Genomic DNA, 52,083 nt, shown 5'->3' with positions numbered 1-52,083 from the left:
CACAGCCCACACGGGCGGCAAAGCAGCGCGACGGCGCGCGGCGCCCGCCCGCGGGGTCAGGGTGCGTTGTCCAGCGAGGAGCGGCGCGCCTTGCGGCGCTTCTCGGCCGCGACGGTCGCCAGCACCTCCAGATGCCGGCGCGCGATCCGCTCCACGAGGTCGGACGGAGCCGATCCGGTCACCTCCTCGGCGCCGTGGCGCGCGGCGGCCACGCACCGTTCCACCGTGTCGGCGCTGTGGGTGTCGCGGAACTCCTCGGTGAGCCGTTCACCGATCTCGATGTAGCGCGGAAGGTCGCCATCCCCTGGGTGAGCCATCATGTGTCCCCGAAGCTCGCTCGCGCCGCCCGGTCCGTGACGGTCCCCTGTGCCGGGACGGCGGAGGGGAACGCGCGCTCGCGTTCCGTAGAGGTTGTGGTACCCCCTGCCGTCGGGAACGAACATCGCAGGTCAGTCGGGGAAACCGGCCCCTGCCGGAGGGATCAGACGACGCCGTAGAGCCGGTCCCCCGCGTCGCCGAGGCCGGGCATGATGAAGCCCTGCTCGTTGAGGTGGGAGTCGATCGCGGCCGTGACCACCTTGATGGGCGCCGAGATGTCGGAGAAGGCCTGCTCCAGGTACTTCAGCCCCTCGGGCGCGGCGAGGAGGCAGAGCGCCGTGACGTCGTCGGCGCCGCGCTCGAACAGCAGCCGGATGGCGGCGGCCAGCGTCCCGCCGGTCGCGAGCATGGGGTCGAGGACGTAGCACTGCCGCCCGGACAGGTCGTCCGGCAGCCGCGACGCGTAGGTCTGGGCCTGGAGGGTCCCCTCGTCCCGGATCATCCCGAGGAAGCCGACCTCGGCGGTGGGCAGCAGCCGCGTCATCCCGTCCAGCATCCCGAGGCCCGCGCGCAGGATCGGCACGACGAGCGGCTTCGGGCTCGCGAGCTGGACGCCCTGCGCCGGGACGAGCGGCGTCTGCACGGTGGCCTCGGCGACCCTGACGTCGCGGGTCGCCTCGTAGGCGAGCAGGGTGACCAGTTCGTCGGCCAGGCGGCGGAACGTCGGGGAGTCGGTGCGGACGTCCCGCAGGGTCGTGAGCTTGTGCGCGACGAGCGGGTGGTCGACGGCGAGGGTCTGCATGCGCTCACGGTAGCCCACCCCGCCGGGCGGTTCGGGGCGCCAGGATAGGTCGCCGCTGAGCTGGGCAGGATGGCGGTATGAACAGCGAGAGCGATCAGCAGCCGAGCGGCTCGCGGGCCCGGGAATCCGCGCCCGATCCGCCCGCTCGCGCCTCGGCCCCCGACGGCCATCCCCCGTCCGGCGACCCCGCGGTGACCGAAGTCACAGCCGAGGACGCCGCGCGGCGCCCCGGGCCCCAGGGCGACATCTCCCCCGAGCAGGTGCGCGAGCACCTGCGCCGCAGGGCGGTCTTCCTGCGCGAACTCGCCGAGGCCCGCGAGCTGCGCCGCCGTGTGACGCCGCACCGGTCGCGCCGCGCGCGGATCCACGCGGCACTTCGCCGGCGCACGTTCCGCATCAATTGATCCAGATCGGTTAGGTTCATGCCGCCGGGCACCGTGATCGGCGCAGGCTCCCGGCCTCATCTCCGGGTGCGGCGGCGAGTTTGGTGGTGGGGCACGCGAGTGCGCGCCGCATCTGCGACCATGCCCTGGCAGGAGACGTGCCGGTGGGGTGGAAATGACGGATGTGGACGCGACGGACTTCGCCGTGGTGGTGTACCGGGAAGACGAGGGCTGGGAGGCGGAGATCCTTCCGGTCGCGCTGACCGAGGACCTCGCGGGGCTGATCCATGCCCTGCGCCAGCAGCCGAGCCTCGGCGGCACGGTCGGGCTGGTGTCGGTCGGCGACGACTTCTTCGTCGCCATCCGCCTGCTCGGCGACGAGGTCATGGTGTTCCTGTCGGACGTGACGGCGTCGGTCGACTGGCCGCTCGCCGGCCAGGTCCTGGACTACCTCGACATCCCGATCCCGGACGAGGAGGAGCTCGACCAGGTCCTCCCGGTCGGCGACATGTCGATCTTCGCCGACCTCGGGCTGGACGAGATGGAGCTCGGCGCGATCTCCGGCGACCTGGAGCTCTACCCGGACGAGATGCTCCTCAGCATCGCCGGCCGCATCGGTTTCGCCCCGGCCTTCGAACGCGCCCTCGACGCCGTCCCCTGACCCGGCCGCCGCCGCACTGCCCGAGGGTCAGCCCGGGAAGCCGCTGCGCCGTGCGTAGGCGCTGAGACCCGCCCAGTCGTCGCCGGTGTGGCTGTGCTGCGGGTCGAGGCAGCCGAGGCTGATCGGGCGCTTGGCGTCGTAGCGGGGGGCGCGCGTGTCGGGCGGGTCGGCGAAGTTCAGGACCTCGGCGATGTTGCGGGCCGCGGCGTCCCGCACGGTCAGCGGCTCCAGGCCCCAGCGCCACTCGATCGCCTTCAGGACGGACGTGTGGTCGTACACCTCGTGCGCGACGGCCCCGCGCCGCGCCCGCGGGGAGATCAGCAGGCAGGGGACGCGGAAGCCGCGCAGGCCGGTGCCGAGGTCGGGCCGCGGGTCGGGCCCCTCCGGCGGCGGGACGTGGTCGAAGAACCCGCCCCACTCGTCGTAGTTGATGATGAACAGGGTCCGGGGCCAGCTCGGCGAGGTGACGAGCGCCGTGTAGACCTCGTTGAGGAACGCCTGGCCGAAGCGGATGTCGGCGAGCGGGTGCTCGTCCTCGGACATGCCGGGCAGGAACAGCTCGCCGAGGAAGCCCGGCTCGACGAAGCTGACCGCGGGCAGCCGGCCGTCGCGGGCGTCGGCGCGGAACTCGGCGATGTTCCGGCTGATGTCGAGGTGCCGCAGGCCCCACAGCGCGGTGAACGGCACGTCGCTGAAGTAGTACCGGCAGGAGATCCCCCTGGCCTTCAGCCGGTCCCAGATCGTGGTGGTCTCCGAGATCGTCAGCGAGTTGGAGATCCGGTCGGTCTGCCCGGCGTGCTGGAAGATCCGGTTGGGGAAGGTGGACGACATGATCGCCGGGAAGTAGCGGTCGCAGACCGTCCAGTCGAGGGCGGCGCGGCCGTGGAAGCCGAGGTCGGGAGCCTCGTAGTAGCCGATGGAGAACACGTCGTTGTCGCCGGCGCGCAGCCATCCGTCGCACCGGCCGCCGTTGTACTCGGTCCGTCCGCCCTGGTAGGAGTGGTCGGGGTCGTTGAAGCCGCACCCCCACGGCACCTTCAGGTGGTGGGTGTCGTGCTCGTTGCCGCCGGCGTCGGTGAAGGTGAGCCCGGCCTGGCGGCCGTCGGCGCCGGGCAGCCAGCCCATGTAGTGGTCGAAGGACCGGTTCTCCATCATCACCACGACGATGTGGTCGATGCCGGACTCCTCCGGATCGGGGAGGTCGGCGACGGGGGCGCGCCGGGCGGCGGCCAGTTCCGCCGCGTGGGCCTGGGCCGACGATCCGGAGGCGGTGCCCGCCGCGATGATCGCCGCGGCGCCCGCCGTCCCCGCCAGGAACCCGCGCCTGGTCAGTTCGTCCGCACCCATGGCACTCCTCCCGGGATGGCGATCGCTGAGCAGTATGCGGACTCGCGTGAACCGAGGGAAGGACGCCGGACGTCCGTCACCGGACAAAAACGCGAAGTTTATTCGCAACCGCTTCCGGGCAGCCGGGCGCCGATTCCCGCGCAAGGGGGGTGTGACCGGGCAGACGGCGTGGGTCACAATGAGCACGTGTCCTACTTCGCCGCCGTGTTCGCGCAGACCCCCCAGGGCTGGGTCGGAGCCGAGGCCGTGCTCGACGAGGCGGAGAACGTCGACGACGTCGCCGACCTGATGCGGGAGGCCGCCGTCGAGTCCTACGGCGACCCGGTCGTGCTGCTGGTCGAGCAGGACGACGACTGGTTCGCGATCGTCCGGCTCGACCGCGACGACGAGCCGCGCCCCTACATCTCCGCCGTCCGCGGGGACGGGCTCGCCTCGCTGTTCCAGCAACTCGTCGGCGAGGTGCCGGACGGCGACGCCGCGGGCGACGCGGCCCTGCTGGAGGACCTCGGGGTCGACGCCGGGCGGCTCGGCGAGCTCGGCGAGCGCGCCCTGCCCGGCGACGCGCTCCTCGCCGTCGCCGAGCAGGCCGGATTCGGCGAGGAGTTCGACCGCCTCCGTGACTGACGCGCGCGATCCGGTCGTCGCGACGTTCCGGCCGGCGATGCTCCGGGCCCTCGACGCGGCCCGCGAGGCGGCCGCGGACGGCGAGATCCCCGTCGGCGCCGTCGTCCTCGACGCGACCGGCGAGATCATCGGAACGGGCCGCAACGAGCGCGAGCGGACCGCCGACCCGACCGGCCACGCGGAGATCGTCGCGATGCGGCGGGCCGCGGCGGTCCTCGGCGAGTGGCGGCTGTCCGGCTGCACGCTCGTGGTGACGCTGGAGCCGTGCACGATGTGCGCGGGCGCGTCCGTCCAGGCCCGGCTGGACCGCGTCGTCTACGGCGCGGTCGACCCGAAGGCGGGCGCGGTCGGGTCGCTGTGGGACGTCGTCCGCGACCGGCGCCTCAACCATCGCCCCGAGGTGATCGCCGAGGTGATGGCCGACGAGTGCGCCGCCCCGCTAATCGAGTTCTTCGCGCGCCGCAGAGTCGGGTAGGCTCTCCCGCGGTGGTGTCGCCTAGTGGACGAGGGCGCACGCCTCGAAAGCGTGTGAAGTGCAAGCTTCCGTGGGTTCGAATCCCACCACCACCGCCACCCGGATGGCCGTCCACCTGGCCAGACGCACAGAGGGCGGGACCAACGGTCCCGCCCTCGACGCTTTCCAGCCCGCCGCACGCTGGTCGAGCCGCCCGTTTCGAGGCGTCTGGTGCACTGGGGTCTCGCCCCGGTCAGCGTGCGGATTCCTTGAGAAGGGCCGCCGCGAGTTTTCTGGCATAGGCGACTTCGTTCTTCTCAGTGACGTCCTGCTCTTCGCGGTCGTTCATGCTGATGTCAGCGGTGAGATTGTCCACGCGGAACATCACCTGCGGCTCATCCAAGTAGGACGGCGGATCTATGTGATTCCCCTCGTCCCCTACTCCGGAGAGGGTGTTCATCCCCCCACTCTCTCTCACCAACGCCGCGTGCGCGTTGTCGGCTCCCGACTCCCAGTTCTTCTTGCCGTAGCGCTTGAACTCAAGGGAGATGCTGCCCCTGTCAGCGAAGTCCTTGGGCAGGACCGACCAGGTGCACTTCGCCGAATCCTTGGTGCCCTGCGGACTTTTCGTCAGAGAGACCTCCGCGTCCGGAACACTGGGCGTCGGGAGACGACCGCACGCGGGGAGCGTGGAGAACTTTCCGTCGTCCACCCAGAGCCCCATGGGGTTCTGCAGCAGGAACCCGCCGCCCGTGATCACGGCGAGGATCCCGGCCGCCGTCAGGAGCACGCCCCTCAGAGAGGTCGACGATTCCTGCTCCCCGACGACCGTCGCGGACGCCGGCACCGGCGGGGCCTCCACCGTCGGCCCCGTCCCCAGGCCCGGGGGCGGAGGCGAAGGCGGGGGGAGCACCGGCCCCGGTACCGGCGCCTGATCCTGGAACGAGGCCTGCCCCGGCACTGACGGTCTCGCCGCCGGCTGGGGCGCGGGAACGGCCCGGAGCCGCTCGGCGACGGTGCGGGCGTCCGGCGGCCGGTCACGCGGATCCTTGGCCAGCAGCGCGTGCGCGAGTTCGTCGAGATCTTCGGGGACGTCCGGACGCACCCCACGCGGCCTCGGCGGATCGGTGAGAACGATCTCACGGATCAATGCGCGCAGGCTGTCCCCGTCGAACGGCGTCCGGCCGGTGAGCAGCGCGAACAGCAACCCGCCCAGCGCGTACAGATCCGTCTGCCGCGTTGGCTCGTGCGCCTTCTCGAACTGTTCCGGCGCCATGTAGGCGGGCGTCCCGAGGATCGCGCTGCCGGTCAGCTCCGTGACCTGGTCGGCGTATCGGGCGATTCCGAAGTCCATGACGGTCACCCGGTCACCGGGGCGGACCATCACGTTGGCGGGCTTGACGTCGCGGTGCACCACCCCCTGCTGGTGAGCCGCGTGCAGCGCGTCGGCGATCTCCGCCGTCAGCCGCCTCGCCCGGTCGACCGGCAGGCCCTGCGGGTGGCGCTTCAGCAGCGCGGACAGATCCTCCCCGTCGAGGAGCTCCATCACCAGGAAGAGCAGCTGCTCGTCCTCGCCGGCGTCATGGACGACGACGATTCCCGGATGGCGGAGCCGGGCCATGATCTCCGCCTCCCGGCGGAACCGGCTGACCAGTCGGGCGTCCGCCCCCGCCGGCGCCGTGAGGAGCTTGACCGCGACCGGGCGGCCGAGCCGCTCGTCCAGGCCGCGCCACACCTCGCCCATCCCGCCGCGTCCCAGCAGGGAGTCGAGCCGGTACCTGTCCGCCAGTCTCAGCCCGGCACGCACTGCCCCTCCCCTGACCGTCCAAGAACGTCAGACCATGCATACACCGCCGGACGCCCCCTTTTCCAGAGATCATCTAGACCGCCGCATCTTTCCAGGAATTCGACGGACTCCGGTGTCCTCATAACGGCGGAACCGGGCGGCTTCCAGCCGTGGCGGCCGTTGACGAGATGCACGCGAACGAGTTCATGAATAACGCCCTCGAACGCGTCCGGAACACGCCACTCCTCAGGGGCGAGGCCGGTCGGCAATAATCCCGCGCCTTGCTCTGTCTGAGCATGAGACGGGGATGGACACGCCTCGCTCGCGCGCCTGGCGCCTTTCGAGGCCCGCCGCCGCCCGTGCTTGCGTTCTTCCGCCGTAGCCGCACAGTCATCTACAGCCGAACCACACGGCTGGCTCGTCCGGACATCGACCGGACGAGACGAACAGACAAGAAACACAGGTGAAACTGCCATGCGCGAACTCGTTTTCGGGATCTCGAACGTCGACCGCTTCGACGACCCCGCCAACCCCACCGTCTACGGGATCGAGACCGAGGCCAGCGGCCGCAGCCGCGTCTCGACCGGTGACCGCGACGGGCGGACCGGCTCGGATGCCGCCCGGCACACGACGGACACGACCGTCGACGAGGAGCAGCGGTAGTCGGCGCGCACGCGCCGGCTGTCGCCCAGTCTGGGGCCCGGCAGATCTGCCGGGCCTCCACTCTTCGGTCTCCGGCCGCAGTCCGAGGCCGGTTCGGCAGGAACTGCGATGTCGCAGCTCCTGGGAAGGGCTCGGCGCTCCTGAGCAGCCGTCAGCCGACCGTGACGAGGGCCACGCCCGCCACGGCGACGGCCATGCCGACGCGCTGGACGGCCCGCAGGCGCTCGCTGTAGGCGACTCTCGCCAGCAGGACGGTGATCGCCGGGTAGAGGGACGTGAGGACGGCCGCGAGGCTGAGCATGCCGTGGTGGACCGCGAGGAAGTACAGCACGTTCGCCCCCGCGTCCAGGCTCCCGGACAGCAGCGCCAGGATGATCAGCTTCCGGCCGGACAGCCTCGGGCCCGCGTTGCCGCCGCGGGCCGCCAGGAACAGCAGCGCGACCGCGACGATGGCGAGATTGCCGAGGCGGGCGCCGACGATCGGCCAGAGCCCGGTGCCGTCCCCCGCCTCCTTCAGCAGGACGAAGAAGACGCCGAAGCAGCTGCCGGACAGAGCGGCCATCACCGGGCCCGAGTCCAGGAGACGCCGCCGTCCGGCCCCCTCAGCCGCCGGTCCGTCGCCGGCCTCCATGCTGACCAGGCCGATCGCGACGAGGCAGAGCAGGACGCCGAGCAGGACGGACGCGTCCAGCCGCTCGCCCTGGGCGACGCCCACGGCCACCGGGATCACGGCCGCGGCCAGCGCCGACACCGGCGCCACCACGCTCATCGGGCCCCGCGCGAGGGCCCGGTAGAAAGCGATCAGCCCGCCGCCGCCGCAGAGGCCGGCCACGAACCCCCAGGCCATCGGCCCGGGGCTCACGTCACCGCCGGTGAGCAGCGCCGACACCAGCACGACCGCCAGCCCGATCGGAACGCACCAGGTCAGCGCTCTGATCGCGGTGGATCCACGGGTCACGGTCCCGCCGAGGAAGTCGGCGACCCCGTAGGCGAGGGCGGCGGCCAGGGCGAGAACCGTGACCATCAACGCCCGCCGATCAGCCTGGTCTCGATCCGCACGCCGGGCGAGATCGTCCGCAGCCGCTCCGCGAGCCGGTCGCCGGCCTCGGCCAGCCGGTCGAGGGGGTACGGCTCCAGGCGTTCGAGGAGGAAAAGGCCGTTCTTCGTGGTCTCCGTCAGCCGCGTCCGGACGCACTGGCGCCAGTTCCAGCGCCGGCAGGTGACGCCCTGGTCGTCCCGCCAGACGACCTCGCCGGGGTTCGGGTGCTCGACCGCGGGCTCACCGCCCGCGACCACGTCGAACGGCTCGTCGCCGGTGGCCCTGACCAGCCGCGCCGGTCCCCGGTAGGCGTCCAGGTCCTCGCCGCCGATGGGCAGCGCGTACTCGACGCTCACCGCGTTGTAGGCGTCCACGACCCTGTTGATGGAGGGGAGCGCGTCGGCCCGGCGCAGCAGCGCGTCCACCGAGGGCCGGGTCCGCTGCGGCTTGGCCCCGAACGCGCGGTAGGCCTCGCGCCACGCCTCGACGTGCGGGTCGTCCGGGTCCGCCGCCTTCGCCGCCTCGGCCAGCCATCCCTCGCCGGTCTCGTCGCTCGGCCCGTTCTCCAGCCCCTCGGCGGTCATGACGAGCACGGCGAAGTCGGGACGCAGCTCCCGCACGGCCTCGTCCACCACGATTCGCTCCAGCATCCCCATCCTCCGCACGGTCACTTTAATGACATCGACATATCATCATACCGACCGTGGCGGAGGATCCAAAGTGAAGCAACGTCCGGCCGCCCGCTTCCAGTCCCGGCCGCCGACCTGGAGGAGGGAGTTCACCGCCAGCGCTGAAGGTGCGGTCGACGCGTCTCAGCGGCACTCGGGGCCGTCCTCCACGTGGCCGACGTTGGGGCACGCGACGTCGGCGTGCCCCGCGCGTGCGGGAGACTGGCATGCGGCGGACCGGAGCGAGGCGGCTGGAGGGCGCTTGAGCGGTCAGGAGGCGATCGGCGAGGCCGTGGCGCGGACGGTGCGGGCGCTGCGGGCCGGGCACGGGTGGAGCCTGGACGAGCTCGCCGGGCGCGCCGGGGTGAGCAAGGGCGTGCTGGTCGGGCTGGAGCAGGGGCGCGGCAACCCGAACCTGGGGACGCTCATCCGGATCTCCGACGCGCTGGGGGTGCCGCTCACCCGGCTCGTCCAGGTCGAGGAAGAGCCGCCGGTGCGGATGTTCCGCCCGGAGCGGCACGTCGTGCTGTGGGAGGGCGAGCACGGCGGGACGGGAACGCTACTGGCCGGCAGCGACCCGCGCCCGTCGCTGGAGCTGTGGAACTGGGTGCTCCAGCCTGGCGAGACGCGCGAGAGCGACGCGCACGTGCCGGGCACCAAGGAGATCGTGTACGTCCAGGAGGGCACGCTCACCCTGGGCGTGGACGGCCGGTCCGACCTGGTCGAGGCCGGTACGGCCGCCGTCTTCGTCGGCGACCGCCCCCACTCCTACGGCAACGCGAGCACCCGCGAAGTCCGCTTCGTCCTGGCCGTCCTCGACCTCTGACCACAGCCCTCATTGTGAGGTCCGGGTTGATCTGGCCACCGCCCATGCCCCTGACCTCCGGTTGGCCACTTCCCTCCGGACATGCGGGCGGGCGGTTGTCTCATTTGAAGTGGCAGCTCCTGGGAGCGGTGAGCCGGCGCCGCGCCTGTCCGGCCGTCGGGTCCTCGTCGGATTAATGTGGCGGCATGGCGAATGATCCCGACTTTGGCGTGTTATTGACGCGGCTCCTCAACTCCCGCCAGACGGACGTCGCCTGGCTGGCCTCAGCGTCCGGCATCCCGGAATCTGAGCTGCGCTCGGTGGCCGACGGCGTGACCCCGTCCGCGTCGCAAGTCGAGGGCCTTGCCGCCGCGCTGGGTTTCCGCACCGCCGACCTCTTCGTGATCGCCGGACTCTCGGTGCCGGAGCCCCTTCAGCCCTGCGAAGCGGCAGCGGGCTCCGAACTCGTGGACCTCATCCATGTCGTGATGGCCCTGCCGGCAGATCAGCGGACCCACATCCACGAAACGGTCGAAAATCTGCCCTAACTGCCCCGCGTCCGGTCGGCCGATCCGCCGCGAGACTTCTACCGGGGAGGCGGTGGCTTGGGCGCGATGCTCGTCACCATGCTGTGCGCCAACCGCAACCTCCATGCCCTGATCGCCGCCGCCAAGACGCTTCACCTGCTGACCCGAGGCCGCATGTACCTGGCCGGCTCCACCTACGCCCGCATCGCCGCGGGCGCGAATCCGTTGAGGCCGGACTGGGTGGGCGGCTTCGCGACCGCCCTCGGCATCCCCGCCGCCGACCTCGCGGCCATCACCGGCACCGACCTGTCCGAGGCGACACCGCCCGAGGATCCGCTGGCGGCCGAGATGGCTGAGTTGCTCTGGGGCTGTCGACGTCTGAGGGTGAGCCAGGTCGAGCACGTGTGCGCCGAGGCGGAAGCGATGCTCGTCCCAGTGCCCGACGACGCCTCCGGCGACGACTGGAACCGCGTCCACCATCGACACGGGACGTGGTGGGGCGCGCCAAGGCGGTAATCCTCAGCACATCGGGGGCCGAGCGTGTGAGGGCGGGTCCGGGTGGCGGTGCGCGGGTGGGGCTGTTGGGCCGACGTGGGGGCTAGCGCCTGTCTCGAAGTGGCCTTGGCCGCACGCGCGAACGCGTGACCTGGCCGGTGGAGCGAAGCCGGAGGCGAGCGGAGCCGGGCAGATCGCGAAGCGATGCCGCGTTCGCCCGGGCCCGGTCACGTAGCGAGCCGCCAGGCAAGCGAAGTGGGCCGAGGCTGCGAAACACAGCTAGCTGGTCAGGCGGACGGGCATGGCCAGGTAGCGGTAGCCGGTGTCGGTGTTCTCGGGGTCGGGCTCGTCGTCCTTCTTGTCGGGGATGGCGGTGAGGAGGGCGGCCTTGGTGGGGCCGGTGCATTCGAGGCGGGCGTACTCGGTGTCGATGCCCGCGAGGCCGTCGAGCAGGTACTGGGGGGCGAAGGCGATGTCGATGTCGTCGCCGTCGAGGTGGGCGCCGACGCTCTCGTTGGCGCGGGCGGAGTCGCCGGTGGCGGCGCGGATGCGGACCTCGTCGGCGGTGAAGGCCAGCCGGATGGGCGTGCCGCGCTCGGTGACGAGGGCGGCGCGCTTGATCGCCTCGACGAAGGGGGCCACGCGGATCTCGGCGACCGACGTCCAGGTGCCGGTGAGGCGGGACCGGTAGTTGATGTACTGGTCGTCGAGGAGCCGGCTGGTCATGCTGCGGCCGCCGCCGGAGATGCCGATCAGGGTGTCGGCGGTGCCGCCGAGGCCGATGGAGACGTCCGCGCCGCGCTTGATCGCCTTGGCGGTGTCGGCGAGGGTGCGGGCGGGGACGACGACCCCGGCGGTGAAGTCGGGCTCCGCGGGGGACCAGGTCAGCTCGCGGGCCGCGATGCGGTACCGGTCGGTGCAGGCGAGCCACATCGTGTCGCCCTCGATGTCGATCCGGACGCCGGTGAGCATGGGCAGGGTGTCGTCGCGTCCGGCCGCCGGGGTGACCTGTGCGACGGCGGTGGCGAACAGGTCGCCGGGGACGGTGCCGGCGACGGCGGGCGGCTCGGGGAGGGTGGGGTAGTCCTCGACGGGGAGCGTCAGGAGGCCGAACTCGGCGGGCCCGCAGCGGACGACGACCTCGGAGCCCTTGGTGAAGACGTCCACGGGCTGGTTCGGGAGGTTGCGCACGATGTCGGACAGCAGCCGTCCGGGGACGAGGGCGCGGCCCGGCTCCGCCACGGCCGCCTCGTCGGTGGCGTGGGCGGACACCTCGTAGTCGAACGCGCCGAGGGTGAGCCCGCCCTGCTCGGTGACCTCGATGAGCATGCCCGCGAGAACGGGGAGCGCGGGACGTGCCGGCAGCGTCCGCGCAGCCCACGCCACCGCGTCGGCCAACGTCTGGCGCTCGACTCGGAACTCCACTGCGATCAGCCCTTCTCCGGTTGGACGGCCATCACGAGCACGGTAACCCGCGGCTCCGACAATCCTCCGCGAGGGTCAGAAGAGCGCGTTCTCGGTGGCCCGGACCTTGCGCTCGAAGTCGAGGAGGTAGCGCTTGCGGTCGAGGCCGCCGCCGTAGCCGGTGAGGGAGCCGGTGGAGCCGACGACGCGGTGGCAGGGGACGATGACGCCGACCGGGTTGCGCCCGTTGGCGAGGCCGACCGCGCGGGACGCGGACGGGCTGCCGATCTCGGCGGCGAGCTCGCCATAGGTGACGGTCTCCCCGTAGGGGATCTCCTGGAGGGCGGCCCAGACGCGCGCCTGGAAGGGCGTCCCGCGGAGGCGGAGCGGCAACTCGAACTCGGTCAGGTCGCCTGCGAAGTACGCGGAGAGTTGCGCGGCGACGGTGGCGAAGGGTTCGTCTTCGGGGTCGCCTGGGGCGCCGAAGGTCTCCTGGGCTGGACGGTGCCGCTGCATCTCCATGTAGAGCCCGGACAGGGCGCCGTCGGTGGCGACCAAGGTGAGCGGACCTACGACGCTCTCTATGACGACGTGCGTTGTTTCCACAGCGGTTCCTTCAGTTCGCGGGGAGCAGGTTGATGGCGTGGTCAAGGGTGGCCCACAGGTACTGGACGGAGTAGGCGCGCCATGGCCGCCATTGTGCGGCGCGTCGGGTGAGGGTCGCAGGTGTGGCGGGAAGTTCGAGTGCCGCTGCTGCCGCCCTGATGCCGAGGTCGCCGGGGATGAACGCGTCCGGGTCACCGAGGGCTCGCATCGCGATGGTCTCGACGGTCCACGGGCCGAAGCCGGGCAGGGCGGACAAGCGCGCGCGGGCCTCGTCCCAGTCGCTCCCTACGCCGAGGTCGATCTCCCCCTTGGCGAGGGCGTCGACAAGGGTCATGAGGGTGGTGCGGCGGGTCTTGGGGAAGGCGAGGGACTCCGGGTCGAGTTCGGCAAGGGCGGCGGGGGTCGGGAAGAGGTGCGTCAGCCCGCCGCCCGGGTCGTCGATGGGGTCGCCGTAGGCGGTGACCAGGCGTGCCGCGTGGGTGCGGGCCGCGGCCGTCGAGACCTGCTGGCCCAGGACGGCGCGGACGGCGAACTCGGGGGCGTCCACGGTGCGGGGCACGCGGCGCCCGGGGGCCTTGTCCACGAGCGGCGCGAGGACGGGGTCGGTGCGGAGGAGGTCGTCCACGGCGACGGGATCGGCGTCCAGGTCGAGCATCCAGCGGCAGCGGCTGATCGCGATGGGGAGATCGCGCAGGTCGCTGAGGCTGAGCGTGCAGGCGACGTGGTCCGGCCGGGGCCGCAGGGTGGCGATGCCGTGCCCGTGGGGCAGCCGCATGGCGCGGCGGAGCGCGCCGTCCCGCCACTCCTCGACGCCCGGGACGGCGGTGGCGGCGAGGTGCCCGAACAGGTTGTCCGGGCACAGCGGGGCCCGGAACGGCAGCCGGAGCGACAGCGCACCGGCCCCGGCAGGCGGATGTCCCTTCGCGACGCGGTCGCGTAGGGCGGACGGGGTGAGCGCGAAAACCTTGCGGACGGTGTCGTTGAAGGCGCGAATGCTGGCGAACCCCGCCGCGAAGGCAACGTCCCCCATGGGGAGGGCTGTCGTCTCGATGAGGAGCCGTGCCGTCTGCGCGCGCTGGGCTCGTGCCAGGGCGAGTGGGCCCGCGCCTAGTTCGGCGTTGAGCTGGCGCTCTATCTGCCGCGTGCTGTAGCCGAGCCGTGCCGCGAGGCCGGGAACGCCCTCTCGGTCGACGACGCCATCGGCAATGAGGCGCATCGCCCGAGCGACGAGGTCCGCGCGGTGGTTCCATTCGGGGGAGCCTGGGGACGTGTCGGGACGGCACCGTTTGCAAGCCCGGAACCCGGCCTGCTGGGCGGCGGCAGCGCTCGGGTAGAAGCGCATGTTCTCCGGCTTGGGCGGGACCACGGGGCAGCTTGGACGGCAGTAGATCCCGGTGGTCACGACCCCGCCGAAGAACCATCCATCGAAGCGGGCGTCCTTCGCCTGGAAGGCCCGCACGCACCTTTCCACGTCCTCGTGCATGCCTCCAGCATCACCGATGGTCAGGGGTCTTCACTGGCAGGATTCCGACATCATCGTCGCGGCCCAGGTCACCGGCCGCGCGGGCATGACCTCCCAGGTAATCGATCTTCCGCCGCGGGCCCGGCACCGTAGAGGTCATCGGGGCGACGAACCCGAAGAACCAGATGGGAGTCATGACATGAGCGATGTGCAGCAGCGGGTCGAGCGCTACCTGGCCGTGTGGAACGAGACCGACCCGGCCGCCCGGCGCGCCGCGATCGACGAGCTGTGGACGGAGAGCCCCGTCTACGTGGACCCGCTCGGCGTGGCGGAGGGGCGCGACGCGATCGACGCGTTCGTCGGAGCCGCCCAGCAGCAGTTCCCCGGCCTGGTGTTCCGTGCGGCGGGGACGGTGGACGCCCACCACAACGTGGCCCGTTTCACCTGGGAGCTCGGTCCGGAGGGCGGCGAGGCGATCGTGGTCGGCTTCGACGTGGCGACCTTCGACGACGAGGGCCGCTTCGACCGGGTCACCGGGTTCCTCGACAAGGTTCCGGCCTGACCTGGCCTTCCGGTCTGTGCCGCAAGAGGGGGCAGCGTGCCGGACGCCCGTGACGTCCGGCACGCAGGCTCAGAGTTGCCGTAGCGCTCCCCCGTCCACGGCCCATTCGGCGCCGGTGACTTGGGCGGCCAGCGGTGACAGCAGGAAAGTGATGACCCGTGCGACGTCCTGGGGCGTGCCAAGGCGTCCGGTGGGGAGCCGCCGTTCGTCCTGGACGAATCGTTGGATCGCCTCCTCCACCGGTAGGCCGTACTGGTCGGCGAGCTGGTCGGCGAACCCTCCGGGCTCGTCCCACAGCCGCGTGCGGGTCGGGCCAGGCGCGACGACGTTGGAGCGGATCCCGCATCGCCCAAACTCCCCCGCCAGCGTCTTGGACACCGACAGGAGCGCCGTCTTGGACGCCGCATAGTCGACCAGTGGCGTATCGGGAAAACGGGCGGCCTCGCTTGAGACGTGCACGATGCTCCCTGCCCCCTGGTCGATGAGCGCGGGCAGCGCGGCACGGGCCATGCGCACGGCGGCGTGCAGGTTCAGCTCGAACGTCGCGTGCCATTGGGCGTCGGTGACGTCGAGGAACCCGATCCGGGATTCGAGGGCGCCCGCGTTGTTGACGAGGCCGTCCAGGCGTCCGTGCCGTTCCAGCGCGACGTCCACGACGTGCTGCGCGGCGTCGGGCCGGGTGAGGTCGGCGGCCACGTCGACGGGGGAGCGGGCCACCCGCACGACCCGGGCCCCCTCGCGGGCCAGGAGGGCGGCGGTCGCCTCGCCGATCCCGGCGGACGCGCCGGTCACGATGTAGACCCTGCCTTCGAGTTCGAGATCCACGGCGGTCCCCTACGAACGGCGCAGGAACGCGCCGGCGAGGGCCGCTCCCGCGAGGACGACGGCGACGTTCACGGCCGTCGCCGTGCGGACGCCGCCGAGGACGGACGCGTTCGCCGTGGCCACCGCGCTCATCACCGGGATGCCGAGGGTGATCGCGACCTGCTGCGTCATCGTGGCGAGCCCGGTCGCGAGGCCCTGCTCGCGGTCCGGCAGCCCGGACGTCGCGATCCCCATGAAGGCGACGATCGCGACGAGGTTCCCGAACCCCCCGACGGCGGTGGCGGCGAGCAGCAGGCCGAGGGCGCCGCGCGACTCCCCGAGGCCCAGCAGCGCGGCGGTGGCGGCGGCCTGCAGCACGAGGCCGGACACGAGCGTCGCCCGGCCGCCGAACCGTCCCATGAGGCGGGGCGCGGCGACACCCCCGGCGAACGTCCCGGCGCCGAGGACGCCGAGCGCCAGCCCGGTCGCCAGCGGCGAGAAGCCCAAGACCTTCTGGAGGTAGAGGGTCATCAGGAACACCAGCGACGTCTCTGTGGCGAACGCGACGAACCCACCCACGTTGCCCCAGGTGACGGTGCGGCGGGTGAGGACGTCCAGCGGCGCGAGCGGGGCCGGAGACCGCCGCTCGACCAGGATGAACGCGGTGAGCAGGACCGCGGCCGCGGCCAGCGCGCCGAGCGCTGCCGGGGAGCCCCAGCCGGCCGACCCGGCGGACGTGATCCCGTAGACGAGGGCGAGGAGGCCGCCGGTCACGGTGACCGCGCCGGGAACGTCCAGCCTCGCCCGGTCCGGGGACCGGCTCTCCGCGACCACGGCGGGCGTGACCGCGAAGATCAGCACCGCGACCGGCACGTTGACGAGGAAGGCCCAGCGCCAGCTCAGCAGGTCGGTCAGCAGGCCGCCGAGGATCGCGCCGACGGTGAACCCGGCCGACATCAGCGCGCCGCTGAGCCCGAGCGCCCGGGTCCGCAGCGGCCCCTCCGGGAAGGACGTGGTGAGCAGCGACAGCGCGGCCGGGGTGGCGATCGCCGTGGCGAGGCCCTGGAGGACGCGCCCGGTGAGCAGCAGCGCCGGTGAGGTGGCCAGCCCGCCGACCAGGGACCCTCCGGCCAGGAGCGCCATGCCCGCGAGCAGCATCCGGCGCCGGCCGGACAGATCGGCCACGCGGCCGAACAGCAGCGTGAATCCGGCGGCGGGGAGGGCGAACGCCGTGGCGATCCACTGGAGTTCGTCCAGCCCGAAGCCCAGTCCTCTGCCGACGACGGGCATCGCCACGTTCAGGATGGAGAAGTCGATGGCGAGCATGAACTGCGCGCCGAGCAGGAGGGTCAGTACCAGCTTGTGCCGTGACGTCATCCGCTCTGGGGGAGCGGACACGGCGGTCGTGAGTGCGGTCATGGCAGAGACCCTCGCTGCGCTGGGCGCGCTTACCCAGTCCCCGCTCGTTCGTACTACTCCCAGTAGCAGGCTCAGGCACTGGGAGGGAGAACCAACCTGGCTCCCTGGCGTGACGGCCATCCGGGACCCGTCTCCTTAGGCTCAGCAGCGTTCAGCCGGATCGACCAGGAGGCTTCAGTGCGTGGCAAAGTTCTCGCCCTCGCCCTAGCAGCGGTCAGCGTGACCGCCCTCAGCGCATGCGACGTGGCATTCGCTTCCACCTACGAGGACGACGCCACGCTGAAGGGCAAGATCACCGCTGTGCGACTGGACCAGATCGGGTCCGGCGGCGTGACGCTGCGCGGCGGGTCGTCCAAGACGACCCTGCACCGCGAGGTCAAGTACCGCGGGGACAAGCCCGACGGGCCCACGCACCAGGTCGAGAACGGCGTCCTCACCCTGCGCGGCTGCGGCTCCCGCTGCTCGGTGAGCTACACGGTCGAACTCCCGGCCGGGGTCCCCGTGTCCGGCAGCACCTCCAACGGCTCCATCACCCTGTCGAAGGTGGGCAAGGTGGATGTGTCCACGAATTCGGGCTCGGTCCGCCTGGACGGGGCCGCGGGGCCGATCAAGGTCAGGACCGACAACGGCGAGATCCGGGGGAGCGGTCTCAAGGGCGGTGTCGACGCCGAGACGTCCAACGGCGACGTCACCCTCACGCCCGGTGCGCCCCAGGACGTCCGCGCGAAGACGGACAACGGCGAGGTCACGGTCACCATGCCCGCGGGGCGCTACCGCGTGAGCACGCACACCGGCGACGGAGACCGGCGGCTCGGCATTCCGAACGACCCGTCCGCCGAGTACCGGCTCGACGTCAGCACCAGCAACGGTGACATCACCACCAGGACCGCCTGACCCGTCGGTCCTCGCGCGAGGCGGCCCCGGATAGCCTCGGCCGCATGGCGCGCAACGGCGAACTCGGCGAGTTCCTCAAGTCGCGGAGGGCGCGGCTCCGTCCCGACGACGCCGGCCTGCCCTCCTACGGGACGCGGCGGCGCGTCCCGGGCCTGCGGCGCGAGGAGCTGGCGCAGCTCGCCGGGGTCAGCGTCGCGTACTACATCAGGCTGGAGCAGGGCGCGGCCGACGGCGTGTCCACCGAGGTCCTGGACGCGATCTCGCGGGCGCTGCGGCTGGACGGCGACGAGCACGCCCACCTGCACCGGCTCGCCCACCCGCCGCGCCGCGCGCCCCTCACCGCGCCTCCGCGCCTGCGGGCCCCGCTGCAGCACCTGCTCGACGCGTTCACGCACGCACCCGCCTACGTCGTCGGGCACTACACGAACGTGGTCGCGTGGAACCGGCTCACCGCCGCCGTGTTCGTCGACCTGGCGAACGTCCCGCCGGACGAGCGGACCTGGTCGCACCAGATCCACCTGAACCCCGACTACAAGGCCCGGCTGGGCGGCAACTGGCCGGCGGTGGCCCGCCGCAACGCGGCCTACCTGCGCTTCCGCTCCGGCCAGGACCCGGACGACCCGCACCTGCGCGCGGTCATCGACTGCCTGCGGGAGCGGAGCCCGGAGTTCGGCCGCCTGTGGTCGGCGCACCATGTCACGGACCTGACGAACGGCGAGGCCCGCATCGACCATCCCGAGGTGGGACGGCTCGTCCTGCCGTTCGAGACCCTGCACCTGCCCGGCGACCCCGACCTCAGCCGCCTCATGCTCTACGCGGCCGAACCGGGCTCGCCGTCAGAGGCGGCGCTGCACAGGCTGGCCGAGACGTCCACGCACCTCTCCAGCGCCGACCTCGCCTGAGGGCGGGCCTGCGGTCGCCTCACTCGGCGGCCGTGCGGAAGTGGGCGTCGCGGTCGGCGGTGGCGAGGGCGGTGTTGACCAGGGCGATCACCGCGAAGGCGACGGCCGCCGCGGTGTGGCCGACGCCGTGGAAGGCGAGCGCGCCGGCGCCGAACACGGCGGCCTTCACCAGCAGCACGAGCGGCAGCGGGATCTTGAAGCGGGCCCGTGGCGCGGCGAACATGCCCCACAGGACGATCGCGGCCGCGGGCGCACCGAGCCCGAGGACGATGTTGACCAGAACGTTCCCGCCGGTCGTGAAGCCCCACCAGGCGAGCGCGGCGATGGCGGCGAGTTCCAGCAGGAAGGCGAGGCCTTCGTTGGCGGCATGCAAGGCCCCAGGTAGACGCACGCCGATACGGTACTCCTGTGGACGAGATCTCCTGGCAGGAGGGCGGCCGGGACCATCGCGTCCGCTGGCGGTCGGAGAGCGGCGCCCCGCCGCCCCGACGCATCGTGGTCGCCGACGACGAGACGCGCGCGGACGACGCCTATCGCCTGGCGTGCGAAGGCACCGCGCTTCTGTGGCGCGGTGACTTCCAGAACGCGCGGCAGCTTCTCAAGGCCATGGCACGCCGGATCGACCGTCCCCCACGGCGGCGCAAGAACAAGCCCGAACCGGACCGCGCGCAGGCGTTCCACCTGTACCGGCAGGCACGCGCCCAGCGCGCGCGGACGCTCGGCATGCTGCTCATACCGTTCGACCCCGGTCACGTGATTCCGCTACGGCGGGCCCCGGACGTCCAGGACGCCTGCACGGAGGCCTACGGGCCGGACGACCAGCCCTACATCGCCTCACTGCGAGAACTGCTCGGCCTGATCGGCGCCCACGAATGGCGCGAGAAGGGCGTCTCGATCCCGGCGCTTGGCGGCGACCGTATACACCCCCACTACGGCGTCTTCTCGCCGGTCAGAGGCGAGTACGTAGACCTGGTGGGCGAGGCACCGCTTCCGCCGACGAAAACGGCTTTCGACATAGGAACCGGTACGGGCGTCCTGGCGGCGGTACTGGCACGTCGTGGCATTGAGCACGTCGTCGCCACTGACCAGGACCCGCGCGCGCTGGCCTGCGCCCAGGAGAACGTGGAGCGGCTAGGTGTGAACGTCGAGGTCGTGCACGCTGACCTCTTCCCGGACGGACGCGCCGGTCTGGCCGTCTGCAACCCTCCCTGGGTTCCGGGCAAGCCCAGCACCCCCCTGGAGCACGCCGTCTACGATCCGGGCAGCCGGATGCTGCGCGGCTTCCTGTCCGGGCTCGCCGACCACCTCGAACCGGGCGGGGAAGGCTGGCTGATCCTTTCCGACCTGGCCGAGCACCTGGGCCTCCGCACGCGGGACGAGCTCCTGGAGATGATCGCCTCGTCCGGCCTGCGGGTCGCGGGCCGGCTCGACACCGCGCCGCGCCACCCGCGCGCCGCCGATCCCGACGACCCCCTCCACGCGGCCCGCGCCGCCGAGACCACGTCTCTGTGGCGGCTCACCGCCGGGTGACGCCGGTCAGCGGTGGCTGCGGTGCGCGGTCTCCGGGCCGATGACGCGCAGCAGGTCGAGGGACTCGATGCTGCCGGTGCCGGGCGGCGGTGTGAACACGAAGAGCCGCTGGTCCTCGGCCGGGGTCAGCAGCGCCTCGGTGTCGAACTCGATGAAGCCGACCTCCGGGTGGACGACCTTCAGCCGGCTGGTGCGCTCGACGGCGACCTCGTGCCGTTCCCAGACCCGGGTGAACTCGTCGCTGGCCGCGTGCAGCCGTTCGACCAGGGCGGACGCGGCCGCGTCGTTGCCCCGCCGCGCGACGGCCGCCCGCAGCTGGGCGACGTGCCGGCGGCCGTGCGGCTCATGCTCCTCCTCCGGGTACGCCTCCCGGACGAACGGGTCGGTGAACCACCGCCACACGATGTTCCGGTTGGGCTCCTCCACCGTGCAGACGCATCCGAAAAGGGCCTCGGCCAGCGCGTTCTGCGCCAGCAGGTCCCCGAGGTCGCCGATGATCTGCGCCGGCGTCTCGTGCAGCCGGTCCAGCAGGTACAGCATGCTCGGCCGGACGTACTCGCCCGCGAACGGCCCGGCGGGCGGGCGGTGCCCGGCGAGGACGTACAGGTGGTCGCGCTCGTCGATCGTGAGCCGCAGCGCGCGGGCGAGCGCGCCGAGCAGCTGCGTGGACGGCTGCGGGCTGCGGGCCTGCTCAAGGCGCATGTAGTAGTCCGCCGACATGCCGGCGAGCTGCGACACCTCCTCGCGGCGCAGCCCCGGGGTGCGGCGCCGGGGGCCCGCCGCCAGCCCGACCTCCTGCGGGCGCAGCCGCTCGCGGGAGCGGCGGAGGAAGTCGGCGAGCTCCTTGCGGTCCATCTCCATGCCCCCATGATTCCGCTCCGTCCGGAATGCCCGTAGAGCTAAGACTGGGACCGGTTGTCCTAGCCAGAACCGTCCGATTCTCATCGCGGCCCGGCCTTGCGAGCGTTGACGGCGTCCAGCGACACCACTGAGAAGGACGACCGCCATGCCGAAGGTCACAGTTGGAAACGCCACCGTCCCCTACCGCGTCGAGGGCTCCGGGCCCGCGCTCGTCCTCGTGCACGGCGTCGGGCCCGGCTCGGCCATGTGGGACCAGATGCTCGACCGGTTCACCGATCACCGCACCGTCGTCCTGCCCGACCTCTCCGGCAGCGACCCCGCCCGCGACGACGGCTCCCCGCTCACCATCGAGGGGCTCGGCGCGCAGGTCAACGCCGTGATCGAGGAGGCCGGCACGGGCCTCGCCGACGTGGTCGGGTTCTCGCTCGGCGCCCCGACCGCCGTCGCGGCCGCGGCGCTGCGACCGGACCTCGTCCGGCGGCTGGCGCCCGTCGCGGGCCTGTCCCACGCGGGCGACGAGTACGTCCGGCAGCACATGACCCTCTGGTCGAGCCTCGCAGGCAGCCCCGAGAGCTTCGGACGGTTCGCGACGCTCACCGCGTTCAGCCGCGCGTTCCTCAACCGGATCGGGCATGACGCGGTCGAGCAGCAGCACGCGTTCATGGACCTGAACGACGACCGGCTTCGGCAGATCGACCTGGTCGCCCGGCTCGACATCCGGCCGCTGCTGCCCCGGGTCGCGGCGCCCACCCTGGTCATCGGGGCGACCCGCGACCAGACGATCCCCGTCGAGAACCACCGGGAGCTGTCCGCGGGCATCAGCGGCAGCGAGTACGCCGAGCTCGACACCGGCCACGTGGCGATGGCCGAGCGGCCCGACGAGTTCGTCAAGCTCGTCCGGGACTTCCTCGACCGTCCCTGACCGCCGCGCGCGCCGGGCACCATGGAGAACATGCGTCCCATCGATCAGCAGACCATCCTCATCACGGGCGCGACCGACGGGCTCGGTCGCGCCCTGGCCGCCGAACTGGCCGCCGAGGGCGCCACGATCCTCGTCCACGGACGGGACGACCGGCGCGGCGAGGCGACCCTCCAGGAGATCGGCGGCAAGGCCTCCTGGTACCGCGCCGACCTGTCCTCGCTCGCCGAGACCCGCGCGCTCGCCGAGGCCGTCCGCGCCGACCACCCGCGCCTGGACGTCCTGGTCAACAACGCGGGCATCGGCGTCGACGGCCCCCGGCGGGAGAGCGCGGACGGCCACGAGCTGACGTTCCAGGTGAACTACCTGTCCGGCTACCTGCTCACCCGGCTCCTGCTGCCCACCCTGACCGCCTCCGCGCCCGCCCGGATCGTCAACGTCAGCAGCCTCGGCCAGCAGGCCATCGACTTCGACGACGTGATGATCACTCGCGGGTACAGCGGGACGCGGGCGTACTGCCAGAGCAAGCTCGCCCAGATCCTGTTCACGCTCGACCTCGCCGCCGAGCTGGCCGGGACGGGCGTCACCGCGAACGCCCTGCACCCGGCCACCTACATGCCGACCAAGATGGTGTCGTCGCCGATCAGCACTCTGGAGGAGGGCGTCCGCGCGACCCACCGCCTCGTCACCGACCCCGCCCTGGACGCCGTGTCCGGCCGCTTCTTCGACGGGCTCCAGGAGGCCCGCGCGAACGCCCAGGCCTACGACTCCGACGCCCGCGCCCGCCTGAAGGCCCTCTCCGACGAGCTCACGTCTCCCTGATCCGGCGGTCTCAGACGTTCGCGGCCTCCCAGATCGGACGGACCTCGACCCGCCTGATGCGCCATCCGTCCGCCGTCCGGGCGGCGCGCAACTCGTAGCGCTCGCCCAGCAGGCGCAGGCCCTCGTCCCGAGCGAAGACCACCAGCAGGTTCGCGCCGATCGCGGCCTGGTCGCCGTCCACGTCGATCAGGGGGTTGGTGATGAAGTGCTGCGTCGGCACCGTGTGGTTCCGGCGCGCCTGCGCGACGACGGCTTCGAGCCCCTTCGCGACGCCGCCCAGCGTGCGGGCCTCGACGTCCTCGGTGAAGACGGTCCGCCCGTCGCCGGGGCTCTTGTCGTCCAGCCACGCTCCCAGTCGGCTGACGAGGGCGGCGAGCTCGGCACGGTCGTCCATGATTCCCCATTCATTGGCACTACCAACATTGGCACCACCAACATTAGATGATCGTTGGCCCCACCAACAAGCCCCTACACTGTCCGCATGACGACGTCCGACGACCGGACGCCCACGCGGCTCCGGCACATCCCGAGCTGGCTGATCAACCTGGCGTCCGCGCACAGCCACCGCCTGCTCGCCGAGGGATTCGCCGCGGCCGGCGCCCGCGGCTACCACTACCGGCTGCTCGCCGCCCTCGACGAGTACGGCCCGTCCAGCCAGGCCGACCTCGGCCGCCGCTCGGGCATCGATCGCAGCGACGTGGTCGCCGCCCTGAACGAGCTGGCCGCCAAGAACCTCGTCGACCGCTCCCCCGACCCGTCCGACCGGCGACGCAACGTCATCACGCTCACCCCCGAGGGCTCCCGCCACCTGGTGGAACTCGACGAGGTCCTCGACCGCATCCAGGACGACCTGCTCGCCCCCCTGGCGCCGGACGAGCGCGCCCGCCTCACCGACCTGCTGCTCCGCGTCGTCGACCACCATGCGGAGAACCGCCGCCCCGGTTAATCGCTGGTGGTCGTCGGGCCGGCCCGCCTAAGGTGATCGCCCCCGACCGAGGAGCCGCCCATGCCCCCCGCCGTCCGCTTCGCCGAACTGCCGCCCGCCGCGATGAAGGCCCTGCTGGAGGACGACCTGGAGGGCGCCGGCGCGGTCGCCGGGGTCCCCCTCACCGACTACTTCACCACCGGCGACGCGAAGTTCCTGTGGCGCTTCCGCCTCGCCCAACTCGACCGCGACCCGTCCCACGCCCCCTGGATCGTCCGGGCCGCCGTCGCCGAGCCGGAGGGCGTGGTCGTCGGCCACGCGGGCTTCCACGGCGCCCCGGACGAGAACGGGACCGTCGAGATCGCCTACTCCGTCGACCCCGCCCACCGCCGCAAGGGCTACGCCCGCGCGATGCTCGCCGCCCTCCTCGAACGCGCCGCCGCCGAACCGTCCGTCACCACCGTCCGCGCCACGATCAGCCCCGACAACGAAGCGTCCCTGGCCACCATCGCCGGCCAAGGCTTCACCCACGTAGGCGAACAATGGGACGAAGAAGACGGCCGAGAACTCATCTACGAACGCCCCGCCCGCTGAAGCCGGGATCAGCCGCCCCAGACGAGGTCGACCGCGACGACAACGAGCAGTTCGTCCCAGATCAGTTACTCGACGAGCCCCACGCCACCGAAGACGGCCTGCCTGATCCGCGGGTCCGGCGTCGGTTCGCTGGTGGTCGGGTCGTGAGGGTCGGCGACGATGACGCTGAGAATCTCAGCGAGCGCGAACCGTGCCTGCTCGGGGATGCCGGCGAGCTGCCGGATCACTTCTGGGGAGAGCTCGGCCCGGTAGGTCATGGGCCGTAGTTTGCCGACCTTCAGCGACCCTCTGCGGCTTGTTCGACTTTCTGTTGCCACCAGGCGGCGGCATCAGCGCGGGACATGCCGAGTTGCTGGGCGAGGACTTCCTCGATCGGAACCGTGGGGGCGCCGTCGTGGATCTCCTGGATCCGGTCTTCGATCTCCTTGCTGGAGGGACGTTGCGTCCGTGCCCGAATGCTCCACACATTCAAGAACCGCTGGAGCGCCTTGTAGCCGGTGAGGTCGTCGGCTGCGGCGTGGGCACGTTCCCTGTACTGGGAGAGGAAGAAATCCCGTTCTTCCTCGGGGAGGCTGTCCACGATGACCTGCGGGTCCCGCGGATCCGGCTCTGGGTGAAGCGGCTGCACGCTCATCGAACCCACCCCCTTAGTCAGGTACTCAGCTCCACGTTGACACTACCCACATCACCTGAGCCTGTGTGCAGCACACGGCGATCCCACTTCAACAGCTGCGCATGCCGCGAGGTCGTCACCTGCTCTCCTCCAACAAGGCCGCGGCACGGCGTGCCGCCTTCGGGTCCGCGTTCGGCGTGCACCGGGCCGGGTCGGTGCCGCCGACCTTGGCCGCCGGACCGGTCCACTCCTGCGGCATGTTGCCGTCGGCGAACAGCCCCAGCAGCCTGCCGCCGGGCTTGGCCGCGTTCAGCCCGGCCTCGGGGGTGACGAACAGGCACAGGGCACCAGGCCCAGATGAGGCCGAGGCCTCGCCGATCACGACGGGCGACTGAACAGGCGGCGAACGGTGGTGCGCCCCGGTCGCCGGCCCCGAGCCGCGCGCATCGGGGCCGGCGACGTCCGCTACACGGACGGACGCGTCACGTTCACCGGCGTCCCGTAGTCGGAGAACTCGGTGACGGAGGTGAAGCGGACGGGGTCCCGGTCGGCGATCTCCGGGGTCGCGGTCGTGATGACGGTGGTCTGCACGATCTTCTGGATCTTGCGCGTCGCGATCCCGATCGTCACCGTGCCCGTGATCCGCGTCCCGGCGGGCGACCCCTCGGCGGGACGGGCCGCGTGGGAGAACGCGTAGGTCTGCACCGCCGTCGCCCCGCTGCCGGACCGGCCCTGGGGCGTCAGCGTCCCGAACGTGGCCAGCATCCGCAGCATCCGGCCGGGATCGGCGGTCAGCTCCTGCGGGCCGGTGGTGCCGCGCGTCAGCCCGTTCAGCCCGTGGTCGAGCTTGCGCCATGCCTTGCCGCGCAGCACATAGCGGTCGTCGCCGATGAAACGCTGTTCCATCGGCACCGATCCGGGGCCGCGCAGGTAGCCGCGCCGGTGGGGGGCGTCGAAGGCGCCCTGATAGGTCTCCACCGTTTCGCGGCGCCCGCGCGAGCTCAGCGTCCAGGTCAGTTTCACGTGGAACGTCGTGCCCGCCGTCGCCTCGGTGGCCGCGGCCAGGGTGACGTCGCCGCCGCGTCCGGGGGTGATCACTCGATCACCGTCGCCGCCGCCGGAGACGAGGTTCCCGCCGAGGGTGGCGGCGGCCGCGACCAGCGCGATCGCGCCGGTGCCGAGGGCGCCGGCGGCCGTGCGGCGCCTGCGCCTGGCGCGCCGGCCGCGGTGCACCACGGCCTCGATCGGCGCGCTGGGGATCGGGTGCCCCCCGGCCGCCGACCGCAGCATCCGGGTCAGCTGCTCATCGCTCATCGTGTGATCTCCTCGGTCTGCGGAAGGGCGAGCGTCGAACGGAGCCGTTTCATCGCCCGGGAGTGCTGGCTCTTGACGGTGCCGACGGAACATCCGAGAAGGCCGGCGGTCGCCGCCTCCGTCATGTCGGCGTAGTGCCGCAGCACGACGACGGCGCGCTGCTGGCGGGGCAGGGCGAGCAGTGCCCGGCGCAGCTCGTCGTCCGGTTCCCGCGGGGAGTCGGAGCGCGCGTCGAGGCGTTCGGGGGCCTCGGTCAGCAACTCGCGCCGCCTGCGCCGCCACCAGCTGACGTTGCCGTTGACCAGCATCCGTTTGAGGTAGGCGTCCGGATCGCCGTCGGCCACCCGACGCCACCGCACGTACAGCTTCACCAGGCAGTCCTGGAGGAGCTCTTCGGCGCGGTGGGGGTCGCCGGTCAGCAGCGTGGCCAGGCCGTAGTGGCGTTTCCACGCCGCGGCCGCGAACGTGGCGTACGCGGCTTCCTGCGTCGGTTCACTCACGCCCATTGAACGCCGCAGCGAGCCCGGATGGTTGGCAGGAAAGACCCGGCAAATGGCGGATGGTCTGTCTGCGCGGGTCAGGGGCCGATGCGGGGGCTCCAGCGCGGTCCCGCGTGCTTGACGAGGGCCGCGATGAGGGCGGCGTGCTGCTGCTCGTTCATGGGGCCGAGAACGCAGATGGACCGGACAGCCGCGCCACCAACGCCGCGATGGTCGCGCACGCCGCGGCCTACCCGGCCGCCGCCAAGGACGCCGACGAGTTCACCGCGCGCCTAATGCGCCTGCAGTCCCCCTGACCGCGCCCCGGCCGGTGCACAGGACCCGGCGAGCGCCCCGGCCCGCACGGCGGCTCACAGCCCCTCGACGTCGAGGTGTTCGACGAGCGCGCCGAGTTTCTCGCCGAGCACGAGGAGCTCCTGGCCGCCGCCGAGCTGGTCATCAACACCCAGCGCGCCACGGCGCCCATGCTGTCGCGCAAGCTGCGCATCCCGGCCGCCGACGCCTCGCGGCTCATCGAGGCGCTGGAGCGCAAGGACGCCATCGGCACCGCCGGCGACGACGGCGCGCACCCGGTCCTCGTGCCCGCCGAGGGCGCCGCGGCCGTGCTCGACCAGCTCCGCCGGAACGGCGACCCGGTCATGGCCGCGCTGCGCACCGACGCCCCCGACCCGACCGTCACCGCCGGCGCCGCCGACGTCGCCCAGGAGCCCACGCAAGAGGAGGCCGAGGACCTGGAGACCGACGAGGACACCGCCGCGCCGACGGACCCGACCGCCGCCCGCAGCCTGGCGGCCGCCTGGCTCCGGCACCGCCGCGCCACCGGCAACAAGCCCTTCAGCTCTGGCCTGAGGTGATGTCGGGGTGCAGGGCCTGCTGCGGGGGCCGGAACCCCGAGTTGGTCGGCAGTTGCCGAATCCTCACGACGGCCCACAGTCCTTAGTGCGGCAGGGCCGCAGAAGGTAAGTCACGGAACCAAACGGAGGTTGTTCCCATGAAGAATGTTTGTCAGCACTGCAGCGGCGGCGGTTGTGGCGTCTGCGCTGGAACGGGCCAGTAGGTCCAGTGTTACCGGAGTTGAGGCGACCCTAGGGTCGCCTGCGGTGTTCACCATGGACACTGGATGAGCTAGTTGCTGGCCTTCACCCTCGCTGGGGGTGAGGGCCAGTCTTCCCGGAACCCCGTACGGGCGATTCCAGGGAGTCGACGTGGCTCGCCGCACCCCATAGGACCGGGCGCATGAAGGCGAGAACCTCCTCGCCCTCGGCCGCGACCAGGTGGACGGACCGAACATCCTGGAGGAGCCCTCCAGTGTCGGGGCCAGCCGAACCCAGTACGGGTTACGGTCCGCCACCACGTCGCTCACGATCCGGCGGATGCCCTCCAGATCGCGAGGGTCCGCAATCCTGATATCCATTGGTTTGTTCCTTTCGTTTGCTTCCCTAGGCTTCGGCCGCCCTTCCGGGCAGCCGTCGCACTCATCGACCGTCCGAAGCCGGGCGGCTTTGTCACCGAGCTCGGGGCGCTGGGCGACCGCCTGGACGGTTCCCCGGCGTCCGGCGCGACGTTCCGCATCGGTGGCGTCGACGGGCCCTGCCCGCCGGCCTCCGCGCGTGCTTCACCATGGTCCGGAACGGTCGCGAACCGCGCCCGCTGCAGGCGTTCGTGAACGGCCCGCGCGCTGCGGGGACGCCGGTCCGGGTCGCGTTGCAGGAGCTCCGATACCAGATCGGCGAGGTGCGGCGGGACGTCGGGCCGCAGGACGTTCAGCCGGGGCGCCTCGCCGTCGGTCTTGCGCCGGATGACGGAGAGGTCGTTGGCGCCGGTGAACGGCGGCTCGCCGGCCAGCAGCGCGAACAGGACGCTGCCCAGGGCGTAGAGGTCGGAGCGTTCGTCGCCGCGCTGGTCGAGGAACTGCTCCGGCGCACCGTAGGAGGCCGTGCCCGCGGGCGCGAGCATGGCGGTCGGGGCGACGGTGTAGGTGTGGGCGTGGGAGAAGCCCGCGATCCCGAAGTCGACCACCTTGACGCGGCCATCGGAAGTGAGCATCACGTTCGACGGTTTGATGTCGTAGTGGACGACCTTCGCGCCATGCGCCGCGACCAGGGCCTCGCAGATCGCCTGCGCGATGTCGAGCGCCCGCTCCGGCTCCATGGGGCGTCCGGCTGCGCGGCGGCCACCGCCTCCCGCTCGAAGCGGCGCAGCAGGTCCGGCGGGGTGTCGGCGCCGTCGAGGAGGAACTTCACGGCCACGTCCCGGTGCAGGTCGCGGTCGCGTCCCGCCCACACCTCGCCCATTCCGCCGCGCCCGAGGCGCTCGACCAGCTCGTACCTGTCCGCGATCAGCGTGCCGCGATCCACCCGCCGCCCCTCACGTGCGCGCCTCCGTCGTCCTGATCATTGTCACGCGGCCTCCGCGTCATGCAGACGATTATGTTCCTTTGATCGGGCGCCACGCTCGTCGGCTATGGGGCTAGAACGCCACCAGGTCGGGGCGACCATTTGCCTCGCATCACGTCACCGTGCGTTCTCGTCGCCGGGCAAGAGGCGGCGGTGGGCCATGGCGAGGAAGGCGCGGCCCGCTGGGCTGGCGTGATGGGGACGGGCGGCGAGCACGATCCGGCGTTCCAGCGACGGACGGGCCAGCGGAACCCGGGCGAGCGCGGGCGGCCCCTGGAGCGCGGATTCGGGGAGGACGGCGACGCCGATCCGCTGGAGGACGAGCTGCCGGACGAGGGTGAGGTCGCGGGTCTCGGCGACGACGTTCGGGACGAAGCCGAAATGGGCGCAGGCGGCCTCGATGTTGGTGCGGAGCTTGCTCGTGCGGGGCGCGGTGACGAGGGGTTCGTCCCGCAGGTCGTCGAGGGTGAGCGAGTCCCGCGCGGCGAGGGGGTGGGCGGGATGCAGGGCGACCACGACGTCCTCCCGGGCGATCACGTGCGGGGTCATCTCGGCGGCGAGCGGGGTGTCGGCCGGGCCCTGGCCGACGATGGCCGCGTCGAGCTCCCCGGTGGCCAGGGCGGCGATCAGGCCGTCGGTCTCGTCCTCGCGCAGGGTGAGGCGGATCCGCGGATGGCGGCGGTGAAAGGCGCCCAGCAGTGCGAGCACCCGCTGGTCGGGCAGCGGCTGGACCAGACCGACCGCGAGGCTCCCGGTGAGCAGCCCGGACAGCGCGGCGATCGACTCCTTCGCGTTGGCGGCCTCGGCGAGCATGGCGCGGGCATGGGGCAGCAGCGCCTCCCCCGCGGCCGTCAGGGCGACGGAGCGCCGATCGCGCCGGAACAGAGGCTCGCCGACCTCGGCCTCCAGGCGGCGGATCTGCTGGCTGACCGCCGGCTGCGCCACCTGGACGCGCTCGGCCGCGCGGGTGAAGTGGCGTTCCTCGGCGACGGCGACGAAGTATCCGAGCTGCCGGAGTTCCATAAACAAACGCTATTACGGAGAGCGCAAACCTGTCTTGGACTTATCATGCTGGGCCAGCTTAGCGTCGAACCGTCGAACCCAACGGAACGCGGGAGGCCTGACCATGGGCAAGCTGGTGGTGCCGGAGTTCATGACCCTGAACGGCGTGATCGAGGCGCCGGAGACGAGCGGCGACATCCTGGTCAACGGCGGCGGGCAGCGGTGAGCGCCCCGATGCGGGTCAGGCTCGCGATGACCCTCATGGCGTGGCTGGCGGCGTTCGCCGTAGTGATGGCGCTGCTGGCGGTCTTCGGCGACCTGCTCGCCGCGCTGCCGATGGCCGCCCGCGCGGCGGTCATCAGCGGGGTGCTCGTCACGGTCATGGTGAACGTGGTCATGCCGCGGCTCTCCACCGTGATCATCCGATGGGCCGGCGCCCCGCGCCCGGGACCGGCCCCAACGGGCACGGCGACCGGGCACGCCGACCAGGACACCGTCCATTCGTGAGCTCCGGAGGCGACCAGGGCGGCGGCCTCGGGCCCCACGGGCCGGGCCGCCGCCCGCCGGTGTCGGGAGGCGGTCAGGAGCCGAGGAGCTCGCGCTCGATCTGCTCGAACTGCGCGCCCATCGCCTCGGCCAGCGCGGTGGCCCCCGACAGCGGGCGCACCATGACCGTCAGCTCGTCGATCAGGCCGTCCTCGTCGATGTGGAGGAAGTCGCACCCGTGCACCTCGCGGCCGTTCACGGTCGCCTGGAAGACGAGCGCGTGGTCGCGGCCGTCCGCGCCGACGATCTCCCGCACGTAGCGGATGTCCTCGAACACCCGCGCCGCGGCCCGCACGATCGCCGCCGTGATCGCTTTGCCGTGGTACGGCTTGAAGACGACCGGGCTGGTGAACACCGCGTCGTCGGCCAGCAACCCCGCGATCGCCGCTGTGTCCCCGGCCTCCACCGCCCGCCTGAACGGATGCATGCCACACCCCCCGAGATATCCAACTTGTTGAATAGGTGCAAATTACACTAGCCGGGAGGTCGGAGGCCGTCCACCGGGCGGCGGCGTGGCGACGATCACGGGCCGCTACGCTCGGAACCATGTCGTTGCGGAACGCGGTCCTGGCGACCCTTCTGGAGGGCGAGGCGTCCGGGTACGACCTGTCCAAAAGCTTCGACGCCGGCGTGGCCAACTTCTGGATGGCCACCCCCCAGCAGCTCTACCGGGAGCTGGACAAGATGGCCGCCGACGGGCTGATCCAGGCGCGCGTCGTCCAGCAGGAGCGCCGTCCCAACAAGCGCCTGTTCTCCCTCACCGAGGCGGGCCGCCGCGCCCTGCACGAGTTCACCGCCCGGCCCCCGCGCCCCGGCGCGATGCGCGAGGAACTGATGGTGCAGGTCCAGGCGGTGGACGCGGGGGACGTCGAGGCCGTGATGGCCGCCCTCCGCGAGCGCCGGGCCTGGGCCGAATCCAAGATCGCCCGGTTCGAGCGGCTCCAGGCCCGCTTCCTGAACGGCCGCACCGAAGAGGACTACCTGGCCACCGCCGACCGGATCGGCCCCTACCTCACCCTCAGGCGCGGCCTCGCGTTCGAGCGCGAGAACCTCCGCTGGTGCGAGGAGACCCTGGCCATCCTCGACCGCCGCACCGCCGGCCACCCCCTGAAGGGCTGACCGCCTCTTCGGCGGCGGCACGGCGTCCCGCCCGTCTCAGGCGGGAAGGGGCTCCGCGCAGGCGAAGGCCGGCGGGCTCGCGCCGTCCGTCCGCTCAGCGGCGTCGATGTACCCGGCGAGGGCGTCGCGGGACCGGGCGAGCCTCTCCATCTGATCGTCCAGCCGGCGCAGCCGTGTCCGCATCGCGGCCAGCAGCTCGGGGCATCCGAGCAGGTCCGGGGCCTCCCCTGCAGCGCAGGGCAGCAGGTACGCGATGTCCTCGGAGGACAGACCGGCGCCGAGCAGGTGCCTGATCTGCCTCACCCGCACGACCGCCGCGTCGCCGTACTCGCGGTAACCGTTCGCGCCGCGATCCGCCTCCAGCAGGCCCTGCGCCTCGTAATAGCGCAGCTGATGGGCCTTGACGCCCGTTCGACGGCTCAACTCCCCGATCCGCATCGCATCCCCACTTGACCTTCACACCGGTATCAACGTTAACGATGCTGCCATGGACGACAACAGCGACATCCCCGTAACGGTCCTCGGACTCGGCCTGATGGGCCAGGCACTGGCCGGCGCGTTCCTGAAGGCCGGACATCCCGTGACCGTATGGAACCGCACGGCATCCAAGGCCGACCCGCTGGTGGCCGCGGGCGCGCGGCCGGCGCCGACGGCAGGCGACGCGCTCAGGAGCGGTCCGCTGGCGATCATCTGCCTCACCGACTACCCGGCCGTGCGGGAGGTGCTCGACGCGAGCGAGCCGGACGGCACGACGCTGGTCAACCTCACCTCCGGCAGCTCGGCGCAGGCACGGGAAGCCGCCCGGTGGGCCGAGCGGCGCGGCGCCCGCTACCTGGACGGCGCCATCATGGCCGTCCCGCCGGCGATCGGCACCGCCGAGGCGGTGATCCTGCACAGCGGGCCGCGACGGGACTTCGAGGAGCACGAGTCGACGCTCGGCGCGCTCGGCACCATCACCCACCTCGGCGAGGACCCCGGACTCGCGTCCCTCTACGACGTGGCGGGCCTGGCCATGATGTGGAGCATCCTGAACGCCTGGCTCCAGGGCACCGCCCTGCTCGGGACGGCCGGTGTCGACGCCGCGACCTATGCGCCGTTCGCGCAGCAGATCGCCGGCGTGGTGGCCGGATGGCTGCCGGGATACGCCGAGCAGATCGACCGCGGCTCCTACCCGGCCGAGGTCTCGGCCCTGGAGACCGACGCCCGGGCGATGGCGCACCTCGTCGAGGAGAGCGAGACGGCGGGCGTCGACGCCGCGCTGCCGAAGCTGTTCAAGGCGATGGCCGACCGCGCGATCGCCGCCGGGCACGGAGCGGAGCAGTACCCGGTCCTGATCGACGAGTTCCGCAACCCCGCCACCCCGGAATGACCGCGTCGCGAGAGCGCGCCCGGGGCAGGCTCGAAGGGCCTGCCGGTGCCGCGTGACGTTCAGGTCTGGGCCTAGTCCGCCGCGCCGCCGAGCAGCCCCGAGGCTCGGAGCTGCTGGAGAGCTTCGGTGACGAACGGGGGAACCCGCAGGCCCGCCAGACCGGAGAGCGAATAGAACTCCAGCTTCACGCCCTCGGTCAGCGGGAGCGTCGCGGGATCCCCATGCCAGGACCCGGTGAAGAACACCACACGATCACCGTCAGGCCCCGGGGGAGAGTCCAGCCGTTGGGTCAGGGGGAGGCGGAGGCCCGTCTCCTCGCGAAGCTCCCTCGCCATCGCTTCCGCCGGGGTCTCGCCCGGTTCGGCCAGGCCGCTCGGCAGCGACCAGTACCCCGGCCATGCGATGCCGGGGAGATCGTCCCGCAGATGCATCAGGACCCGCCCGAGGCGATCGGTGAGGATCACCGCCACTCCGAACGGCTCGTCCTGAGGCACAGATCCGACCAACCGACGCCCCCGTCCACGGAGAACTTCCGGCGATGCCAGAACGCACCGCGCTCACAACTTCAGGAGGTATACCCACGCAGAACCGGGGCTCGTGTCACCACTCTCGCCACTCGTCCGTGAGCTCGGCGGGGTCGATGCCCCGCCGGCGCGCCAGCGCCTCGACGTCGATTCCGGCGTGAGTGAGCACGTCGTCGATGTACTTGCAGAGTTCTTCGCGGTCGACGGTGTCGATGTCGTGGTCGTCGGTGCCGTCGATCTGGTTCAGCGCGACGACCACGTGTTCGACGGCGGCCATGACGGCCTGGTCAGAGGCGACGCCCAGGGCCGTCACCTCGGCTTCGAAATCGAGCAGCGCCCTCTCGACCCGCTCCAGGAACACCTCGGGAAAGGTGCCGAGCCGCCGCCAGCCCTCGGTAGGACGGGTGATCATGCGGGAACCGTAGCGAGCACCTCGGACGTCCGGGCCGTCAGAGCCGGGCACGCCCCGATGCCGCGTCTTCGACGAGGCAGGCCCGCGCCGCGGGAGGTTACTGGGCCATGTCGACGAAGCGGCTGTAGTGGCCCTGGAAGGCGACCGTCACGGTGGCGGTCGGGCCGTTGCGGTGCTTGGCGACGATCAGGTCGGCCTCACCGGCGCGCGGCGACTCCTTCTCGTAGGCGTCCTCCCGGTGCAGCAGGATCACCATGTCCGCGTCCTGCTCGATGCTGCCCGATTCGCGGAGGTCGGACACCATGGGCTTCTTGTCGGTTCGCTGCTCGGGGCCTCGGTTGAGCTGGGAGAGCGCGATGACCGGGACGCCCAGTTCCTTGGCGAGGAGCTTCAGCGAGCGGGAGAACTCCGAGACCTCGACCTGGCGGCTCTCGACGCGCTTGCCGGACGTCATCAGCTGCAGGTAGTCGATGATCACGAGGCGCAGGTCGTGCTGCTGCTTCAGGCGGCGGCACTTCGCGCGGATCTCCATCATCGACATGTTCGGGGAGTCGTCGATGAACAGCGGCGCCTCGGCGACCTCGCTCATGCGCCGGGCGAGGCGGGTCCAGTCCTCGTCCTGCATGGTGCCGGACCGCATCGCGTGCAGCGCCACCCGAGCCTCCGCGGACAGCAGGCGCATCGTGATCTCGTTGCGGCCCATCTCCAGGCTGAAGAACGCCGAGGTCAGCCCGTGCTTGATGGACGCGGCGCGGGCGAAGTCGAGGGCGAGCGTCGAGTTGTGCGTCGGAACGCAGGAACGGCCCGCCAGGTACAGGTGGTCGTCGTTGTCGACCTGGACGCACCGGACGGGCACGCTCTCGACGGGCCGGACGTCCACGATGTGCCGCACGGGCGTGCGGACCGCCGCACGCTGCCGGGACGCCTTGCGCGGCAGCCGGAAAACCGTCTCGGCAGGGACGAGGCCGATCTGCCAGAGGTCTTCTCCGGTGGGGTCGGCGGCCAAGGCGGCATCGTGACCGAGGCTGAGGAAGAGCTCGCGGATGTCAGCCGCGAGGCGCGCGGACGGGACGGCGACGTCGACGCGGCCGTCGAGGGAGACGTGCCCGCAGACGTCGAGCAGCCCGGCCAGGAGCGCCCGGCGCTGATCGGCGGAAGCCCGCAGATACCGGGAGGGGATGTGCTTGCCGTCGAGCAGGCCGAGCGAGGCGAGCCCCTCGCGTAGGCCGGGCAGGAGGTGGCACCCGAAGACGGCCTCTGCGGCGACCTCCTGGCCGGTGGCCGCGATCTGGGTGATGACCGCGCCGTCCAGGCAGGTGACGCGGGCCTCGTCATCGTCACCCGCGCCGAGCCACGCGCCGAGGACGTAGGGGTCGAGCGGCAGGTCGGCCTCGGGGAGGTCGAACGCGGCGGCGAACTCCACCGCGCGGCGAGCGCCTCCGTTCAGGGCCGCGAAGATCTGCTCGGTGGTCTCGATCCGGGGCGCGGTCACGTGCGGCGAGGCGGTGGCGGGGCCTTCCGTAGCGCCGGCCGGGGGGCCCGAAGGCGTTCCGCCGCCGATGCCGGTCGCCGAGGATCGGCGGTTGGCGGCGTGGACGAGCTCGGCGTGGCGGGAGCCGGGCTGCTGCGCCAGGGCGGGGCGTGCTTCGGCGGTCGGGCGGTGTGCGTACGGCCCTCCGCCCACGCCCGCGATCGCGCGGACGCGGGCGCTCCCCTGACCTGCGAGTGGGACGCGGCAGGCGGCTTCGGCGACGGTGGGAACGGAGTGCCGGGCCTCACCCGCGATCGGACGCCGGCCGGGAAGGGAGGAGGCGTCTCGGGAGGCGCCGGTCTCGGTGGTGCGCCACTGGTGCTGGGCGTCGGCGACGATGACCTCGCCGTCGGAGAACTCGATCTCGTAGCAGGGGCGGCCGTGCATCACCTCGGTCGCCGCGACCACGCGGGTCGGTCTCCCGTCGGCTCCGATCAGGTGGTCGCCGGGCCCGACCTCGCCCATCGTCGTCCAGCCGGCCGGGGTCGGGAGCGGCGTGGCGACGTGCAGCGCCTTGCCCATGGCGGGCCGCGCGGCGACGACGATCATCTGGCCGGGATGAAGGCCGTTGGTGAGGGCGTCCAGGTCGGCGAAGCCGGTGGGGCAGCCGACCATCTGGCCGCCGCGGCTGCCGATCGCCTCGATCTCGTCGAGGGCGCCGGGCATGATCTCGCTCAGCGCGACGTAGTCCTCGCCGGCGCGCTTCTCGGCGATGGCGAAGACCTCGGCCTGGGCCCGGTCGAGGACCTCGTCGGCGTCGGCGCCGTCGGCGGCGTAGCCCATCTGGACGATGCGGGTGCCCGCCTCGACCAGGCGGCGCAGGACCGCGCGCTCGTGGACGATCTTGGCGTAGTACCCGGCGTTGGCCGCGGTGGGCACCAGGGAGATCAGGGTGTGCAGGTAGGGGGCGCCGCCGATGCGGCCGATCTCGCCGTTCTTGGTGAGCTCGCCGGCGACAGTGACGGCGTCGGCGGGGTCGCCCCGGCCGTAGAGGTCGAGGATGACGTCGTAGATGATCTGGTGGGCGGGCCGGTAGAAGTCGGGGGTGCGCAGCATCTCCACGACCTCGGCGATGGCGTCCTGGGAGAGCAGCATGCCGCCGAGCACGCCCTGCTCGGCCGAGATGTCGTGCGGGGGGGTGCGCTCGAACTCATGCTCCTGCGGCCCGATATCCGCAACGCTCACCGCCACACCCCCTTCGTCCTGGCCCGCCGGCGCCCCGTCCGCCCATCGCCGACCGTTCACCCCACGTCTACCTGTCGCGTCCGACATTCTCGCGAGGGCGCGCCCCCGCGGGCAAAGCGTCCTGTGGACAAGCCTGTGGACGACCTGTGCAGACACGCGGTACAGGTTGTGCACGACCTGTGGACAACTCTGTGGATTCTCCGGGGACGACACCCAGATCCAGGTGCTGAGCTGGGATAACCTCGTCCACCGGGTGTGCGGGAAAGAAAGTGCCCCGCCGGACGCCTTGTAAGGCTTTTATTTCATTTGAGAGTTACACCCTGGTAGCCTCGGCGCGATGACGTCCCCCCGGCGGCTCGCGAGCGCGCACGACCGCGAGATCCTGCGCCTCGCCGTGCCGGCCTTCGGCGCGCTCGTCGCCGAACCCCTCTTCCTGCTGTCGGACTCGGCCATCGTCGGGCATCTCGGCACAGCGCAGCTGGGCGGGCTCGGGGTCGCCGGGCAGGCCCTCAACACGCTCGTCTACCTCTGCGTCTTCCTCGCCTACGGGACGACCGCCGGGGTGGCCCGCCAGGTCGGCGCGGGAGACCTGCCGGGAGCGATCAGGCAGGGCATCGACGGCATGTGGCTCGCGGTCGCGATCGGGGCGGTGCTGATCGCAGCTGGCTGGCCGCTGATCCCCTGGATCGTGGACGCGTTCGGAGCGTCCCCGGACGTGGCGCCCTATGCCGTGACGTACCTGCGGGTGAGCCTGTTCGGGATCCCGTCGATGCTGGTCGTGCTGGCCGGGACCGGTGTGCTGCGCGGCCTCCAGGACACGCGCACGCCCCTCCTCGTGTCGATCGGCGGCTTCTCGCTGAACCTGCTGCTCAACGTGGTGTTCGTCATCGTGCTGGGGTGGGGGATCGCCGGATCCGCGTGGGGCACCGTCCTCGCCCAGACCGGCAGTGCCGTCGTCTACGTGGCCGTGGTGCTGCGGGCGGCCCGGCGTCACGGCGCCTCGTTCCGCCCCGACTGGGCCGGGTTGCGGACGTCCGCCACGACCGGTTTCGGATTGCTGGTTCGGACGGCCGCCCTGCGCGTCGTCCTCATCGTCGGGACGTCGATCGCCGCGCGCATGGGCGACCCGGAGATCGCCGCGTACCAGGTCGGGTTCCAGGTGTGGACGCTGCTGGCGTTCGCGCTGGACGCCATCGCGATCGCCGGGCAGGCCATCACAGGGCGCTATCTGGGCGCGTCCGACACCGCCGCCACGCGGGCCGTCATGCGGCGGATGGTGTGGTGGGGCGTCGGCTGCGGCGTCGTGTTCGGCCTGGCCCTGCTCGTGGTCCGGCCGTGGCTGCCCGCCCTGTTCACCTCCGACGGCGACGTCCGGAACCTCCTGCTCGCCTCACTGCTCCTCGTGGCGGCGCTGCAGCCGGTCGCCGGGGTGGTGTTCGTCCTGGACGGCATCCTGATCGGGGCGGGCGACGGCGCCTACCTCGCCGTGACGACGCTCGTCGCCACGGCCGTCTTCCTGCCCGCCGCCCTCGTCGCCCACCGTGCGGACGCGGGCCTGGTCGGCCTCTGGACCGCGATCGGCCTGTGGATGCTGACCCGGATGATCACGCTGAGCCTGCGGGCCCGCGGCGACCGCTGGATGGTCACCGGCGCCGCCCGCTGACCCCGGCGAGGGGCCCTCATGAAGGTCAGGCGGGCACCGAGGAGACGGACGGCGGGGAGGCGGAGGCGGTCGAAGCCTTGATGTCCGGCACGGGACTGTCGAGCATCGGCAGCTTGACCGACGCGATGTTCCTGGGCGCGCCGCACAGGACGAGGGAGCGCTCCTCCCACTGGTCCACCAGGGCCTTGGTGAACTCGTCCCCCTTCAGCCGCTCGTACACCGGCTTCGTCACGCCGATGTGCCAGGGCGCGACCGCCTTCGTGATGGAGAAGACCAGGTTGACGGTGTCGCCGGTCAGTTCCTCGGTGTACCGCTTCCCGTCCGACCGGGGGACGGCGATCACGGAACCGTCGGAGATGGCGCTGGACACGGCGAACCCCGTGGCCCGGCTGGGCGGCTGACCCGTGCCGGCGTACTGGACTTCGTGTGCGGCCTCCGTGAGCAGTTCCCAGCACTGGGGCACCAGGTCTTGCCATGCCACCGCGTGAGCCTCCTGCGCGGTCTTGAGCGCGCGGAGAGCCCGTTCGCGGGGGGTCCCCCGGTAGGCGACCAGGAGGCAGTCGCCCTGCCACGCGTAGATGTCACCACCGAGGGACTTGGCGATCGGCTCCACCTTCGACCAGAAGCTCCGGGCCAGGACTCCGGCGCGCCTGGGGTTGTGCGGCCCCAGTTCGTACACGATCCGGCTGAAGCCTCGGATGTCCACCAACAGGAACGCCGCTTCGAACTCCGACGCTTCGAGATCTGCCTCTCCGGGCCTGGTGCTCACGTCTCCTCCTACTCCGCCTGGACCTGAGCCGCTCTCTTGCCCTCGGCGGGAGCGATCAGGTGCTGGGCCACGCTCGTCGCGATGAACACGGCCCCGATGGTCACCAGTGCGATGACCTTGACCTTCGACAGTGTGGGGACGTTCAGGAGTCCCCCGATCTGCATGTTCCCCCCTACGAGACCGATGGCGATGCACACCGCTCCAACGACGTCCAGCGACATGGTGGCTACCTTCCTTCCGGGTCGCTACACCCTGAAGGTAAAGCATCCACATTCATTTGTGAAGCTCTCCACACATACAAGTGGGATCATACTTAGGAGTCAGTGGAGTAGATCTTGCGAAGGCCCTCGAGGTCGAGGACGAGCATCCTGCCGTTGCGGGTCGCCACCAGGCCGTCGTCACGGAGCCTGGACCAGGTGGTGGACACCGACTCCCGGGAGATGCCGATGAGGCTGCCCAACTCGGTCTGGGTGCGCGGATAGGGGAGCCAGATGCCGTCCCGGTTGCTCCGGCCGACCTTCTCGACCAGGCTCACCAGGATCTCCGGGATCTGCATGGAGGTCTTGTGCTTCTGGAAGTGGATGTTGGCGGTCTGCTCGTCGACCCGCTCCGCGAGGATCTCCGTGTAGGTCCACCACGCCTCCTTGTGGTTCCAGAGGAAATCCTTGAACTGGGTGTCCTCCAGCTCCAGCACCTCGACCTCGTCCAGGGCGCGCAGGGACGCGGAGCGCGGCCTGTTGAGCAGGCCCGCCATGTCCCCGACGATGTCGCCCTCTCCGCGGAAGGCCAGCAGCCTGCCGTTGGCCCCGGGAGCGGAGGGGTCTCCCGGCCTGGGGTCGGGCTCGGAGACGACGGCCGCCCACCCGCGCAGGATGATCATCACCGAGCGGGACCGGCCTCGCTGGCGGATCAGCCTGTCACCCGGCGGGAGGACGTCGCGGGTCGTGTACTCCAGCAGAGCCGCCCGCTCGGCCTTTCCGAGCCTCCCCCAGAAGGATGTTTCTTGAGTCATACACCGAAGTGTAAGCCTCCACATGGAGGTGTGGCCATACGCGCGGCCCCTTGTGGACTTAGATCGACGCAGGAGCCCAGGGGTCGACAGGGTCAGCCCCCGGCTCCACCCCGTGGGTGCGGACGCGCCCGGCCGGCCCGATTCTCGGATTGCCGCCGCACCGCCAGTCACTCCCGCTACTATTCGAACATGTGTTCCACACATGGCGAGCGGATGGCCCGGCTGACTCAGGCGATCGACGACCTGGCGGCGGAGGGCCTCGCCGGCCTGCCCCCCGAGACCCTGGTCGAACGGGTGGCGGGCATCTGGTCGCTCGTCGAGGGCATCGATCCCGAGATCGCCCGCCGCCGCACCCGCTACACGACGCCCGAGACGTAGCGGCTCAGCCCAGGTCGTCGAGAGACGGCAGCAGCGGCGACAGGATCGACCCGCCGTCGGAACCACCGCTCTGGCTCGTGGAACTCTGGCTCGGCGCGCCCTCCAGACGTTCGGCCACCGAGCGCCGCAACTGGGGCAGCCGCGCATAGAGGACGTCCCCGGGGCACGAGGTGTTGTTGTAGTCGCGGTGCCCCACGATGGCCTCGGACGGATCGAGGTCGTACTTCTGGCAGAGCCAGACGCACACCTCCGTCAGCGATTTCCACAGGGCGCCCGGCACCGCCGCGGACATGTAGGTGCCCTCGTTCTCGATGCCGATGGTGTGCTGGTTGTGGTGCAGGACCTGCGCGCCGATGGCGAGGGTGCCGGACCGGATGGCTTTGAGGCTCCGGTTGCGGCCCTCCATCACGATGCCGCCGCGGCTGATCGTGAGCTGCTGGCCCGCGTCGTCCCAGCCGTTCTTGTTCATGTGGATGTTCTGGATGGACCGCGACAGCGCGAACGCGTGCGCGAGCGAGCGGTCCCGCGCGTTCGCCGTCGCCGTGTGGTGCACGATGATGTGGTCCGGCGGCCGGTCGACCACCTCCGCCCCGCGCCTCGGCGCCCTGGCGTTCCACTGCGCCCGCGTGTACACCTGCGGGGCGTCGGCCGTGAACAGCACGCGGTCGCCGGCCCCCCGGTCGGCCCCCGCCGTAAGATCTGCCGCCATGGCCTTATTCTGGCGGGACGTCCCCAGGGGCAGCATCTCCAGCAGCCCGGCGCCCACGACGCCGCCGATGGCCGCCCTGCGTGTCACTGCCCTGCCCGTGCTCCGCCGGTCGTGCGCGCCCTCCCCCGAATGCGCGATCACCACCGCCCCCCTTCGTCCCGCGACACTATGATCACGGAACGTAATCACCGCAAAGCTGATCACTCAAACACACGGCGATTCACGGGCGTTTCACGGGAAGTCCGCACATCCACGGCCTGGCAAACGCCGGCAGACCCCGCATCCCCGGCCCTTGCGACCAGGCCGAAAACGGGTTTCGGTTTGAGCACCAACGCCGACGACCCCCGGCCCTGAGCGGGTCCGGGGGTCGTCGAACGGTCGTGCGTCAGGCCTCGACGACGTTGACGTCGATCGTGGCGTTGACGTCGCTGTGCAGTCGCACGCTGACCCGGTGGGTGCCGACGGTCTTGATCGGGTTCCCGATCTCGATGCGGCGGCGGTCCAGGTCGGGGCCGTTGGCGGCGCGGACCGCCTCGGCGATGTCGGCGGCCGTGACGGCGCCGAACAGGCGGCCGTTGCTGCCGGTGCGGGTGCGCAGCGTCACGCGCAGCCCGCCGAGCCGGTCGGCGACCTCGCGGGCGTGCTCGACGGTCGCGATCTCGCGGGCCGAACGCGCCTTCTTGATCGAGTCGACCTGCTTCTCGGCTCCCCGGGTCCACTTGATCGCGAACCCGCGGGGGACGAGGTAGTTGCGGCCGTAGCCGTCACGGACGTCGATGACGTCACCGGGCTCGCCGAGCCCGGAGACCTGCTGGGTCAGGATGAGCTTCATGTTCTTTACCCCCTGCCTCAGCGCGCGGTGCTGGTGTACGGCAGCAGCGCCATCTCGCGGGCGTTCTTGATCGCCGTGGCGACGTCCCGCTGGTGCTGGGTGCAGTTGCCGGTCACCCGCCGGGCACGGATCTTGCCGCGGTCGGAGATGAACTTCCGCAGCAGGCCCGTGTCCTTGTAGTCGACGTAGGAGATCTTCTCCTGACAGAAAACGCAAACCTTCTTCTTCGGCTTGCGGGGAGGTGGCTTCGCCATCGTGGTGCTCCTTTGGGAGAGCCCCGCTCACGCGGGAATGGACGTGTACTCGTTGTCTCTTTGTCGCGCCGGAGCGGCGGGCCTAGAAGGGCGGGTCGTCGGAGAACCCGCCGCCGCCACCGCCGCCGGTGGCCCAGGGGTCGTCGGCCGGGGCGCCGCCCTGCTGGCCGCCGCCGAAGCCGCCGCCCTGCTGACCGCCGCCGAAACCGCCGCCGCCCTGCTGGCCGCCGCCGCCGAAGCCGCCGCCGCCCTGGCCGCCGCCGCCGAAGCCGCCGCCACCACCGCCGCCGCCCTGCCGCTGGGTCTTGTTGACCTTGGCGGTGGCGTTGCGCAGCGACGGGCCGACCTCGTCGACCTCGACCTCGAAGACGGTGCGCTTCTCACCCTCGCGGGTCTCGTAGGAGCGCTGCTTGAGGCGTCCCTGCACGATCACCCGCATGCCGCGCTGCAGGGTCTCGGCCACGTTCTCGGCGGCCTGCCGCCAGACGTTGCAGGTCAGGAAGAGCGCCTCGCCGTCCTTCCAGTCGCCCGCCTGGCGGTCGAAGAACCGCGGGGTCGAGGCCATGCGGAAGGAGGCGACCGCCTGGCCGCTCGGGGTGAAGCGCAGATTCGGGTCCTCGACGAGGTTCCCGACGATCGTGATTACGGTGTCGCCTGCCATGGGGCTCGCTCCGGCTGCTGTGAGGGCTGAGCCTGGCTCAGTGGACCTCGGGGCGGATGACCTTGGTACGGAGGATCGACTCGCTCAGGTTGAGCTGCCGGTCGAGCTCCTTGACCGTGGCAGGCTCAGCCGACAGGTCGACCACCGCGTAGATGCCTTCGGACTTCTTCTGGATGTCGTACGCCAGGCGCCGGCGGCCCCAGACGTCGACCTTCTCCACGCTGCCGCCGTCGTCCTTGACGACCTTCAGGAACGGGTCGAGCGCCGCGCCCGCGGTGCGCTCGTCGATGGCGGGGTCGAGAATGGTCATGAGTTCGTAACGACGCATGCTGTGTCCCTACCTCCTCTGGACTGGTGCGGTCACGGTCTCTCCGTGACAGGAGGGCTCTTGCGTCCGTCGCGGCGGCGCCGGACCCGGATCGCCGGGCGGACCTGCCACGAGACCGATACAGGCTACCAACACTGGGAGGCGCACACGCCGGTTCCCCGAGCTGAGCGCCGGCGGAGTGGAGGGAACCCGGGTTCAGGGGTCTCCCCGGCACGAGGGACGCCGGTTTCCGGTGCGGAGCGCAGGTGCGGGCCAGGCGTGCGGCATGGGCGGGCCTAGCGCCTTGCTTGGGACTGGGTGGGGCGGCTACAGCGGCGGCGTTCCAGTTCGGCCATGATGTCCGCCATGCGGGCGCGCATGCGGGCGGCCTGCGTGGTCAGCATCGACAGCTCCTCGACGAGCTCCGCGTCACCGATGAGCCCCAGCTCCGCTTGTTTCACGGTGTGCACCTCCTGCTCTTCCCCCGCTTCCCCTCGGGGGACGGACCCGAGCCGGTGTTCTCGAATCCGTGTTCGACCGTACCGGGTGCCGCCGACATTCCGCGCCGCCCACCGGTTGATCCCCGGCTCAGCTGGGAATTGCTTTACCCGCATGGTCCGTTCGGTCCCGCGCTCGCCGTGCGGCCACTGGCGCGGGAGTTCGAGCTGGAGGAGGGATCCCGATGTCCCAGCAGGCGACCGGCGCCGGCGCTCCGAAGCGCGCCGTCCGCGCCCAGAGCGAGGCCGAGCCCCATCGGCGGAAGGACGTGCTGGCGGTAACCGCGGTGACGATCGGGATCGCGGCGCTGGTCCTCGGCTGGATCCCCGCGGCCCACTTCGCCGGGACGCTGCTCGGCGTCATCGGCCTGCCCGTCGCCCTGTACTCCCAGATGGTCTCCGCGACGACGAACGAGCGGTGGCTGAACGTGATCGGGATGGTCACCTCGTTCGTCGGCGCCGGCTTCGCGCTGAGCCACGGAGGCTTCTCGATCTGACGGGGGGCCGGCGTGACCGCGCGGCCTGTCGCAGGGCGCGGCTAGTCTCGTTGGCATGCGCATCGGAGCCCACGTCGACCAGAACAACCCGCTCGACAACGCCCGCGCGGTCGGCGCCGACGTCGTCCAGTTCTTCCTCGGCGATCCGCAGGGGTGGAAGAAGCCTGTGCTGCCCGAGGGCGTGGGGGCGCTGGCGGGTTCCGGCGTGGACGTGTACGTGCACGCCCCGTACACGATCAATGTGGCGACGTCCAACAACCGGATCCGGATCCCGAGCCGCAAGAACCTCACCCAGCAGCTGGAGGCGGCCGCGTCGATCGGGGCGAAGGCGCTGATCGTGCACGGCGGTCACGTGCTGAAGGACGACGACCCGGAGACCGGCTTCGAGAACTGGCGCAAGGTGTTCGAGCGGGTCGAATGCCCGATCCCGGTCTACATCGAGAACACCGCGGGCGGCGGGAACGCGATGGCGCGCAGGTTCGACCGGATCTCGCGGCTGTGGGAGGTGCTCTCCGGGGTGCCGGGCCTGGAGTCCAAGCTCGGTTTCTGCCTCGACACCTGCCACGCGCACGCGGCGGGGGAGGAGCTCGTCGACGCCGTCGACCGGATCAAGGCCATAACCGGCCGCATCGACCTGGTGCACTGCAACGACAGCCGGGACTCGTTCGGGTCGGGGGCCGACCGGCACGCCAACCTGGGCAGCGGCAGCATCGACCCGGAGCTCATCCTCGGCGTGGTGAGGGCGGCGGGCGCCCCGGTCGTGGTGGAGACGCCCGCGGCGGGCCAGGCCGACGACATCTCGTGGTTGCGTTCCAAGCTCTGACGAAGCAGAGTCGGGATCGTCGCCTGTGTCCGGGAACCGCGGTGGCGAGAGCGGCATCTAACTGCGCGTAGACCCAGCCTGACGACAAACTTCGAAGGTCACGTCACACTGGCATAATCCGGAACCAGCCCTCAGCGCACGCGTGCTCTCCGGCGGCGGGCGCGCGAATCGATCGGGAAGCACATGGCACAGCCCCCTTACGACCCCTACGGCTACGGAGCCCAGGACCCCTACGCCCAGTCCTACTCCCAGCCCCCGGCCGTGCAGCACCACTACTACGGGCAGTCGATGCCGGTCGCCCCGCCGACCAACGGGATGGCCACCGCGTCGCTGGTGTGCGGTCTGATCGGCTTCTTCGCCTGCGGCGTGACGTCCGTCCTCGCGGTGATCTTCGGGCACGTCTCGCTCGGCCAGATCAAGCGGACGGGCGAGGGCGGGCACGGCATGGCCGTCACCGGCCTGATCCTCGGGTACCTGATCTCCGCGGGCTGGCTCCTGATCCTGCTCTTCTACATCCTCGGGATCGCGATGTTCGCGGCGAGCGCCGGCTCCACCAGCACCTACTGATCCGGGCTTCCTCAGGGGAGCCGGGGGACGCCCGCCACTTCCACACCGACGCTCGACATCAGCACCGTCATGGGGGTGGGGGTGTCCCGCCAGTTCTTCACCGCGCGCCCGAACACGTCGAGGACGGCGCGCAGCGAGGCCGGGTCGGTGTCGGCCAGTTCCGCCCACGATTCGTAGAGCACCAGGTAGCCGTGCTTCGCGGGCGTCCATGACAGGTCCTTGAGGCATTCGCCGAGATCGTCCCAGTCGGCGCCCGCGCCCTCGGGCAGTTCGAACACGCCGCCGCACAGCCGCAGGAACGAGTCCCTGTCCCTGGCGCGGCGCCCGTCGAGGTAGAAGCCGCGCCAGCCGGCCTCGTCGGCACGCTCCAGCCAGCTCGTGTCGCCGACGGCGCCCGGCACGGGAGGCGTCCGCCACTGGTAGACGCCCGGCCTCAGCCGCCCCGCGAGCAGCTCGGTCAGTGCTCGGTCCGCGTTCACGTCATCTCCCGGCAGTTCCCGCTCCCCCGCCGATGCGCGGGGCCCGGGGCGAGCCGCCCCGTCCGCCGCGTTCCGTTCCCCCACCCTCACCACGGAACCCGTCATAACCGGAAGATTCCGGCTATACCGCGCGGCCCTCCCCCTGCCGTCCTTCTTCCCGCGGGGACGGGCGAGGCCTGCCCGTGGCGCATCCACGTGTCTTGACAGGGGTTCCGCCGACTCCTATTCTCTCGAATAGAGAGATGCTCAGATAACGAGCAACTCTTGGAGCGAGGTAGTTGCCCGATTCCGAGAGGAACACAGAGATGGACACCACGCCCACCACCACGCCCACCACCACGCCCACCGCCACCGGCACGCCGACCCGCGTCCAGGCCCACTACGAGAACGTCAAGAAGCTCGGCCACTGGACGACCGGCCGCCGCTTCGAGGTCCGCGCCCGCCGCGGCCTGGTCGTGCTGGACCTGCGCTCGCCGCGGATCCCGGACGGCGACATCGAGATCGAGGTCGACCTCGACCACGCGATGGTGAAGCTGCTCGTCCCGCAGGACGCCCGGATCGACCACTGGGACCTGCGCTACACCGGCCGCGGCCGCGTCAAGGACTGGACCGGCGAGAACGGCGACGGCCGCGCGATCCGCGTCACCGGCGAGGTCCGGCACGGGGAGATCCGCGTCCACCGCGGCGGCGTCGCCACGCTGTCGGCGATGTTCTCCCGCGAGTTCGTCCAGGACGTCCGCCGCGCCCGCCGCGAGGGCACCACCCCCACCGTCGCCGATCCGGCCCACGAGGACTGAGCCGGTCCCAGCAGCGTCACGGGCCCGTCCGGCGATCCTCGGACGGGCCCTTTCCCTGCCCGGTGTGAGAGCGTGCGATTCCGGGTTGAGTCTCCAGCGGGTGGAGGCCGCAGGGTGAGGGGCATGGACGGCGACACCACGTACACGATCGGCGAACTGGCGCGCCGCACCGGGCTGCCGGTGCGGACGATCCGGTTCTACTCCGACGCCGGTGTCGTCCCGCCCACCCGCCGCACCGAGGCCGGTTACCGGCTGTACGACGCGGACGCCGCCTCGCGCCTCGACCTCGTGCGGACGCTGCGGGACCTCGGCGTCGACCTCGCCACCGTCCGGCGCCTGCTGGACCGGGAGGTCGACGTCGGGCAGGTCGCGGCGGCGCACGCGGACGCGCTGGACGTGCAGATACGCACGCTCAGGCTGCGCAGGGCCGTGCTGCGGGCGGTGGCCAGACGCGGATCGACCCCCGAGGAGATCGAACTCATGCACAAGCTCGCCCGGCTGTCCGACGAGGAGCGGCGCCGGATCATCACCGACTTCATCGACGAGTCCTTCGCCGGGCTCGACCTGCACCCCGGCTTCGCGGAGAAGATGCGCGCCGCGCTGCCGGAGCTGCCCGACGAGCCCGAACCCGAGCAGGTCGACGCCTGGGTCGAGCTGGCCGAACTGGTCGGCGACCCCGGATTCCGGGCCTCGGTGCGCCGGATGGCCGAGTTCCAGGCGGCCGAGGTCGCGAAGGGAGCCGTCCCGGACCAGTTCGCCGCCCTCGCCGACCTGACCCGGGAGAAGGCGGAGCAGGCCATCGCGGACGGGATCGAGCCCGGCTCGGAGGCGGCCCGTCCCGTCGTCGACGAACTGGTCCGCGCCTACGCCGACGCTTGGGACGCCGCCGACGACGCCGCCTTCAGGCGCGATCTGCTGCGGCGGCTGGAGATCGGCACCGACCCGCGCACCGAGCGGTACTGGCAGTTGCTCGCCCTCATCAACGGCTGGCCCGTCCCGCCGACGCTGACGCCGCTCTACCAGTGGTTCATCGACGCGCTGCGCTCCCGCGGCTGACTCAGGTGGGCAGGGGCACGCCGGCGTGGTGGTCGCCGCGCCGGCGTGCCAGCGCCACCACGTCGGGTGCGCCGTCGAGGACGCCGCCCGCCGGGTCGTCGTCCCCGTCCGACCGGACGATGTCGGCAGACGGGACCAGGACGTCGCGCACCACCAGCACCCCCAGGAGGAGGACGGTCACGAACCGGGCGAGCAGCGCCAGCGTGTAGACGTCCTTGCTGATCCCGCCGTCCGGAGCGTCCAGGCTCAGCACCGCCGACAGCGTTCCGGCCAGGTCGGCGCCCTGCGTCTGGGCGGACACCGACAGCAGGAACCACCAGATGCCGAAGAAGTAGGCGATCTCACCGAGCTGCCAGGCGACGAACGCCGGCACCTTCGGCCGGGCGAGCACCGCCAGCGGCAGCAGCCACAGGACGTACTGCGGCGACCAGACCTTGTTCGGCAGCATGAACGCGACCAGCACGAGGAACATCAGCTGCGGCAGGCGCGGGCGGCGCGGGGCGGCCAGGGCGAGGACGGCGATCCCGGCCGCGAGGACGAGGAACGTCCCCGTGCCGTACAGGTTGAGGAGGCCGGTGTCGGAGGCGGGCTTGTCCAGCCCGTGGTCCTGCAGGACGAAGAAGATCGAGCCCCAGTCGATGCCGCGCTTCTGGCTGAAGGTGTAGAACTCCTTCCACCCGTCCCACGCGAAGAGCATCACCGGCACGTTCACGGCCAGCCATCCGGCGGCGGTTCCGGCGAGCGCGCGGCCCATGGGGCGCCACTGCCCGGCCCGGACGCACAGCAGGACGAGCGGCCCGAGGAACAGCAGCGGATAGAACTTCGCCGCGATCGCCAGGCCGAGGAGGACGCCCGCCAGGGCCGGGCGGCGCGCCGACCAGGCGGCCAGTGCCAGCGCCGACAGCGCGACCGCCAGCAGGTCCCAGTTGATGTAGGCGGTGAGGAGGAGCGCGGGGGACAGCGCGATCATCAGTCCGGCGCGCAGGGACCGGCGCCCGGCCGCGTACGCGGTGGCGAGGACCGCGACGACCGCGAGGACGGCGAGGAGCAGGACGGTGACGTTGTAGAACGCGAGGCCGCGCCCGTCCACACCGAACGGCTTGACCAGCCACGCGACCAGTTGCATGAAGCCGCCGCTCAGCACCGGGTACTCCACGTACCGGATGTCGGAACCGGTGAACGTGTCGAAGTACGGGAGCTTCCCGTCGCTGAGCCCGCGCACGTAGTAGAGCGGATAGACGTCGGTGTAGCAGGCGTTCGCCGTCGTCTTGAGGAAGTCGAACCGCGCCGACGCGCAGGGCTGCTTCTGCAGCCAGCCGAGAAGGCACGTCAGGGCGGTGAGCCCGGTCAGCACCGGCGCGAGCCGCTTCAGCCGTCCGGGAGCGTCCGCCCGGTCGCTGTCGGCGGACATCGTGAGCCTCTCCGTGGACGACGACATGGACAGCAGCCTATTCGCCCGGGAGCGCGGGCGATCAAGAACGGGAACGGCCCGGAGCCGTGGGGCTCCGGGCCGTCGCGTCGCGGACGCGCCGCTAGTTGTTGGTGGCGGGGTCCTGCTTCCGGCAGGCCGGGTCGTTCTTGTGCTCGGGTTTCGCGCACCACCAGGTCTTGTCGCCGGTCGGAGGCAGGTCGGGGTTGCAGCCGAGCGGCATGTTGTACTGGTTGCACGGCACGTCGCCCGACGTCGGCGGGGTGATGGTCGGCGTCTCCGTCGGCTTGGGCGTCTCCGACTGGCAGCCGGCCGGCGGCCGCTGCCCGCGCCCCTGGCCCTGCCCCTGCCCCGGCTGGCAGGTCGGGGTGTTGGTCGGCGTCGGGGTCGAGGACACCGTCGGAGTCGGCTTCGCCTTCGCCCACGGGGCGACCTCGCCGCCGTTGACCGGCGGCGGGAACGGCGTGATGTCCCTGCCCTCCAGGGCCTTCAGCATGAAGGTCTTGAAGAGGTCGGCCGGGACCGTACCACCGTAGACCTGGCTGTAACTTCCCACGCCGATCAGCGACTTGCGGTTGCCGTTCTTGTCCTGCCGCCACATCGCCGCCGACGTCACGAGTTCCGGCGTGTAGCCGACGAACCAGGCCGACTTGTTCTCGTCGGTGGTACCGGTCTTGCCGGCGACCGGGCGGGCCCCGAGGCTCGCGCGCTTACCGGTACCGCTGGTGACGACCGCCTGCATCGCGTTCGTGGCGTCGGCCGCGACACCCTCGTCGAAGGCCGTCGTGGGCTTCTGCCAGGGCAGCCTCTCCAGCGGCTTCTGCTTGTTGTTCACGATGGAGCGGCCCCGGTTGTCGGTGATCTTGGCGATCACGTGGGCCTCCCGGTGCTTGCCCCCCGCCGCGAACGTCGAGTAGACCGACGCCATCGTGACCGGGCTCGCGTCGATGACGCCCAGCGGCAGCGACGTGATGGTGTTCGAGAGGTTCGGGGTGTCGTCCGGGATGCCCATCTTCTTGGCCATGTCCACGACGTTGGCCAGCTGGACCTTCTGCCCCAGGTCGACGTACGCCGTGTTGATCGACATCGCCGTCATCTGCTTGAGGTTGTAGACCCCGTTCTCCGAGCGGCTGTCGTTGGTGAAGGACGCGCCGTTGATCGTGCGCTTGTAGCTGCCGTCCATCGTCGTCCGCAGGCTGATGCCCTGGTCGAGCGCCGTGGCGAGCACGATCGGCTTGAACGACGAACCGGGCTGCACCTTGCCCTGGAAGGAGTTGTCGAACTGCTGCTTGCGGTAGTCGGGTCCGCCGTAGGCGGCCACCACGCCGCCCGTCTTCGGGTCGATCGCCGCGAGGCCGAACTGGATGTCGTTCTTCAGCCCGTTCTGCTTGCGGATCTGCGAGACGGCCTTGTTGGTGTAGTCCTGCAGGTCCTTGCGGAACGTGGTGGTGATCTTCAGGCCGCCGGTCTCCAGCATCTGCTCGTCGATGCCGAGCGACTTCAGCTCGTTGATGACGCGGTCCTGGAGGTAGCCGGTGTTCGGGTCGTCCGGGACGTCGCTCCAGTTCTTCTGCGTCTGGGGGAACTTCGCCTGGGCGCGCTTGCCGGAGTCGAGCCAGTTCTTCTCGACCATGCCGTCGAGGACGTAGTTCCAGCGGCTGATCAGCGCCTTCTTGGCGGGGTTGGAGTCGGGCCCGTAGGTGGCGAAGTAGCCCGGCCGCTGGATCATGGCCGCGAGCATCGCCGCCTGCGACTCGTTGATCTCGGTGACGGGCTTGTGGAAGTAGGCGCGGGACGCGGCCTGGATGCCGTAGGCGTGCCGCCCGAACGGGACCGTGTTCAGGTACAGCTCCAGCACGCGCGCCTTGTCCATCTCCTTCCCCATCCGGATGGAGATGAGGATTTCCTTGAACTTGCGGCTGACCGTGCGGTCCTGGCTGAGGTTCGCCCAGTAGTTGCGGGCGAGCTGCTGCGTGATCGTCGAGGCGCCGGCGACGTCGCCGCCGGTCCCCGCCCGGTACATCGCGCCCAGGATGCCCATCGGGGAGATGCCCGGCTCGTGCCAGAAGTTGCGGTCCTCCGCCGCGAGGACGGCGTTCTGGACGTGCTTGGGCACCTTGTCCAGCGAGATGTCCTCGCGGTGGGTGCCGATGCGCGCCAGCGGCGACCCGTCCGAGTAGGTGATCACCGACTCCTGGGCGGCCGCGGCCGCCTGCTTCTCGTTCGGGATCGGAGTGTTGGCGTAGGCGACGATGACGAGCGTCGCCAGGCCGAGGATGATCACGCTGACCGCGGCGACGACGATCTTCCAGTTCGGGACGTAGCGCTTCCAGCCCGTCTTCTTCTGGCCCGCCTCGTCGGTGCGCTTGCGCTCGCGGCGGCCGCCGCCGCGCCCACCGCGTCCGCCGCGCCCGCCGCCGCGTCCCTCGTCACCCCAGAAGTCGTCGCCGCCGCCTCCGGAGCCGCCGCGCCCGCCAGGGCCGCCGGGACCACCTGGACCACCCGGTCCGCCGGGAGGGCCTCCGGGGCCGCCTCGCATGGGCCGGCCGCCGCCTCCCGAACGCAT

The 52,083-nt window shown here is 71.5% G+C and carries 66 protein-coding genes and 1 tRNA gene; 29 read left to right on the top strand and 38 right to left on the bottom strand.

Features of this window, described 5'->3' with window-relative positions; all coding sequences use genetic code 11:
• Positions 1-56: 56 nt before the first annotated feature.
• On the bottom strand, positions 57-317 hold the full coding sequence (locus tag ABD944_RS20600) for a hypothetical protein (protein WP_345178987.1): 261 nt from the start codon (positions 315-317) through the stop codon (positions 57-59).
• 164 nt (positions 318-481) lie between these two features.
• The gene (gene upp / locus ABD944_RS20595; protein WP_345178803.1) at positions 482-1,120 is read right to left on the bottom strand and encodes a uracil phosphoribosyltransferase; all 639 of its coding nucleotides are present in this window, start codon (positions 1,118-1,120) and stop codon (positions 482-484) included.
• A 77-nt stretch (positions 1,121-1,197) separates the two neighbouring features.
• Here upp and ABD944_RS20590 point away from each other — a divergent pair, with 77 nt between their 5' ends.
• Together ABD944_RS20590 and ABD944_RS20585 are read left to right on the top strand one after the other, a co-directional pair.
• On the top strand, positions 1,198-1,524 hold the full coding sequence (locus ABD944_RS20590; protein ID WP_345178801.1) for a hypothetical protein: 327 nt from the start codon (positions 1,198-1,200) through the stop codon (positions 1,522-1,524).
• Positions 1,525-1,678: 154 nt separating this feature from the next.
• On the top strand, positions 1,679-2,164 hold the full coding sequence (locus ABD944_RS20585) for a tRNA adenosine deaminase-associated protein (RefSeq protein WP_345178799.1): 486 nt from the start codon (positions 1,679-1,681) through the stop codon (positions 2,162-2,164).
• A 27-nt stretch (positions 2,165-2,191) separates the two neighbouring features.
• Here ABD944_RS20585 and ABD944_RS20580 read toward each other — a convergent pair whose 3' ends face one another.
• Positions 2,192-3,511, bottom strand: coding sequence for an alkaline phosphatase family protein (locus ABD944_RS20580; RefSeq protein WP_345178797.1), 1,320 nt, complete (start codon positions 3,509-3,511; stop codon positions 2,192-2,194).
• A 186-nt stretch (positions 3,512-3,697) separates the two neighbouring features.
• Between ABD944_RS20580 and ABD944_RS20575 the strand changes: the two genes are divergently transcribed.
• From ABD944_RS20575 to ABD944_RS20565, 3 genes are all read left to right on the top strand, one after another.
• The gene (locus ABD944_RS20575) at positions 3,698-4,135 is read left to right on the top strand and encodes a tRNA adenosine deaminase-associated protein (RefSeq protein ID WP_345178795.1); all 438 of its coding nucleotides are present in this window, start codon (positions 3,698-3,700) and stop codon (positions 4,133-4,135) included.
• Between the two features lie 37 nt (positions 4,136-4,172).
• Positions 4,173-4,610: a tRNA adenosine(34) deaminase TadA gene (gene tadA / locus ABD944_RS20570; RefSeq protein WP_345178986.1), complete on the top strand. Its 438-nt coding sequence runs from the start codon at positions 4,173-4,175 to the stop codon at positions 4,608-4,610.
• 10 nt (positions 4,611-4,620) lie between these two features.
• A tRNA-Ser gene (locus ABD944_RS20565) sits at positions 4,621-4,708 on the top strand.
• Between the two features lie 134 nt (positions 4,709-4,842).
• Here the strand turns inward: ABD944_RS20565 and ABD944_RS20560 are convergent.
• A complete protein-coding gene (locus ABD944_RS20560) occupies positions 4,843-6,396 on the bottom strand; it encodes a serine/threonine-protein kinase (protein WP_345178793.1) in 1,554 nt (517 codons plus the stop codon).
• Between the two features lie 453 nt (positions 6,397-6,849).
• Here ABD944_RS20560 and ABD944_RS20555 point away from each other — a divergent pair, with 453 nt between their 5' ends.
• A complete protein-coding gene (locus tag ABD944_RS20555) occupies positions 6,850-7,038 on the top strand; it encodes a hypothetical protein (RefSeq protein WP_345178791.1) in 189 nt (62 codons plus the stop codon).
• A 151-nt stretch (positions 7,039-7,189) separates the two neighbouring features.
• On the opposite strand, the gene ABD944_RS20550 is transcribed toward ABD944_RS20555, so the two are convergent.
• Both ABD944_RS20550 and ABD944_RS20545 read right to left on the bottom strand, forming a co-directional pair.
• Positions 7,190-8,062, bottom strand: a complete 873-nt coding sequence (locus ABD944_RS20550) for an EamA family transporter (RefSeq protein ID WP_345178788.1) — start codon at positions 8,060-8,062, stop codon at positions 7,190-7,192.
• Positions 8,062-8,727, bottom strand: a complete 666-nt coding sequence (locus ABD944_RS20545; protein WP_345178786.1) for a B3/B4 domain-containing protein — start codon at positions 8,725-8,727, stop codon at positions 8,062-8,064. The genes ABD944_RS20550 and ABD944_RS20545 overlap by 1 nt, the downstream gene beginning before the upstream one ends.
• A 280-nt stretch (positions 8,728-9,007) precedes the next feature.
• On the opposite strand from ABD944_RS20545, the gene ABD944_RS20540 reads away from it, so the two are divergent.
• From ABD944_RS20540 to ABD944_RS20530, 3 genes are all read left to right on the top strand, one after another.
• Positions 9,008-9,571, top strand: coding sequence for a helix-turn-helix domain-containing protein (locus tag ABD944_RS20540; protein WP_345178783.1), 564 nt, complete (start codon positions 9,008-9,010; stop codon positions 9,569-9,571).
• 185 nt (positions 9,572-9,756) lie between these two features.
• Positions 9,757-10,098: a hypothetical protein gene (locus ABD944_RS20535; protein WP_345178782.1), complete on the top strand. Its 342-nt coding sequence runs from the start codon at positions 9,757-9,759 to the stop codon at positions 10,096-10,098.
• 57 nt (positions 10,099-10,155) lie between these two features.
• Positions 10,156-10,593 carry a hypothetical protein gene (locus tag ABD944_RS20530; protein ID WP_345178780.1) on the top strand — a complete coding sequence of 146 codons (438 nt, stop codon included), beginning with the start codon at positions 10,156-10,158 and terminating at the stop codon, positions 10,591-10,593.
• Positions 10,594-10,851: 258 nt separating this feature from the next.
• On the opposite strand, the gene dnaN is transcribed toward ABD944_RS20530, so the two are convergent.
• The 3 genes from dnaN to ABD944_RS20515 all read right to left on the bottom strand — a co-directional run bounded on the left by dnaN (position 10,852) and on the right by ABD944_RS20515 (position 14,065).
• Entirely contained in the window at positions 10,852-11,997 is a 1,146-nt protein-coding gene (dnaN, locus tag ABD944_RS20525; protein ID WP_345178777.1) for a DNA polymerase III subunit beta, read from the bottom strand.
• A gap of 75 nt (positions 11,998-12,072) precedes the next feature.
• Positions 12,073-12,582, bottom strand: coding sequence for a methylated-DNA--[protein]-cysteine S-methyltransferase (locus ABD944_RS20520; RefSeq protein WP_345178776.1), 510 nt, complete (start codon positions 12,580-12,582; stop codon positions 12,073-12,075).
• A gap of 10 nt (positions 12,583-12,592) precedes the next feature.
• A complete protein-coding gene (locus tag ABD944_RS20515) occupies positions 12,593-14,065 on the bottom strand; it encodes an AlkA N-terminal domain-containing protein (protein ID WP_345178774.1) in 1,473 nt (490 codons plus the stop codon).
• Between the two features lie 178 nt (positions 14,066-14,243).
• On the opposite strand from ABD944_RS20515, the gene ABD944_RS20510 reads away from it, so the two are divergent.
• Positions 14,244-14,606 (top strand): nuclear transport factor 2 family protein, encoded by a 363-nt coding sequence (locus ABD944_RS20510; protein ID WP_185029635.1) that lies wholly within the window; start codon positions 14,244-14,246, stop codon positions 14,604-14,606.
• 69 nt (positions 14,607-14,675) lie between these two features.
• Here the strand turns inward: ABD944_RS20510 and ABD944_RS20505 are convergent, their stop codons facing one another.
• Both ABD944_RS20505 and ABD944_RS20500 read right to left on the bottom strand, forming a co-directional pair.
• Positions 14,676-15,431 carry an SDR family NAD(P)-dependent oxidoreductase gene (locus ABD944_RS20505; protein ID WP_345178771.1) on the bottom strand — a complete coding sequence of 252 codons (756 nt, stop codon included), beginning with the start codon at positions 15,429-15,431 and terminating at the stop codon, positions 14,676-14,678.
• 9 nt (positions 15,432-15,440) lie between these two features.
• A complete protein-coding gene (locus ABD944_RS20500; RefSeq protein WP_345178769.1) occupies positions 15,441-16,829 on the bottom strand; it encodes an MFS transporter in 1,389 nt (462 codons plus the stop codon).
• A 243-nt stretch (positions 16,830-17,072) separates the two neighbouring features.
• Between ABD944_RS20500 and ABD944_RS20495 the strand changes: the two genes are divergently transcribed.
• Both ABD944_RS20495 and ABD944_RS20490 read left to right on the top strand, forming a co-directional pair.
• Entirely contained in the window at positions 17,073-17,723 is a 651-nt protein-coding gene (locus tag ABD944_RS20495; protein ID WP_345178767.1) for a DUF4097 family beta strand repeat-containing protein, read from the top strand.
• 44 nt (positions 17,724-17,767) lie between these two features.
• Positions 17,768-18,625, top strand: coding sequence for a helix-turn-helix transcriptional regulator (locus tag ABD944_RS20490; RefSeq protein WP_345178765.1), 858 nt, complete (start codon positions 17,768-17,770; stop codon positions 18,623-18,625).
• Between the two features lie 19 nt (positions 18,626-18,644).
• On the opposite strand, the gene ABD944_RS20485 is transcribed toward ABD944_RS20490, so the two are convergent.
• A complete protein-coding gene (locus ABD944_RS20485) occupies positions 18,645-19,016 on the bottom strand; it encodes a YrdB family protein (RefSeq protein ID WP_345178762.1) in 372 nt (123 codons plus the stop codon).
• Positions 19,017-19,033: 17 nt separating this feature from the next.
• Between ABD944_RS20485 and ABD944_RS20480 the strand changes: the two genes are divergently transcribed.
• Positions 19,034-20,155 carry a methyltransferase gene (locus ABD944_RS20480; RefSeq protein WP_345178761.1) on the top strand — a complete coding sequence of 374 codons (1,122 nt, stop codon included), beginning with the start codon at positions 19,034-19,036 and terminating at the stop codon, positions 20,153-20,155.
• 6 nt (positions 20,156-20,161) lie between these two features.
• Here the strand turns inward: ABD944_RS20480 and ABD944_RS20475 are convergent, their stop codons facing one another.
• Positions 20,162-21,016 carry a helix-turn-helix transcriptional regulator gene (locus ABD944_RS20475; RefSeq protein ID WP_345178759.1) on the bottom strand — a complete coding sequence of 285 codons (855 nt, stop codon included), beginning with the start codon at positions 21,014-21,016 and terminating at the stop codon, positions 20,162-20,164.
• A gap of 145 nt (positions 21,017-21,161) precedes the next feature.
• Between ABD944_RS20475 and ABD944_RS20470 the strand changes: the two genes are divergently transcribed.
• Together ABD944_RS20470 and ABD944_RS20465 are read left to right on the top strand one after the other, a co-directional pair.
• A complete protein-coding gene (locus ABD944_RS20470; protein ID WP_345178758.1) occupies positions 21,162-21,938 on the top strand; it encodes an alpha/beta fold hydrolase in 777 nt (258 codons plus the stop codon).
• Between the two features lie 30 nt (positions 21,939-21,968).
• Positions 21,969-22,757 (top strand): SDR family NAD(P)-dependent oxidoreductase, encoded by a 789-nt coding sequence (locus tag ABD944_RS20465; protein WP_345178755.1) that lies wholly within the window; start codon positions 21,969-21,971, stop codon positions 22,755-22,757.
• A gap of 10 nt (positions 22,758-22,767) precedes the next feature.
• Here ABD944_RS20465 and ABD944_RS20460 read toward each other — a convergent pair whose 3' ends face one another.
• Positions 22,768-23,151, bottom strand: a complete 384-nt coding sequence (locus ABD944_RS20460; protein WP_345178753.1) for a nuclear transport factor 2 family protein — start codon at positions 23,149-23,151, stop codon at positions 22,768-22,770.
• A gap of 87 nt (positions 23,152-23,238) precedes the next feature.
• Between ABD944_RS20460 and ABD944_RS20455 the strand changes: the two genes are divergently transcribed.
• Both ABD944_RS20455 and ABD944_RS20450 read left to right on the top strand, forming a co-directional pair.
• A complete protein-coding gene (locus ABD944_RS20455; RefSeq protein ID WP_345178752.1) occupies positions 23,239-23,703 on the top strand; it encodes a MarR family winged helix-turn-helix transcriptional regulator in 465 nt (154 codons plus the stop codon).
• Positions 23,704-23,763: 60 nt separating this feature from the next.
• Positions 23,764-24,276, top strand: a complete 513-nt coding sequence (locus tag ABD944_RS20450) for a GNAT family N-acetyltransferase (RefSeq protein WP_345178750.1) — start codon at positions 23,764-23,766, stop codon at positions 24,274-24,276.
• A 65-nt stretch (positions 24,277-24,341) separates the two neighbouring features.
• On the opposite strand, the gene ABD944_RS20445 is transcribed toward ABD944_RS20450, so the two are convergent.
• The 5 genes from ABD944_RS20445 to ABD944_RS20425 all read right to left on the bottom strand — a co-directional run bounded on the left by ABD944_RS20445 (position 24,342) and on the right by ABD944_RS20425 (position 26,703).
• Positions 24,342-24,533 (bottom strand): hypothetical protein, encoded by a 192-nt coding sequence (locus ABD944_RS20445; RefSeq protein WP_345178747.1) that lies wholly within the window; start codon positions 24,531-24,533, stop codon positions 24,342-24,344.
• A 20-nt stretch (positions 24,534-24,553) separates the two neighbouring features.
• Positions 24,554-24,910: a DUF6247 family protein gene (locus tag ABD944_RS20440; protein WP_345178746.1), complete on the bottom strand. Its 357-nt coding sequence runs from the start codon at positions 24,908-24,910 to the stop codon at positions 24,554-24,556.
• A 115-nt stretch (positions 24,911-25,025) separates the two neighbouring features.
• Entirely contained in the window at positions 25,026-25,271 is a 246-nt protein-coding gene (locus tag ABD944_RS20435) for a hypothetical protein (protein ID WP_345178745.1), read from the bottom strand.
• A gap of 83 nt (positions 25,272-25,354) precedes the next feature.
• Entirely contained in the window at positions 25,355-26,203 is an 849-nt protein-coding gene (locus ABD944_RS20430; protein ID WP_345178742.1) for a hypothetical protein, read from the bottom strand.
• A complete protein-coding gene (locus tag ABD944_RS20425) occupies positions 26,200-26,703 on the bottom strand; it encodes a SigE family RNA polymerase sigma factor (protein ID WP_345178740.1) in 504 nt (167 codons plus the stop codon). The genes ABD944_RS20430 and ABD944_RS20425 overlap by 4 nt, the downstream gene beginning before the upstream one ends.
• A 143-nt stretch (positions 26,704-26,846) precedes the next feature.
• Here ABD944_RS20425 and ABD944_RS20420 point away from each other — a divergent pair, with 143 nt between their 5' ends.
• Together ABD944_RS20420 and ABD944_RS20415 are read left to right on the top strand one after the other, a co-directional pair.
• A complete protein-coding gene (locus ABD944_RS20420; protein WP_345178738.1) occupies positions 26,847-26,999 on the top strand; it encodes a hypothetical protein in 153 nt (50 codons plus the stop codon).
• Between the two features lie 75 nt (positions 27,000-27,074).
• Positions 27,075-27,557, top strand: a complete 483-nt coding sequence (locus tag ABD944_RS20415; RefSeq protein WP_345178735.1) for a DNA translocase FtsK — start codon at positions 27,075-27,077, stop codon at positions 27,555-27,557.
• Positions 27,558-28,062: 505 nt separating this feature from the next.
• Here the strand turns inward: ABD944_RS20415 and ABD944_RS20410 are convergent.
• Together ABD944_RS20410 and ABD944_RS20405 are read right to left on the bottom strand one after the other, a co-directional pair.
• Complete coding sequence (locus tag ABD944_RS20410) at positions 28,063-28,986, bottom strand: serine/threonine-protein kinase (RefSeq protein ID WP_345178733.1); 924 nt, start codon at positions 28,984-28,986, stop codon at positions 28,063-28,065.
• A gap of 230 nt (positions 28,987-29,216) precedes the next feature.
• The gene (locus ABD944_RS20405) at positions 29,217-30,122 is read right to left on the bottom strand and encodes a LysR family transcriptional regulator (RefSeq protein ID WP_345178732.1); all 906 of its coding nucleotides are present in this window, start codon (positions 30,120-30,122) and stop codon (positions 29,217-29,219) included.
• A 201-nt stretch (positions 30,123-30,323) separates the two neighbouring features.
• Between ABD944_RS20405 and ABD944_RS20400 the strand changes: the two genes are divergently transcribed.
• Positions 30,324-30,608, top strand: coding sequence for a hypothetical protein (locus tag ABD944_RS20400; RefSeq protein WP_345178730.1), 285 nt, complete (start codon positions 30,324-30,326; stop codon positions 30,606-30,608).
• A gap of 73 nt (positions 30,609-30,681) precedes the next feature.
• Here the strand turns inward: ABD944_RS20400 and ABD944_RS20395 are convergent, their stop codons facing one another.
• Complete coding sequence (locus tag ABD944_RS20395; RefSeq protein WP_345178728.1) at positions 30,682-31,074, bottom strand: nuclear transport factor 2 family protein; 393 nt, start codon at positions 31,072-31,074, stop codon at positions 30,682-30,684.
• A 119-nt stretch (positions 31,075-31,193) separates the two neighbouring features.
• On the opposite strand from ABD944_RS20395, the gene ABD944_RS20390 reads away from it, so the two are divergent.
• Entirely contained in the window at positions 31,194-31,766 is a 573-nt protein-coding gene (locus tag ABD944_RS20390) for a PadR family transcriptional regulator (protein WP_345178725.1), read from the top strand.
• A gap of 36 nt (positions 31,767-31,802) precedes the next feature.
• Here ABD944_RS20390 and ABD944_RS20385 read toward each other — a convergent pair whose 3' ends face one another.
• Positions 31,803-32,204, bottom strand: coding sequence for a MerR family transcriptional regulator (locus ABD944_RS20385; protein ID WP_345178723.1), 402 nt, complete (start codon positions 32,202-32,204; stop codon positions 31,803-31,805).
• A gap of 49 nt (positions 32,205-32,253) precedes the next feature.
• Between ABD944_RS20385 and ABD944_RS20380 the strand changes: the two genes are divergently transcribed.
• Positions 32,254-33,135, top strand: coding sequence for an NAD(P)-dependent oxidoreductase (locus ABD944_RS20380; RefSeq protein ID WP_345178721.1), 882 nt, complete (start codon positions 32,254-32,256; stop codon positions 33,133-33,135).
• Positions 33,136-33,206: 71 nt separating this feature from the next.
• On the opposite strand, the gene ABD944_RS20375 is transcribed toward ABD944_RS20380, so the two are convergent.
• The 3 genes from ABD944_RS20375 to dnaB all read right to left on the bottom strand — a co-directional run bounded on the left by ABD944_RS20375 (position 33,207) and on the right by dnaB (position 36,787).
• Positions 33,207-33,599, bottom strand: coding sequence for an NUDIX domain-containing protein (locus ABD944_RS20375; RefSeq protein WP_345178719.1), 393 nt, complete (start codon positions 33,597-33,599; stop codon positions 33,207-33,209).
• 136 nt (positions 33,600-33,735) lie between these two features.
• A complete protein-coding gene (locus ABD944_RS20370; protein WP_345178717.1) occupies positions 33,736-34,071 on the bottom strand; it encodes a hypothetical protein in 336 nt (111 codons plus the stop codon).
• A 97-nt stretch (positions 34,072-34,168) separates the two neighbouring features.
• Positions 34,169-36,787, bottom strand: a complete 2,619-nt coding sequence (gene dnaB / locus ABD944_RS20365) for a replicative DNA helicase (protein WP_345178715.1) — start codon at positions 36,785-36,787, stop codon at positions 34,169-34,171.
• Between the two features lie 337 nt (positions 36,788-37,124).
• Between dnaB and ABD944_RS20360 the strand changes: the two genes are divergently transcribed.
• Positions 37,125-38,450 (top strand): MATE family efflux transporter, encoded by a 1,326-nt coding sequence (locus ABD944_RS20360; protein ID WP_345178713.1) that lies wholly within the window; start codon positions 37,125-37,127, stop codon positions 38,448-38,450.
• A 25-nt stretch (positions 38,451-38,475) separates the two neighbouring features.
• On the opposite strand, the gene ABD944_RS20355 is transcribed toward ABD944_RS20360, so the two are convergent.
• The 3 genes from ABD944_RS20355 to ABD944_RS20345 all read right to left on the bottom strand — a co-directional run bounded on the left by ABD944_RS20355 (position 38,476) and on the right by ABD944_RS20345 (position 40,231).
• Positions 38,476-39,219: a hypothetical protein gene (locus tag ABD944_RS20355; RefSeq protein WP_345178711.1), complete on the bottom strand. Its 744-nt coding sequence runs from the start codon at positions 39,217-39,219 to the stop codon at positions 38,476-38,478.
• 8 nt (positions 39,220-39,227) lie between these two features.
• Positions 39,228-39,383: a hypothetical protein gene (locus ABD944_RS20350; protein WP_345178709.1), complete on the bottom strand. Its 156-nt coding sequence runs from the start codon at positions 39,381-39,383 to the stop codon at positions 39,228-39,230.
• Positions 39,384-39,532: 149 nt separating this feature from the next.
• Positions 39,533-40,231 carry a Crp/Fnr family transcriptional regulator gene (locus ABD944_RS20345; protein ID WP_345178707.1) on the bottom strand — a complete coding sequence of 233 codons (699 nt, stop codon included), beginning with the start codon at positions 40,229-40,231 and terminating at the stop codon, positions 39,533-39,535.
• A 189-nt stretch (positions 40,232-40,420) separates the two neighbouring features.
• Here ABD944_RS20345 and ABD944_RS20340 point away from each other — a divergent pair, with 189 nt between their 5' ends.
• Entirely contained in the window at positions 40,421-40,609 is a 189-nt protein-coding gene (locus tag ABD944_RS20340; protein WP_052357975.1) for a hypothetical protein, read from the top strand.
• Between the two features lie 4 nt (positions 40,610-40,613).
• On the opposite strand, the gene ABD944_RS20335 is transcribed toward ABD944_RS20340, so the two are convergent.
• The 6 genes from ABD944_RS20335 to ABD944_RS20310 form a co-directional block, all read right to left on the bottom strand.
• Positions 40,614-41,459 carry a peptidoglycan recognition protein family protein gene (locus tag ABD944_RS20335; protein ID WP_345178706.1) on the bottom strand — a complete coding sequence of 282 codons (846 nt, stop codon included), beginning with the start codon at positions 41,457-41,459 and terminating at the stop codon, positions 40,614-40,616.
• Positions 41,460-41,703: 244 nt separating this feature from the next.
• Entirely contained in the window at positions 41,704-42,150 is a 447-nt protein-coding gene (gene rplI, locus ABD944_RS20330; protein WP_179845259.1) for a 50S ribosomal protein L9, read from the bottom strand.
• Positions 42,151-42,167: 17 nt separating this feature from the next.
• Positions 42,168-42,404: a 30S ribosomal protein S18 gene (rpsR, locus tag ABD944_RS20325; RefSeq protein ID WP_019631633.1), complete on the bottom strand. Its 237-nt coding sequence runs from the start codon at positions 42,402-42,404 to the stop codon at positions 42,168-42,170.
• An 82-nt stretch (positions 42,405-42,486) separates the two neighbouring features.
• Entirely contained in the window at positions 42,487-43,065 is a 579-nt protein-coding gene (locus ABD944_RS20320) for a single-stranded DNA-binding protein (protein WP_345178703.1), read from the bottom strand.
• A 37-nt stretch (positions 43,066-43,102) separates the two neighbouring features.
• Complete coding sequence (rpsF, locus tag ABD944_RS20315) at positions 43,103-43,393, bottom strand: 30S ribosomal protein S6 (protein ID WP_345178700.1); 291 nt, start codon at positions 43,391-43,393, stop codon at positions 43,103-43,105.
• Positions 43,394-43,668: 275 nt separating this feature from the next.
• Positions 43,669-43,833, bottom strand: a complete 165-nt coding sequence (locus ABD944_RS20310; protein WP_345178699.1) for a hypothetical protein — start codon at positions 43,831-43,833, stop codon at positions 43,669-43,671.
• A 221-nt stretch (positions 43,834-44,054) separates the two neighbouring features.
• On the opposite strand from ABD944_RS20310, the gene ABD944_RS20305 reads away from it, so the two are divergent.
• From ABD944_RS20305 to ABD944_RS20295, 3 genes are all read left to right on the top strand, one after another.
• The gene (locus ABD944_RS20305) at positions 44,055-44,366 is read left to right on the top strand and encodes a hypothetical protein (protein WP_345178697.1); all 312 of its coding nucleotides are present in this window, start codon (positions 44,055-44,057) and stop codon (positions 44,364-44,366) included.
• Between the two features lie 55 nt (positions 44,367-44,421).
• Entirely contained in the window at positions 44,422-45,189 is a 768-nt protein-coding gene (locus ABD944_RS20300; RefSeq protein WP_345178695.1) for a deoxyribonuclease IV, read from the top strand.
• Positions 45,190-45,372: 183 nt separating this feature from the next.
• Complete coding sequence (locus ABD944_RS20295; protein WP_345178694.1) at positions 45,373-45,756, top strand: DUF4190 domain-containing protein; 384 nt, start codon at positions 45,373-45,375, stop codon at positions 45,754-45,756.
• Between the two features lie 11 nt (positions 45,757-45,767).
• Here ABD944_RS20295 and ABD944_RS20290 read toward each other — a convergent pair whose 3' ends face one another.
• Positions 45,768-46,235 carry a barstar family protein gene (locus ABD944_RS20290; RefSeq protein WP_345178691.1) on the bottom strand — a complete coding sequence of 156 codons (468 nt, stop codon included), beginning with the start codon at positions 46,233-46,235 and terminating at the stop codon, positions 45,768-45,770.
• Positions 46,236-46,540: 305 nt separating this feature from the next.
• Here ABD944_RS20290 and ABD944_RS20285 point away from each other — a divergent pair, with 305 nt between their 5' ends.
• Together ABD944_RS20285 and ABD944_RS20280 are read left to right on the top strand one after the other, a co-directional pair.
• Entirely contained in the window at positions 46,541-47,032 is a 492-nt protein-coding gene (locus ABD944_RS20285; protein WP_345178689.1) for a hypothetical protein, read from the top strand.
• A 123-nt stretch (positions 47,033-47,155) separates the two neighbouring features.
• Positions 47,156-48,088: a MerR family transcriptional regulator gene (locus ABD944_RS20280; protein WP_345178687.1), complete on the top strand. Its 933-nt coding sequence runs from the start codon at positions 47,156-47,158 to the stop codon at positions 48,086-48,088.
• 1 nt (position 48,089) lies between these two features.
• Here the strand turns inward: ABD944_RS20280 and ABD944_RS20275 are convergent, their stop codons facing one another.
• On the bottom strand, positions 48,090-49,526 hold the full coding sequence (locus ABD944_RS20275; RefSeq protein ID WP_345178685.1) for a glycosyltransferase family 87 protein: 1,437 nt from the start codon (positions 49,524-49,526) through the stop codon (positions 48,090-48,092).
• Positions 49,527-49,620: 94 nt separating this feature from the next.
• Positions 49,621-52,083 (bottom strand): transglycosylase domain-containing protein (locus ABD944_RS20270; RefSeq protein WP_345178683.1); only part of this gene is annotated, 2,463 nt, incomplete at its 5' end.

Origin of the sequence: Actinomadura verrucosospora, from assembly GCF_039540335.1 — a bacterium.
GTDB classification, from domain to species: Bacteria; Actinomycetota; Actinomycetes; order Streptosporangiales; family Streptosporangiaceae; genus Spirillospora; species Spirillospora verrucosospora.
The sequence above is the reverse complement of the archived record's forward strand: the minus strand, read 5'-3'. Positions and strand labels throughout refer to the sequence as shown.

What these genes read in the sequence shown, in the direction of transcription:
- ABD944_RS20600 (WP_345178987.1), bottom strand. Translation starts at nt 317, where the DNA reads ATGGCTCACCCAGGGGATGGCGACCTTCCGCGCTACATCGAGATCGGT.
- upp (WP_345178803.1), bottom strand. Translation starts at nt 1,120, where the DNA reads ATGCAGACCCTCGCCGTCGACCACCCGCTCGTCGCGCACAAGCTCACG.
- ABD944_RS20590 (WP_345178801.1), top strand. Translation starts at nt 1,198, where the DNA reads ATGAACAGCGAGAGCGATCAGCAGCCGAGCGGCTCGCGGGCCCGGGAA.
- ABD944_RS20585 (WP_345178799.1), top strand. Translation starts at nt 1,679, where the DNA reads ATGACGGATGTGGACGCGACGGACTTCGCCGTGGTGGTGTACCGGGAA.
- ABD944_RS20580 (WP_345178797.1), bottom strand. Translation starts at nt 3,511, where the DNA reads ATGGGTGCGGACGAACTGACCAGGCGCGGGTTCCTGGCGGGGACGGCG.
- tadA (WP_345178986.1), top strand. Translation starts at nt 4,173, where the DNA reads ATGCTCCGGGCCCTCGACGCGGCCCGCGAGGCGGCCGCGGACGGCGAG.
- ABD944_RS20555 (WP_345178791.1), top strand. Translation starts at nt 6,850, where the DNA reads ATGCGCGAACTCGTTTTCGGGATCTCGAACGTCGACCGCTTCGACGAC.
- ABD944_RS20550 (WP_345178788.1), bottom strand. Translation starts at nt 8,062, where the DNA reads ATGGTCACGGTTCTCGCCCTGGCCGCCGCCCTCGCCTACGGGGTCGCC.
- ABD944_RS20545 (WP_345178786.1), bottom strand. Translation starts at nt 8,727, where the DNA reads ATGCTGGAGCGAATCGTGGTGGACGAGGCCGTGCGGGAGCTGCGTCCC.
- ABD944_RS20535 (WP_345178782.1), top strand. Translation starts at nt 9,757, where the DNA reads ATGGCGAATGATCCCGACTTTGGCGTGTTATTGACGCGGCTCCTCAAC.
- ABD944_RS20515 (WP_345178774.1), bottom strand. Translation starts at nt 14,065, where the DNA reads ATGCACGAGGACGTGGAAAGGTGCGTGCGGGCCTTCCAGGCGAAGGAC.
- ABD944_RS20510 (WP_185029635.1), top strand. Translation starts at nt 14,244, where the DNA reads ATGAGCGATGTGCAGCAGCGGGTCGAGCGCTACCTGGCCGTGTGGAAC.
- ABD944_RS20500 (WP_345178769.1), bottom strand. Translation starts at nt 16,829, where the DNA reads ATGACCGCACTCACGACCGCCGTGTCCGCTCCCCCAGAGCGGATGACG.
- ABD944_RS20490 (WP_345178765.1), top strand. Translation starts at nt 17,768, where the DNA reads ATGGCGCGCAACGGCGAACTCGGCGAGTTCCTCAAGTCGCGGAGGGCG.
- ABD944_RS20475 (WP_345178759.1), bottom strand. Translation starts at nt 21,016, where the DNA reads ATGGAGATGGACCGCAAGGAGCTCGCCGACTTCCTCCGCCGCTCCCGC.
- ABD944_RS20470 (WP_345178758.1), top strand. Translation starts at nt 21,162, where the DNA reads ATGCCGAAGGTCACAGTTGGAAACGCCACCGTCCCCTACCGCGTCGAG.
- ABD944_RS20465 (WP_345178755.1), top strand. Translation starts at nt 21,969, where the DNA reads ATGCGTCCCATCGATCAGCAGACCATCCTCATCACGGGCGCGACCGAC.
- ABD944_RS20460 (WP_345178753.1), bottom strand. Translation starts at nt 23,151, where the DNA reads ATGGACGACCGTGCCGAGCTCGCCGCCCTCGTCAGCCGACTGGGAGCG.
- ABD944_RS20455 (WP_345178752.1), top strand. Translation starts at nt 23,239, where the DNA reads ATGACGACGTCCGACGACCGGACGCCCACGCGGCTCCGGCACATCCCG.
- ABD944_RS20450 (WP_345178750.1), top strand. Translation starts at nt 23,764, where the DNA reads ATGCCCCCCGCCGTCCGCTTCGCCGAACTGCCGCCCGCCGCGATGAAG.
- ABD944_RS20445 (WP_345178747.1), bottom strand. Translation starts at nt 24,533, where the DNA reads ATGACCTACCGGGCCGAGCTCTCCCCAGAAGTGATCCGGCAGCTCGCC.
- ABD944_RS20440 (WP_345178746.1), bottom strand. Translation starts at nt 24,910, where the DNA reads ATGAGCGTGCAGCCGCTTCACCCAGAGCCGGATCCGCGGGACCCGCAG.
- ABD944_RS20430 (WP_345178742.1), bottom strand. Translation starts at nt 26,203, where the DNA reads ATGAGCGATGAGCAGCTGACCCGGATGCTGCGGTCGGCGGCCGGGGGG.
- ABD944_RS20405 (WP_345178732.1), bottom strand. Translation starts at nt 30,122, where the DNA reads ATGGAACTCCGGCAGCTCGGATACTTCGTCGCCGTCGCCGAGGAACGC.
- ABD944_RS20395 (WP_345178728.1), bottom strand. Translation starts at nt 31,074, where the DNA reads ATGCATCCGTTCAGGCGGGCGGTGGAGGCCGGGGACACAGCGGCGATC.
- ABD944_RS20390 (WP_345178725.1), top strand. Translation starts at nt 31,194, where the DNA reads ATGTCGTTGCGGAACGCGGTCCTGGCGACCCTTCTGGAGGGCGAGGCG.
- ABD944_RS20385 (WP_345178723.1), bottom strand. Translation starts at nt 32,204, where the DNA reads ATGCGGATCGGGGAGTTGAGCCGTCGAACGGGCGTCAAGGCCCATCAG.
- ABD944_RS20380 (WP_345178721.1), top strand. Translation starts at nt 32,254, where the DNA reads ATGGACGACAACAGCGACATCCCCGTAACGGTCCTCGGACTCGGCCTG.
- ABD944_RS20370 (WP_345178717.1), bottom strand. Translation starts at nt 34,071, where the DNA reads ATGATCACCCGTCCTACCGAGGGCTGGCGGCGGCTCGGCACCTTTCCC.
- ABD944_RS20360 (WP_345178713.1), top strand. Translation starts at nt 37,125, where the DNA reads ATGACGTCCCCCCGGCGGCTCGCGAGCGCGCACGACCGCGAGATCCTG.
- ABD944_RS20350 (WP_345178709.1), bottom strand. Translation starts at nt 39,383, where the DNA reads ATGCAGATCGGGGGACTCCTGAACGTCCCCACACTGTCGAAGGTCAAG.
- ABD944_RS20345 (WP_345178707.1), bottom strand. Translation starts at nt 40,231, where the DNA reads ATGACTCAAGAAACATCCTTCTGGGGGAGGCTCGGAAAGGCCGAGCGG.
- ABD944_RS20340 (WP_052357975.1), top strand. Translation starts at nt 40,421, where the DNA reads ATGTGTTCCACACATGGCGAGCGGATGGCCCGGCTGACTCAGGCGATC.
- rplI (WP_179845259.1), bottom strand. Translation starts at nt 42,150, where the DNA reads ATGAAGCTCATCCTGACCCAGCAGGTCTCCGGGCTCGGCGAGCCCGGT.
- rpsR (WP_019631633.1), bottom strand. Translation starts at nt 42,404, where the DNA reads ATGGCGAAGCCACCTCCCCGCAAGCCGAAGAAGAAGGTTTGCGTTTTC.
- ABD944_RS20320 (WP_345178703.1), bottom strand. Translation starts at nt 43,065, where the DNA reads ATGGCAGGCGACACCGTAATCACGATCGTCGGGAACCTCGTCGAGGAC.
- rpsF (WP_345178700.1), bottom strand. Translation starts at nt 43,393, where the DNA reads ATGCGTCGTTACGAACTCATGACCATTCTCGACCCCGCCATCGACGAG.
- ABD944_RS20305 (WP_345178697.1), top strand. Translation starts at nt 44,055, where the DNA reads ATGTCCCAGCAGGCGACCGGCGCCGGCGCTCCGAAGCGCGCCGTCCGC.
- ABD944_RS20300 (WP_345178695.1), top strand. Translation starts at nt 44,422, where the DNA reads ATGCGCATCGGAGCCCACGTCGACCAGAACAACCCGCTCGACAACGCC.
- ABD944_RS20295 (WP_345178694.1), top strand. Translation starts at nt 45,373, where the DNA reads ATGGCACAGCCCCCTTACGACCCCTACGGCTACGGAGCCCAGGACCCC.
- ABD944_RS20285 (WP_345178689.1), top strand. Translation starts at nt 46,541, where the DNA reads ATGGACACCACGCCCACCACCACGCCCACCACCACGCCCACCGCCACC.
- ABD944_RS20280 (WP_345178687.1), top strand. Translation starts at nt 47,156, where the DNA reads ATGGACGGCGACACCACGTACACGATCGGCGAACTGGCGCGCCGCACC.
- ABD944_RS20275 (WP_345178685.1), bottom strand. Translation starts at nt 49,526, where the DNA reads ATGTCGTCGTCCACGGAGAGGCTCACGATGTCCGCCGACAGCGACCGG.